The following is a 57,671-nucleotide window of genomic DNA, read 5'->3' as shown; positions in this document are numbered from 1 at the left end:
CAATCAGTGAATCATCCTCATCATCGTCGTCATCGAAGTCATCTAGATCATCAAAATCAAGTACTTCATCCTCATCATCAAAGTCATCAACGAGTGCTTTTTTACCTTTTTTCTTCTTCTTCACTTTAGAAGCTGGAACTGTTTCTTCTTCAACTTGTTCAACAGGATACCATCCTTTTAGTCCCCAGCGATTGTCTCCAATACTTATAAAACGTCCGTCTACATTTAGATCTGTATAGAATTGGCCCATTTTTGCACTAACTTCTTCATCTGTCAAACCTAGTAATTTTTGGATTTTATCCATCATTACCTTAAAATCTATTGCTTCTTTCTTTTCTATAAGTAACACGTTCGCAATTTCAATGTAAGCCATTTCACTTACTTCTTCCTTAGACAGGTTGGCTAGTTTCATTGTACGCACTTCCTTTCTATCAAATCAACATGAATGCCCAATTATGCATATCCCATTATAACCAAACGATTCATCTTTTTGCCACTTTATTTTATCCGTTCTATCCTTTTTCCTCTCACGGCTTTATAAGACTATAAATAAAAAGCCATCACAAGGACATAAAGGAACACTGATCGGTATCTTCATTCAACCCGTTTCCAGTATCCTCTCGTTTCTCCATTATAACCTGCTTTTATGTATCTTATAATAAAAAGCTTCTACTTTTTTATCCTACCATACAACCACCTGTTAATGTTCAATCCATATACAAATAATGAGCAAACTCTCAAGTCCCTTTAAATGTCATCTCATGAATTAGAGTACAGACATAAATTCGCCTGTACTCTAAGTAGCACAGAAACTTACATATTTCTGCGATATTGTCCTCCAACTTCATATAATGCATGTGTAATTTGGCCAAGACTGGCTGTTTTAACCGTTTCCATCAGCTGTTCAAATATGTTCTCTCCATTAATGGCAGCCTCTTTGAGTTGAGTTAGAGCTTTTTCTGCAGCCATTCCATGAATCTCCTTAAATTTCTCTAGATTAGAAATTTGTAAATCCTTCTCTGCCTTTGTGGCACGGGCCAATTCCATATTGTTCACTTCATCTTCACTTGGCGGATTAGGGTTTAAATAGGTGTTCACCCCAATAATCGGAAGCTCACCCGAGTGCTTTTTCATTTCATAAACAAGAGATTCATCCTGAATTTTACCACGTTGATACTGCATTTCCATCGCTCCGAGGACACCGCCTCTATCGTTGATTCGTTCAAATTCACGGAGAACGGCTTCTTCCACTAAGTCCGTTAATTCCTCAACGATGAAAGACCCCTGAAGAGAATTTTCATTTTTCATCCAGCCAAATTCTTTCGTAACAATCATCTGAATGGCCATGGCCCTTCGTACGGATTCCTCCGTTGGTGTCGTGATTGCTTCGTCATAGGCATTGGTATGCAGGGAATTACAATTATCCTGTAAAGCGAGCAAAGCCTGCAGAGTCGTACGGATATCATTAAAATCAATTTCCTGAGCATGCAGGGAACGTCCCGAGGTTTGGATATGATATTTCAGCTTTTGGCTTCGTTCATTCGCGCCATATTTATCTCTCATCACGATGGCCCATATTCGCCTTGCCACACGTCCGAGAACCGTATATTCTGGGTCCAGTCCATTTGAGAAAAAGAACGAGAGATTCGGTGCAAACGAATCAATATCCATACCACGGCTTAAATAATATTCTACATACGTAAAGCCATTCGACAGTGTAAACGCTAATTGTGAAATCGGATTTGCTCCTGCCTCCGCGATGTGATAACCGGATATGGAGACAGAATAATAATTTCTCACCCGATTTTTTACAAAGTACTCCTGGATATCGCCCATCAGTTTTAATGCAAACTCAGTAGAAAAGATACATGTATTCTGTCCCTGATCTTCCTTTAGAATATCTGCCTGAACGGTTCCTCTGACAATCTCCAACGTCTCTTTTTTTACAGTTTCCTTCTCCTCAGAAGTAAGAGTTCTTTCAAGCTCTGCTTGTTTTTTCTTTATTTGTTGATCAATGGCGGTATTCATAAACATTGCAAGAATGATGGGAGCAGGGCCATTGATTGTCATGGAAACGGAAGTACTTGGTGAACATAAATCAAACCCATTATAGAGTTTTTTCATATCCTCAAGGGTACAGACACTCACACCGCTTTCCCCGACCTTCCCATAAATATCAGGGCGTATATGCGGATCCTCTCCATATAGGGTGACGGAATCAAAGGCTGTGCTCAGCCGTTTGGCCGTATCATCCTTTGATAAATAATGAAAACGGCGGTTCGTTCTCTCCGGTGATCCTTCTCCGGCAAATTGCCGCTTCGGATCCTCTTCTTGTCTTTTAAACGGAAAGACACCTGCTGTGAACGGAAATTTTCCTGGAACATTCTCTTTCTGCACCCAGCGGAGGATTTCTCCATAATCCTGAAACTTAGGTAAAGCTACTTTTGGTATGGTCAGACCACTTAATGTACTAGTCTTCAATTCTGTCTTTATTTCCTTATTTCGTACTTTCGTAATCAGTTCTGTTTGTGAATATAAGTCCTTCTGATTATTCCAGCCATCAAGAATGGCTTTTGACTCATTGGTTAAATTTTGCCTGTATCCCTTTTGGAGCTCGAGCAGAGGCTCTGTTCCGCCTGAATAACCCTCTTCCTCCAATGCCTGTATGGCACCTTCTATTTGAAATAATCGTCTGGCAATCTGTTGTTGTTTAAGTGAGGCCATATGATATTGCTTTACTGTTTCAGCAATTTCCCGTAAGTAATATTGACGGTCAGGAGGGATGATGACATTTTGCTTTTCCGAACGCATAGATGTATTAAAACGGCTTTTGTATTCCTGACCTGTTTTCTTCTCAATGACTTCAAGCAACGCAGCAAAAAGTGCGTTTGTACCCACATCATTAAACTGGCTCGCAATCGTCCCGTACACCGGCATGTCAGCCGGATCTTTATCAAATAAATTGCGGCTGCGCTGATATTGTTTTTGGACTTGGCGCAATGCATCCTCTGATCCTTTTCTTTCAAATTTATTAATAACAATTAGATCAGCAAAATCAATCATATCAATTTTTTCAAGCTGTGAAGGGGCTCCAAATTCACTCGTCATAACATACATGGAGATATCACATACTTCCGTTATTGCCGCATCCCCCTGACCAATCCCGCTTGTTTCAATCAATACGGCATCATATCCGGCTGCTTTTACGACAGCTATCGCTTCTTTTATCGAATCTGATAGTTCAGAGTGTGATTTCCGTGTAGCCAAGCTCCTCATATACACACGCGGATGAAAAATGGCATTCATTCGTATTCTGTCTCCAAGCAACGCTCCGCCTGTTTTTTGCTTCGTTGGGTCAATCGAAAGGATCGCTATATTTTGCTCAGGGATTTCATTAATAAATCGGCGTATTAATTCATCTGTCAGTGAACTTTTACCGGCTCCACCTGTACCGGTTATACCGATTACCGGAATTTTATTAACCTGTGCTTCCTGTTTCTTTTGCAGCTCATCTGACAAAGTGGCTGCTTCCTGACCATTCAGTAGTCCGTTTTCCGCCATGGTAATTGCTCGTGCTACAGCTAATGGGTTTGATACTGAGAGAGTTGCTTTACTTAAATCCTCAAGGGGTGGCAATGGATAATCACATTCACTCATTTGCAGATCCATCATGCCTTCGAGACCCATTTCTCTTCCATCATCCGGAGAAAATATCTTGGCAATCCCATATTCATGCAGCTCTTTAATCTCTCTTGGTATGATGACTCCGCCGCCACCCCCATAAATACGAATATGGCTGGCTCCTCTTTTCTTCAGCAAATCGTACATATACTTAAAAAACTCCATATGCCCACCCTGATAGGACGAAACAGAAATCCCTTGGACGTCCTCCTGAATCGCCGCATTAACAATTTCCTCAACAGAACGATTATGACCGAGATGAATTACCTCCGCTCCTTTTGCCTGAAGTATTCTCCTCATAATATTGACACTGACATCGTGCCCATCAAATAAACTGGAAGCCGTCACAAAACGAATAGGGTGTTTCGGTTTATATCCTTTATTCATCTTTTTTCATTCCCCTTTGCTTATCTGTTTTCCCCATTGGCTAAACCACTTAAAAGAAGATGCATTTGCATTTCAATATATTGATCGATTGTATAGCTTTTTCTGAGTCCCCATCTCCTGAATGCCCACATTTGGCCATGAACAATGATGTTATGTGCAAGCAGGTGAATTTGTATCGGGCTTAAATCAATTTCCTCATGCTGCACACATGTCTGAATGAGTTCCTCAAACATTTTCGTCATTTCATTTTCTTTATTTAATACATAAGGTAGTGCTACCCTACTCAATGATTTCGCTTCCTGGTACATCACCAATACTTCATCCTGCATCTCATCACAAATTTTAAAATAATAAGCGATACCTAAGCGCAGCCCGGCAAATGTTCCCTCGCTTTCTTCAAGCGCTTTTTGGAGCCGGTCCTTCACCTCATCGTAAATATTGTCACAAACGAGATATAAAATATCATCCTTTGATCTGATATATTCATAGAGTGTTCCAATACTGAATCCTGCTGCCTTTGCTATTTCCCTTGTTGTTGTTCGGTGGTAGCCCTTCTCTATGAATAAGGATACCGCCCCCTTGATCATCTCATCCCGGCGTTTTTTCACTAGCCTCTCATCCTTTACCGAGGCATGGACTACGATTCTCTTCACCCTTTCACCCACCTTACCTACACGTATTTCTTTTAAAAATCAATTCTCCCCGGATAAGATAGCCGGGAAGAACCCTATAAAAATTTGAAATTAGTCTTTGGTGAGCATCCTTGAGATAACAAGTCTTTGGATTTCCTGTGTTCCTTCATAAATTTGTGTTATTTTCGCATCACGCATATAGCGCTCAACCGGATAATCCTTTGTATATCCATACCCGCCAAATACCTGTACCGCTTCTGTTGTGACCTTCATTGCTGTATCGCCGGCAAATAATTTGGACATAGCCGACTCTTTTCCATACGGAAGTCCCTCGGATTCCAGCCAAGCAGCCTGATAGGTTAAAAGTCTTGAAGCCTCTATACTGGTTGCCATATCTGCAAGCTTAAAGCCTACTCCCTGCTGGGCAGAAATTGGTTTGCCAAATTGAACTCGCTCCTTCGCATAATCAACTGCAGCGTCGAGTGCTCCCTGAGCGATTCCAACAGCCTGCGCAGCAATGCCATTTCTTCCTCCATCGAGGGTCATCATGGCGATTTTGAATCCTTCTCCCTCTTTGCCTAATAGATTCTCCTTCGGTACTTTACACTCCTCAAAAATAATCTCTGTTGTTGGAGATGAACGAATTCCGAGTTTCTTTTCTTTTTTTCCAACACTAAAGCCAGGAAAATCCTTTTCCACAATGAATGCGCTTGTACCTTTATGTTTAGAAGACGGATCTGTCAATGCAAAGACCACATATGTATCAGCCACGCCCCCATTTGTGATGAATATTTTAGAGCCATTTAAAATATAATGATCTTCTTCCAGACGGGCAGTTGTTTTCATAGCTCCCGAGTCTGATCCCGATCCCGGCTCCGTTAGCCCATAAGCTCCAATTTTCTCTCCCTGCGCCATAGGTCTTAAATATTTTTGCTTTTGTTCTTCATTGCCAAATTTATAAATTGGCCAGCCAGCCAACGATGTATGAGCAGATAGCGTAACGCCTGTTGAAGCACATACACGCGAAAGTTCTTCAATGGCAATGCAGTAGGCTACATAATCACTGCCGATTCCACCGTACTCCTCTGGCCAAGGAATTCCTGTAAGCCCGAGCTCCGCCATTTTATTAAAGATTTCTCTGTCAAAGCGCTCCTCTTCATCCCGTTCGGCCGCTGTCGGTGCCACTTCATTCCGGGCAAAGTCCCTAACCATTTTGCGAATCATTTCATGTTCCTCTGATAATTTAAAATTCATTCCTATTTCCCCCTGTTCTATTAGCCCATCAGATGCTTACTGATTACTATTCGTTGGATTTCGCTTGTACCTTCGTATATTTCTGTCACTTTTGCATCTCTAAAATAACGTTCCACTGGGTATTCCTCTGTATAGCCATAGCCTCCAAAAACCTGGATTGCTTCGGTCGCCACTTCAACTGCCGTACGCGAGGCAAACAGCTTTGCCATGGATGCCTCCTTTGTACATGGCTGATTCGAACTTTTTAAAGCAGCTGCCTGATAAACCAGTAATTTTGAAGCCTCAACCATTGTCCCCATATCGGCGAGCTTAAAGCCTATTCCCTGCTGAGCAGAGATTGGTTTCCCAAATTGGCTGCGATTCTTTGCATATTGGACAGCATGCTGAAAAGCCCCTTCCGCAATTCCAAGTGCCTGTGCTGCAATCCCAATCCGCCCTGTATTCAGGTTATTCAGCGCGATGGACATTCCCTGTCCTTCTTCCCCAAGCAAATTCTCAGCCGGTACTCTCATATCCTCAAAGGTGAGCTGAACTGTTCTCGATCCATGCAAGCCCATTTTATTTTCATCCTTGCCAATGACAAGTCCGGGTGTGTCTTTGTCTACAATAAAGGCGCTGATTCCCTTATTTCCCTTAGAAGGATCCGTGGAGGCAAAAACAATATAGACATCTGCCTCACCGCCATTCGTGATAAATATTTTTGAACCATTGACGATATACTCCCCATTTTTTCTTACAGCTCTCGATTTCAATGAGCCTGCATCCGATCCGGCACTTGGTTCAGTTAAACAGAAGGCACCCAGATATTTGCCACTTGCAAGCTTCGGGATATACGCCATTTTTTGTTCTTCATTGCCAAAATTCAAAATCGGGTAGGTTCCAACAGATGTATGGACGGATAAAATCACGCCGACTGTCGGACTTATTTTCGATATTTCATGTATCGCTGTAATGTAGGAGATATAATCCATTCCGGCCCCGCCGTATGACTCCGGTATCGGAATCCCCATCAATCCAAGCTCCGCCATTTTGGATACAATCTCCCTCGGAAAAACTCCAGCTTCCATCTTTGGTACAAACGGTTCGATTTCCTTGACGGCAAATTCACGAACCATTTTTCTCATCATTTGCTGCTCATCCGTAAATGTGAATTCCATTGCAGGTAGCCTCCTTTTTGACAAACTTAGTTGTATTGGTAAAATCCCCTGCCTGATTTCTTGCCAAGCCAACCGGCACTTACATATTTACGCAGCAGCGGACATGGCCGATATTTGTCATCTCCAAGACCTTCATGCAAGGTTTCCATAATGTACAAGCATGTATCAAGCCCAATAAAGTCAGCCAGCTGGAGCGGACCCATAGGATGATTCATCCCCAGCTTCATCACTTCATCAATGGCTTCCTTGGAAGCAACCCCTTCATATAGAGTGAAAATAGCCTCGTTGATCATCGGCATGAGTATACGGTTTGAAACAAAGCCAGGAAAATCATTTACCTCCACGGGGATCTTTCCGAGCTCTTTAGCGGTCTCTTCAATTCTTTTGTATACTTCTTCAGAAGTTGCGAGACCGCGAATGATCTCCACAAGCTTCATGACAGGCACAGGATTCATAAAATGCATACCTATTACCTGCTCCGGCCGTTTTGTTGCTGAGGCAATTTCCGTAATCGGTAAGGAAGAGGTATTCGTAGCGAGAATCGCGTGAGCAGATGCCAACTCATCAAGCTCTTTAAATAATTTCTTTTTGATATCCATATTTTCTGTAGCTGCTTCAATTATGAGGTCAACCTGACCCGCATTTTTCATTTCAGTTGAGGGTGTTAATCTTTCCAGGATTTCTACTTTTGCCTGTTCACTTAAACGCTCCTTTTCCACTTGCCTTAACAAATTATTTTCGATGGTAACCAGACCCTTTTTTACGAACTCTTCAGTTAAATCATGCAGAAACACTTCAAAACCCGATACCGCACAAACCTGAGCAATTCCAGACCCCATTTGCCCCGCACCGATAACCATTATTTTTTTAATCTCCATCCCTCATCACCCCGTTTTTTATTCTTTTGTCTTTGGTACTTCAATCATGATGGCATCTCCCTGTCCGCCGCCGCTGCAGATTGACGCAATCCCGATGCCGCCGCCACGTCTCTTCAGTTCATACATGAGGGTGAGAATAATTCGCGCTCCACTCGCTCCAATTGGATGGCCAAGGGCGACCGCTCCACCATTTACATTCACTTTTTCAGCATCAAGATTGGCAAGCTTGCCACTCGCAAGGGCAACCGCTGCAAATGCCTCATTCACTTCAAATAAATCAATATCATCCAATGATTTTCCTGTTTTCTTAAGCAGCTCATTTATGACTAAGCCGGGAGTTTTAGGGAAATCCTTTGCTTCCACAGCAATTTCGGCATGGCCGATAATTCTGGCACCAATCTTGTATCCTTCATCGATTGCTTTATCCTCACTCATTAAGACAAGTGCGCCAGCACCGTCATTAATCCCCGGTGCGTTTCCGGCCGTTATCGTTCCATCCCGATCAAACGCCGGTTTCAAAGAACTCAGCTTCTCCACTGTTGTATCTTTTCGTGGTGCTTCATCGATTTCCACAACAACCGGATCACCTTTACGCTGTTTGACGGATACTGGAACGATTTCCTCCTGCAGAAAGCCGGATTCAATGGCCCGAATTGCCTTTTGATGGCTCTGATAAGCCCAGTTATCCTGATCACTTCTTGATAATTCCAGATCCTCGGATGTACTGTTACCGTAAGACCCCATATGTACACCGGTAAAGCTGCATGTTAGACCATCATGGACCATCATATCGACCAGCGGCGTATCTCCCATACGAGCTCCCCATCTAGCCTTTGGAAGAATGTATGGAGCATTGCTCATTGATTCCATCCCGCCGGCCACGATCACTTCTTCTTCACCAAGCCGAATGATTTGGTCTGCGAGTGTGACGCTTCGTAAACCGGATGCACATACTTTATTAATCGTCTCTGTCTTGACTGACCATGGCAGCCCAGCATGTCTTGAGGCCTGACGAGAAACGATTTGACCCTGGCCACCCTGTAATACACAGCCCATAATGACTTCATTCACATCTGCCCCGTTAACACCCGAACGTTCTATAGCCTCTTTGATTGCTATTCCACCTAACTCTGAAGCTGTTAAACTGCTTAATGCTCCTCCAAATTTTCCAAAAGGCGTCCTAGCTCCATCAATAATTACGGTTTTCCCCATCGTTATCCCTCCGCTTTTAAATTTCATACTTTGGTTAATTGACTGAACGCTCGCTCGTCGTTGGCAGAAAATATGTAAGCGCTTTAATTTGGTATATTTGTATTTTACTGTAAATAAGAAAGAAACGGAAATATTTACACAATATTTCGAAAACAAATAGTTGTGTAAATTTCCGTTTCTGTCTCATCTATTACTATATGAACCCCTTCATATATCTGTGAGAATTAAGATGCAAGCTCCCTTTGTTCCCCAAACACCGCTTTCTCAAGCAGTTCTGCCACATCGTATGTTTTAACTTCTTCTTCAACTTCCTTAGCCTTTGTACCATCACTTAACATAGTTAAGCAATACGGACAGCCTGAACTGATAACTGTCGGATTTACCTCAAGGGCTTGTTCCGTACGGGCAACATTGATGCGGTGACCGGTTTCCTCTTCCATCCACATTAAGCCGCCACCCGCTCCACAGCACATTCCATTTTCACGGTTTCTTTCAATCTCCACAAATGAAGCTCCCGGAATTGCTTTTAAAATATCCCTCGGTGCATCATAGACATCGTTGTATCTTCCCAAGTAGCAAGAATCATGGAACGTAATTTTTTCATTAACGGCATGAGTTGGTTTTAATCTTCCTTCCTTCACTAGATCAGCCAGCACCTGTGTATGGTGATAAACCTCTGCCTGTAAGCCGAAGTCTGGATATTCATTTTTGAAGATATTGAAAGCATGCGGATCGATTGTAACAATCTTTTTGACCTCATTTTTTTCGAACTCTTCAATATTCTTCGTAGCCAGCTCCTGGAACAAGAATTCGTTTCCAAGACGACGCGGTGTATCTCCGGAGTTTTTCTCCTTATTACCGAGAATCGCAAATTTAACGCCAGCTTCATTTAAAAGTTTCGCAAACGATAAAGCGATTTTTTGTGAACGGTTATCATAGGATCCCATAGAGCCAACCCAGAATAGGTATTCAAACTCTTCACCGGATTTCTTCATTTCCTTCACGGTTGGTACGACTACATCCTCACGAGCTTCACGCCAATCTTCACGCTCTTTCCGGTTCAATCCCCAAGGATTTCCCTGACGTTCAATATTTTGCATCGCGCGCTGAGCATCAGCTGGTACTTTACCTTCCGTTAATACAAGAAAGCGACGCATATCAATAATAGTTCCAACATGCTCATTCATAACCGGACACTGATCCTCACAGTTACGGCATGTTGTGCATGCCCAAAGCTCTTCCTCTGTAATCACTTCACCCACCAAGGCTGGATTGTACACTTCGCTTGCTGCCGCAGACTCCGCAGCACCTGCACCCTGTGAAGCCAACGCGATTTGATTGCCTTTCGTATTGCTGAATACGAATCCCGGAACCCACGGCTCTTTCCTTGTAACTGCAGCTCCCGTAAATGTTAAATGGTCACGCATTTTAATTAAAACATCCATTGGTGAAAGCATTTTTCCTGTCCCGGTCGCCGGACACATATTGGTGCAACGGCCGCACTCCACGCATGCATATAAATCGACGAGCTGCAGATCCGTAAAGTCCTGAATCTTTCCTGCTCCATATGTCTCCTGTGTTTCATCCTCAAAATCAATTTTCTTCAATTTTGGCGGAGTTAATCTGTGCAAATAAACATTGGCTGGTCCGGCAATTAAATGTGCGTGTTTCGATTGCGGGATATATACCAAGAACGTCAAAATGAAAAGTAAGTGTATCCACCAGGCCACATAGAATACAGCTATGGCAGCTGTCTCATTCATCCAGCCAAGCGCCATCGCAATCGTAGAAGCAATAGGCTCTGACCAATGAAGTTCACCGCCATGCCATATAATAGCAGCCCCGTTCGCTACAAGCGTTGCCAGCATTAATCCTCCGATAAAGATCAGGACTAGCCCGGCTTTAAATCCCCTTTTAAGCCGAACAAGCTTCTCAATATAACGGCGATAGAATGCCCAAACAACAGCCACCAGTACCAGCAGTACAACTATCTCCTGGAAGAAGGTGAAAATCGGATATATAGGTCCCAATGGCAAATGAGATCCCGGTTTAATCCCTTTCCAAATCAGGTCAATCGCTCCAAATTGGACAAGGATAAACCCATAAAAGAAGAGTACATGCATCGTTCCGCTTTTCTTATCCTTCAGTAATTTCTTCTGTCCAAACACAAATACCCAAATCTTTTCCAGCCTCTTCTTTACGTCATTATCAAACTCTGTTTTCTTACCGAGTTTAATATAGGCAATCCTTGTTCTAATCAGATACGTGAACAGCCAACCTGCGTAAGCGGTTACAATAACAGCCGCAACTAAGTTGATCCATAGAAGACCATTCATCTCCATCCCCGTCTTCCCCCTTTTGCTACTGAAAGCATGATTTAAAAGTTACCTCCAACATAAAACGACACTAAACCCAATATAGTATAACTATATTTTATATAATGAATGAGCATTCAGTCAATCAATAACTTACATATTTTAGATTAATTATTAAAACATGGTAAATATAATCTAGTTTGTCGAATAGATCATTTGAGATTTATTTTTATATTTTTAGTCATACTAAGATGAGTACATACTGGTTAGAGGAACTACTTGAGGTATAAATTGATGCATTTCCAATCTACATATAGGAATTATTTTACAGTTTTAAACCAATACCCTACCCCTTTGCTTACTAAACAGCTAATACTTAAAAACATGGAAAAGAGAGGCCTTTATTTATGGATATTCGATTTGGATATGTATCCACTGCCTTAAATCTTTGGAATTCAACCCCCTCCAAAACCATCACCTATACACGTTGGAGCGGATTATCTCAAGAAGAGCAAATCGAGCGATTACTCACAATTACTAAACAAAATATCGAAACCACCAAACGAATTCTCCATTATAATATTGCACACGAAATACCGATCTATCGTTTCTCAAGCTCAATTGTACCGCTTGCAACTCACCCCGATGTTATGTGGGATTTTATTACACCATTTAAAAAAGATTGGGCTGAGATTGGCAAACTGGTACGGAAGTACAAGCTCCGTGTCAGCTTCCATCCGAATGCCTTTACACTATTCACCTCTCCTAATGATGATGTGACGGATAAAGCAGTTGAAGATATGATTTACCATTATAAAATGCTGGAGGCTATGGGGATGCCGGACCAAGCGCTCATTAATATCCATGTTGGCGGGTCATACGGAAATAAACAATTGGCCATTCAACGGTTTTATGCCAACAGCCAAAAAATCCCGAAATCTATCAAGCAGCGCATGACGCTCGAGAATGATGATAAAACTTATACAACCGAAGAGACTCTGCAGGTTTGTGAGCATGAGGATATCCCACTTTTATTTGATTACCATCATCACGTGGCAAATCCTTCTATTACTCCATTGGAAAAATTGCTGCCCCGCATTCTTCTGACATGGGAATTAAGAGGCTGGAAGCCTAAAATCCATATTTCTTCTCCCCGTTCGGAGCCTGAAATTCGCGCACACGCAGCCAACGTCGATGTTGACTTTATCATGCCATTTATCCAAATGCTGAAACAAATAGGGATTCCTGAAATTGATTTCATAATCGAGGCTAAAAATAAGGATATCGCGATGATGAAGCTGATTGAGGATTTATCTTCATTAAGAGGAATCAATCGAATTAGCGGCGGAAGCATCAGGATAAGATAATATTTGTTAGCATTCTGTTTCTACCCTAACAAAAACAACCCACACCTCTCTTAAGGTGTGGGCATTTTATTAGTATGAGATTACATTTTTTCTGGAGCAGATACACCAATTAGTTTTAATGCATTAGCCAATGTAATTTTTGTTGCCTGAACAAGAGCAAGTCTAGCTTTACTTCTTTCAGGCTCTTCCTGATCTAATACTTTATCAGCATTATAGAAGCTATGGAATGTGGAAGCCAGATCAAAAATATAATTCGTGATTCGGTGCGGCATACGTTTTTGAGCTGCTTCGGCAACCGCTTGTGGGAATTCACCAAGTTTCTTCAGAAGGTCAATTTCTTTTTCAGAACCCAATCGGCTAAGCTCTGCGTCCCCTTCCAATGTAATACCCACTTCAGCTCCCTGACGAAGGATACTGCAAATACGAGCATGTGCATATTGAGCGTAGTAAACTGGATTATCATTGGATTCGGAGACAGCTAAGTCAAGGTCAAAGTCCATATGCGTGTCCGCACTTCTCATCGCAAAGAAATAACGCACGGCATCTAAACCAACTTCCTCCATCAAATCTCTCATTGTGACAGCTTTTCCTGTACGCTTAGACATTTTCATTTTCTCGCCATTTTTAAACAGGTGAACAAGCTGGATGATTTCTACCTCCAACGTATCTTTTCCGTAACCCATCGCCTGAATCGCTGCTTGCATACGAGGAATATACCCATGATGGTCTGCTCCCCAAATGTTGATTAATTTTTCAAATCCGCGTTCCAGCTTATTTTTATGGTATGCGATGTCTGGTAGGAGATAGGTGTATGAACCATCATTCTTAATTAATACACGGTCTTTATCATCGCCAAAATCAGTAGATTTGAACCAGGTAGCTCCATCCATCTCATAGATATATCCTTTTTCTCTTAACAGCTCCAATGCAGGCATAATTTTGCCATCTTCATAAAGAGATGTTTCAGAGAACCATACATCAAATGGGACACGGAAGCTCTCAAGGTCTTTTTTCAATTTTTCCATTTCATATTTCAAACCGTACTCGCGGAAAAATTTAAAGCGCTCTTCTTCATCGGCATTTACATATTTATCGCCAAATTCTTCAGCCATACGTTTACCGATATTGATAATGTCTTCTCCATGATAGCCATCTGCAGGCATTTCTTTCTCCATTCCAAGCGCCTGTAAATAGCGAGCTTCAACGGAATATGCCAGATTATTGATTTGGTTACCCGCATCATTAATGTAGTATTCACGAGATACATCCCAGCCAGCTTTAGCCAGGATATTGGATAAAGAATCCCCAACTGCTGCACCGCGGGCATGTCCTAAGTGAAGATCTCCTGTTGGATTCGCAGAAACAAACTCAACCTGAATTTTTTCTCCTCCACCTACATTGGATTCCCCATAAGCTTCACCTGACTCCAAAATAGCAGGAATCAGATTTGTTAAGTATCCGTTATTTAAATAAAAATTGATGAATCCCGGTCCGGCAATCTCAATTTTTTCAATGGATGCCTTTGAAGTATCAAAATGATTAATAATTTCCTCTGCTATTGTCCGAGGGGCCTTCTTAGCAATACGAGTAAGCTGCATAGCCATATTAGTAGAATAATCCCCATGTGTTTTATCCTTTGGCAATTCAAGAATTACACTTGGAATCGCTGCTTCTTCCGCTAATCCAGCCCTAATTACTGCCTGCTTAATCTCTTCTTTAATCTGATCCTGAATCTCTGTTACGATGTTCATCTTTTCTTTTCCTCCTTGACCGTCAATGTAAGTGAGTAGTTGCCCACATTCTCTTGTTGTAAAAATAGGTTGTAGGAAACATGGAAAATCTCTTCCTTCGTTTCCGGATGGACGGTATGCTCCAGCTTATTTGTACGTGTCGTTAAATCCAGTGTACCATGAATGCTTTCATAAGAGCCGCTGGTTTCTGTGCCAATTTTGTAAAGCTGTCTCATTTTAACCGCGCCGCTTCTAATAATTAGCATTTCATCCCCGTCATATTTAACAGTTGTGTTGATCTTCCCATTGTTTTCAACGTGCTCAATATAGCGGATATATGTGGCATTTGGCATGTGATGCAACGTGCCAAATGTAATTAGCTCGATGTTCTCTTCATCGTCAACATATTGGATATGCGTCTTTAGCCGTACCATGACCTCTATGGGTGCGTTACTTTTTTCCTCGGTCATTTAATGAATTCCCCCTGGAATCGATTATTTTACTCAATCATACAAGTATAAGGTAAAGAAAAACTCTCTGGCAACTTGTCCGAATCTTTTTTTCTAAAAAAAATCCCCTTGCTCTACTATCATAGACAGGGGATTGCTAGTCTTATTCAATTATAGGCGTTTATTTACCCAGCCTAAAAGAATTTCGCGAATAAATTTGGCTGCAGCAATTTGCGTTTGTTCAGAGGAATCATACGCAGGAGCGACTTCTACAAGATCTGCTCCCACCACATTTACGCCAGAGTTTGAAATAGCTGTAATGGCCTCAAGCATTTCTTTAGATGTAATACCTCCTGCTTCAGCAGTTCCCGTACCCGGTGCATGTGCTGGGTCAAGTACATCAATGTCAATGGTGACATACACATTTCGCCCGGCAAGGGTGGGCAGCACTTTTTTTAATGGCTCAGCCACATCAAATTTATACATATGCATTCCGGAATCCTTGGCAAATTGAAACTCTTCCCTCATGCCTGAACGAATGCCGAAAGAATAGACATTCTCTGCACCAATCAGATTACAAATCTTCCGAATTGGCGTTGAATGGGAAAGCGGCTCGCCTTCATACTCTTCTCTCAAATCTGCATGAGCATCAAAATGGATAATAGCCAAATCTTCATACTTCTTATGAAATGCTTTTATAATCGGCCATGTAACGAGGTGCTCACCACCCATGCCAAGCGGGAATTTCCCTTCCGCCAACAGGGTTTCAATGTACACTTCAATCATATCAATGCTTCTTTGCGGATTTCCAAAAGGGAGCGGAATATCGCCCGCATCAAAAAACTTAACAGCCTCTAAATGTCGATCGATATAAGGGCTATATTCTTCCAAACCAAGGGATACTTCTCGTATACGCGCTGGGCCAAACCTGGATCCAGGACGGAAGCTAACTGTCCAATCCATTGGCATTCCGTAGAGAACCGCCTCTGAATCTTTAAAATCGGGATGACTTCCTATAAAAACTTTACCGGAATAGGCTTCATCAAATCTCATAATCTGCACTCCTTTAATCCTCATCTATATGTTCATTACTTTTTATTTTAAAAGATCAGCTACAAATTTAGGCAGCACAAAGGCCGCCTTATGAAGCTCCCTTGTATAATACTTTGTTTCCATTTCAATGAATCTATCATCACAAATCTCTAAAGGATGGTGTTTTTTTGAACCAATTGTAAAGGTCCATAAACCGCTCGGATAGGTTGGGATATTAGCCGTATACAGGCCGGTAATTGGAAAAATCTCCTTTACATCCTTAAAGACCGATTGAATTAAATCCGCTTTAAACCAAGGGTTATCCGTTTGGGCAACAAAGATACCCTCTTCCTTCAATGCTTGATAGATTCCTGCATAGAAGCCCTTCGTAAACAAATTTACGGCCGGTCCAACCGGCTCTGTAGAATCTACGATAATAACATCATATTTATTTTCGCTATTGGCAATATGCATAAATCCATCATCAACCAGCACTTCGACCCGATGATTGGACAGACTCCCCGCAATTTCTGGTAAAAACTGTTTTGAATACTCAATGACTCTGCCATCAATCTCTACCAAAGTAGCTTTTTTTACATTCTCATGCTTAAGCACTTCACGGATTACACCACCATCCCCACCGCCTACAACGAGGACATGCTCTGGATTAGGATGCGTATGCAGTGGAACGTGGGCTACCATCTCATGATAGACAAATTCATCTTTCACAGATGTCATCACCATATCATCAAGCAGCAGCATCTTACCCCACTCATCTGTCTCTACAATATCCAGTTTTTGAAAGTCTGTTTGTTCTGTATGCAAGGTACGACTTATCTTCATGGTGATTCCAAAATGATCTGTTTGCTTCTCCGTGAACCAAATACCCATGATGAACCTCTTTTCTTGTTTCAGTTTCAGCGGCCCAATTAGCATTCACTATCTATTAAACTTAGAAGAGTATAGTGCATTCTTATAGAAAAGTAAAGATTTTCCCGTATTTCCAATATTATCGTTTCTATGTCTGTTTTACGTTTAAAAATGTTGGTTTATTTTCATACTACTAATATGAATAATTTCACAACAGATCAGGGGGAAGACATGTGTCTCCAAGCAGACTTAGAAGAAGGAAATTACTTGCCTATAAACGAGCCCTCATATTTATCGGGTCGCTGATTGCTACATTTGGAGTGATTGGGTTTGTTACTGTCCTACTTATTGTAAAGCTTGCCGGACCTCCAGCCATATCCGTCCCGCAAACCACCCAATATTTAGCTGATGATTTAAGTACATTTACGGAAAGCCACGGGGCCGAGAGGCGGTATTGGGTACCTCTCAGTGAGATATCACCTTATCTAGTACAATCTACTCTGGCAGTTGAGGATCGAAATTTTTATCATCATAACGGGTTTGATACAAAAAGAATTTTAGGGGCAATTGTATCTGATACGATTGCGATGGCCAAGGTCCAGGGAGCCAGTACAATCACTCAGCAGTATGCCAAGAACCTCTTCCTTGGCTCGGAAAAAACCTGGTCACGAAAGGCTAAGGAAGCTCTCTACACTCTTCGGATTGAAGACCATTTCAGTAAAGATGAGATTCTCGAAGGTTATTTAAATACGATTTATTACGGGCATGGAATGTACGGTATACAGGCTGCTAGCCACTATTATTTTCATAAGGATGCCAAAGATTTATCCTTGGCCGAAGCAAGCCTGCTTGCCGGCATTCCAAAGGGTCCAGGCATTTATTCACCACTTTTATCAAAGAAGAATGCGAAGGAACGGCAGGCTATTGTCCTCAACTCTTTAAAGGAAACCAGTCAGCTTAGTGCAGAACAGGCAAAAGAAACAATGGCATTAGCCGACCGCTTACCCATTTACGGTTCCCTGATTACAGAGAAAAAACAGGAGGCACCCTATTTTCTGGATGCGGTCAATCAAGAGTTACGCCATGTGTTAAAGGGGAATGAGGAGCTGATCCGGCAAGGGGGATTAAAGGTGTATACAACCTTCAATTCCAATCAGCAAGCCATTGCTGAAGAGGCTATTGCCAAGCATGTACAGCCGGGAGGCGAGTTTCAGGCAGCTTTAATTGCAATGAATCCCCATAACGGTATGGTGAAAGCATTGATTGGTGGAACCAATTATGAGCATAGCTCATTCAATCGTGCGACCCATGCACTTAGACAGCCCGGTTCCACGATTAAGCCGCTGCTATATTACACAGCTTTGGAAAAAGGATTCACACCATCGACGACCTTACGAAGTGAAGTGACCACCTTTTCATTTGATGGAGGAAAAGAAGAATATACACCCCATAATTTTAATAACCGTTATGCCAATGAATCGATTACACTGGCTCAGGCCCTGGCAGTTTCAGATAATATATTTGCCGTCAAAACACATCTGTTCCTTGGAGAGGATGAACTGGTTAAGGCTGTAAAGCGATTTGGATTAACCACTCCTATGGCCAAGGTTCCTTCACTGGCGCTTGGAACGTCCGGAGTTAAACCTTTGGAGATGACTAATGCCTATAACTTATTTGCCAACGGAGGGAAAAAGGTTAAACCTTACTTTATCACTAAGGTTACAGGGCGTGACGGCGAGGTTCTATATCAGAAAAAATTAGAACGGACAGCCGTACTGAAGCAAGAGGACGCCTATGTCATGACACAAATGCTGACAGGTGTGTTCGATAAAAAGCTAAATGGTTACGCATCCGTGACAGGTGCCTCGATTGCCCCTAAGCTTTCAAGGCCCTATGCCGGAAAATCAGGTTCAACTGAATATGATAGCTGGATGATTGGCTATACTCCACAGCTTACAACAGGTGTTTGGACCGGATATGATCGTTCTCAGAAAATCGAAACCAAGCAAGATAAAATCGCGGCCAAGGAAATTTGGGCGAGCTTTATGGAGCAATCCCTAGAGGATGAGCCTGTTAAAGAGTTTAAACAGCCGAAAAATATTGTTGCAGTAGAAATTGATCCTGAAAGCGGCTTGCTTGCACATGGAGCCTGCCCGGTTAAACGCCTTACTTATTATAAAAAAGGAACCGAGCCGAAACAGTATTGCCATGATCACAGGGGAAGCGACCCAGCCCCTTCTGATGAAAAGAATAAAGAAAAGTCACATGATCCGTGGTACAAGAGAGTGTGGCCATTTGGAAAACTTTAAACAATCCGACCCATGTAAGAAAACAAAAATCCCCAAACCATTAACGGTTTGGGGATTTTTGCGTCCTAGCTCTACGTGCTTGCACACTGTTTTTAGTGTACTTTTTTTACTGAAAACCGACAAGTAATATGCTGAATTAACTTACAAAAAAATCCATAAATTTCACGTTTTTGTCAATATTAGTTAGCGTTCAGCTTTTCCTTCAATTCATCAGGGGAGTTTTGCCAAAGCTCTTCATTATGCTTTTTCAGGAAGTTAGCTAAGATGATTTTTGAAGGTTCATCCATATGCTCAACGATAATATGTCTTTTCAATGATTTATCCATGCGATTCACATGCTCTGGCAATGATTTATAGCCGCGGCGAATCTCCTCATCAACCGTCATTTCACATGCCGTCACACCCGCATAATAGGCTCCCTGTTTCGTCTGTTCGATTGTAACCCAAACCAGCCAATATGGCTTTCCGTTTGGTACTTCCTCTTTATTCGGTAAAAATTTGATTCGTCTTTCAATAGCACTCCTTGCATGCATAGCACCAATATCGACAAATGCTTCGCCTGCCTCCACATCAATAATGACAGGTGAAACATTTTCCAGGCTCAACGCCCCCATTCCAAAGCCTTTATGGCCATCAGTAGGGTCGTTTTTGATGATATTAAAAGTTGGTTTTTTCTTATCTTGACTCATGGGTATGTAGAAGCCTCCCTTTATACAAATATTGAAACTAAGAATTGCTCAATCGCTGGTACTAATTTATAAATGATTGGATCGATTGTGTAATTACCAAGCGGTGTAATCACCAGGATAAGGAAAATCAACGCTCCATATTGTTCATACTGTGTCATTTTTGGACGTATATCAGCCGGAACGAGATCCTCAATAATACGATACCCATCAAGTGGAGGGAATGGCAATAAATTAAATACAAACAGCACGACATTCAAGCGGATAAAAATTTTTAAAAACGTGTAAATAAACTCAGGTAAATTAAATCCAGCGATGCTTATGATATATATCAATAGGACACCAATAAAAGCCAGCACAAGATTACTCAAAGGACCTACCACTGAAACAACAATACTGTTCATCCGTGGATTTTTAAAGAAAAAGCGATTGACCGGTACAGGTTTTGCCCAACCGAATCCGACCAGTATAATAAAAATCGCGCCTAATGGATCAATGTGCCGAAGCGGATTTAATGTCAGCCGTCCCTGATTTTTTGCAGTCATATCTCCAAATTTATAGGCCGCATAGGCATGTGCATATTCATGAACAGTAAACGCAATGGCGAGAGTTACAAGTGTATATGGTAAATTGACCAGTATGCTTTGAAAATCAAACACCAAAACATCCCCCTTTTCCTTAATATAAAACCTTATCAGTTAGGTTCAACCTTCCATTCTGCTTTTCACCACTTGCTTTCCACCGGCGATTATGAAAAACTATCAACATAATCACTTGTTTTACAAATGAGGAGGACATTATATGCCGTATGTAACCGTTAAAATGTTAGAGGGCCGCACTGAAGAACAAAAAAAGGCCTTATGTGAAAAAGTAACTGAAGCAGTTTCTGAAACAACAGGAGCACCAAAAGAAAGAATTACGGTGTTTATTGAAGAAATGACTAAATCTCATTATGCGGTTGGCGGTGTACGCGCCAGCGATCAATAATTTTTGTTCGGTTGCGCATCTTCATCCCCACGGAACATTATTGATTCAATTAACTAGTATTGGACCCGACTTTCGTTTTTAAGTGGGAGCCAACGGGATAAAAGGAGCCGAATGGAGCAAATACGCTCCATTCTTTTTATTTATCCATTTTTAAAAAGAATTAATTTGCGTACATTGGTTTATTTTCCTTAATAAGCTGTGCTGCATAATTGAAGGCTTCCTCTATTTCCTCAGGCAAATACTGTTGCTTCGCCTTAAGCTCCTGGATTTTCTTAATAATCTCATCCTTGGATAAATGGTCGAAATAAAAAATCGTAGAAACCAATTCAAGAAAACGTGCATTATGATTGTTCAATCCCTTTACACATGCAGCCAGCTCGTCGTTTTCATTGTCTTTGCTGTATAAAGAAAGAAATTCTTTGCCTGCCTCTGTTAAAGAGTAGTCATAATGAACATAGCCATTTTCCTTATCCTTTATTTCAGATAAAAGCCCTAAATTGCAAAGTTCTTCTATTTTTAACGTTAATTCCTCTGAATAAGGTCCATAAAAATGAAATTCAAATCTCTCCTGAAAAGGATATTCAAGTTTTTTTGAGATAAACACCATCTTTTGAAGCTTTTTTCTCCCACCAATATGCCCGGCTGCATCTATGGCTGAAAGAATTCTGGCATGCTCCTTCAACAACATTCTTCACTCCTTCAGTATCAATTAATCCCAATCAAGCAATTCTTTTATTTTTTCCTTTATTTCTTTATGATTCGTTTCATCCTCTAAGATATCAGCAGGAAAGTACAGTTTATGATCCGTACGTCGTTTCCCGGAAATCGCGTCTACGATATCTGATTGCCTGGAAAGCTCTTTAAGTTCTTTCGTTTTAGATAACAGATAAATCGGTACCCTTTCTCCCTCTTCTCCAGGCCGATAAAAATCATATGGTAAATCCGATGAAGAATCTAGCACCAAATAATATTCCGGATCAAGTCCGGCTGCTGTGAACAATTGAGTAAGCTCCATCACTTTTTTCATTTCTGCACTGGATGATGGAAGGAATTCTACATACTGGAATAAATTCCGGTTCATGAACCTCGTGCATAAATCACTCAGTATGCCATCCTCTTCCTCTCCCCATAACTGAAAATAGTACAGCATAACACTATCGTCTAATTTCAAATAATCATATAGGGTCACAGACTGGGTAAATAAAGAAGAAAAATGATGAGGTTCCTGTTTAAATCGATAATTTTTCTTATATAAATCTTTAGCGCGGTGCAGGATTTTTGTTAAAATCACCTCTGCGCTTCGAGATACTGGATGGAAATAAACCTGCCAGTACATTTGATAGCGGCTCATAATGTAGTCTTCTACAGCATGCATCCCGCTTTGCTTGAAAACCACCTGATCCTCCGTCGGTCTCATCACTCGGAGAATCCGCTCCATATCAAACTGGCCGTAGCTCACCCCAGTAAAATAGGCATCCCGTAACAAGTAGTCCATCCGGTCTGCATCAAGCTGACTCGAGATTAAGCTGACAACCAATTTATTGGCATGTGTTTTGGCAATGACTTCAGCTACCTCTTTCGGAAAGCTGGCATCTACCTTTTTTAAAATTGCATTAACCTCAGTATCCCCTAAAATAATCTTCCTTGTGAATTCCTCGTGGTCCAAATCAAAGACTTTTTCGAAGGCATGTGAAAAAGGACCATGCCCGAGGTCATGGAGCAACGCTGCACATAAAGAAAGAAGACGATCTTTTGGGTTCCATTCCGGTCTATTAGCAAATACTCCATCCACAATTCTTCTCACAATCTCATATACTCCAAGAGAGTGATTAAAACGGCTGTGTTCAGCCCCATGAAATGTTAAATAAGTGGTTCCAAGCTGTTTAATTCGCCTTAAACGCTGGAATTCCTTTGTATCAATTAAATCCCAAATGGCCCGGTCATTCACATGCACATAGCGATGCACCGGATCCTTAAATACTTTTTCTTCGTTTAATTTTTCCAGAGAATATTCTATCATTCTATTCCCTCTTCCTAAAGGTCATGGTTCTATTATAGCTTGTTTAATCTAAAAAAACATAATCAACTCTATCCACAATAAAGAAACCATTTCCAAAGGATGGATACGCCTGTTTCTGAGAGCTTTTCACACAAATTATGCGGGATTAGGAATCATGATTTTTATTTGGTTATAGACGAGATTTGGTGATTTTCTTTATTAATAATGGTTAATGTGAGGGCGCTCAGTTAAGGAATTTCGCTCAATCCTATGAAAACTCACACATTCGTGAAAAAAACACCTCAATTATTTTTATTTCGCTCAGATATTCTTAATTTCGCGCATTAATACAGGATTTCACTCACATATTCTCACGTAATTGGGAAGACCGCTCTTCAATGCTCCATTTCAGCGTTTCCAGTTCCAATTTCGATACTATCAACCAAACAAACATAGGCAGTTGAAGAAATTCCAACTGCCTTTTATCTTTTATTAGATCGTTTTTTTATTTAGTCGTAAATTTCCAAACCGGAGAACGTGACCGCCCTCCATAGCTGTCGCTCACTTCAACATACCAGAAATAATCGTGTTTGTGTTTTAGATCCTTTAGGCGGATTTGTACTTTCTCGTGATTCCTTCCGTCCTTATCTTCACCCAAAATGGTATTCGAATACACATTTACGCCAATATAATCTGTCGCCACCTGTTTCTGAATCGGGTTCAGCTCCATTTGGTCAATCGTAAATTCATCGACTTCAGGCTCAAAATAATTATAGTCATCCAAGTAAGGAGAATACGTTTTGACTGATAACTGCTTTGCCTCCGGATTAAAATGGAGCATCCGCATATACCCAGCCCCACCTTCCGGCCCGCTCTGATAGTCGGCCAGCATTTCATACACCTTACGGAATTTCGTTGGGCTTCCCTTTAGAGGAATGGTCGCTACATTGCGGCTTGCCCCTGAAATATGCCCTGCAAGAACCAGCTTAATATTCTCGTATTTCCGAACAATTTCTTTAAAGACCTGATTACCGTTATACGTCCTTCTCCCTTTATGGTCGAGATAATTATGGATCGCCAGCACCACATTTCTATCTGAGTATTGGTTTAATACCTTATCAACCCAATCCAGAGTTGCAGTCGTGGTTTCTTTACCCCAGCCCAGATACAGGAAGAGGAAATCATGCCCGCCAAAGGAAGCTAAATCATAGTGATTCGTGTTATTTTCCATCCCACCTCCGTAATGGGATGTATGCTTAAATCTTTTTTCGCCAAAGTATTTACCATAATTGCGATAATCCAGTACCAAGTTTCCCACATCATGATTCCCGGACACTACCCCATAAGGAACATGGTGTTCATCCAAAATGCCCATACTCTTATCCGCGATATCCCATTGCTCCATATCCCATCTGACATTAATAATATCCCCTGTATGAATGACGTATTCTGCATTTCCGAGCTGATTTTGGATCCTAATCCAGTTCGTCATCACTGGGAAAATATGTGGGAATGATTCAGAATAATATTGGGTATCTGACATCCAGATCAAATTAAATGGACGATTCACTTCACCAATAATTTGATCCTGCACAAGGACCTGCAGCTTTTGATTTTTTAAATAGGCCTCTGTCTCGACACTAGCTTTCAACGAAAAATCCTTATTGCCGTAGCCATACGCTAATGCATCCCATCTAGATTTTTGTATGTTCCAGGCATATAGAGTGACCTTTCTTCCCTGTAAGGAATGCCCGACCCACTTTACTTCAACCTCTTTCATCTCCGCAGGTGTTTCATCCAGTGAAATCTCAAACCGCTGATACGGAAATCCTTTATTTGAGGCAGTCACCCAATAAGTCTTATCTGCTTTGGCTATCTGCTTTACCTGCTTGGCTAAGATACCTGTTTCACGCGGATAAGTCTGGTTGGGCGGCGGTTCCTCATCTGCAATATTGGAAAATGCTTTTAATTGATTCCTCCCTTTGGAGGTGTAATCATAACGATTGCCTGAGAAAAACTTAGCCACTATTTGATCATTAGTTGGATCTTCTACCTTCACGCTTAGCTTCGGATGAACAGATACTTTTGTATCATTATCAAGCGGTATGGCTTGATTCATAATAATAGGTGCTTCATCCACAATCTTAAAATGAATCGTTTCCTTTTTGCGATTCCCAGCTGCATCTACTGACATGAAGGTTACCTTGTGTTTCCCTTTAGACAGTCTGCCCGAAGAGGTCGTATATGGCAGAGTGATTTCCCGACCATCAAGATAGCCTTTAATGGAGGCTATTGAAGTCACCTCATCCTCGGGGTTTGCATCAATGGTGAATGTTCCCTTATAGGTTCTGCCATTCAGCGGTGTTTTTACATGGAGCTTTGGTGCTGTATTATCAAAAACAACATCTGCCTGGTGAATGGATGTGCCTTTAGATTGAATACTATGGACTCCATCCTGATAAGCCATCGTATCAATCTCTGCTTCCTCTGCTGTGAACATAGCTGCCGGGATGATAAATTCGTAGGATAGGATTAACACTCCCTGATTACCCACCTTCCATTCCTGAGCTTCCCGAGTGCTTTCTCGATTCTCATCACCATCTCCCGTGATTGAATTTACACTGATTGGGCGAATCATCGTACCATCACCCATCAGCAGCTTTATATTCTTGATAGAAAAGCGGTCGACATCTTTTTCTTCAACTGTACTTCCGGGCATAAATGTTTCCTTCTTCGTGCCTGTGTGGATGGAAATCGTATTTTTGCCCGGTTTGAGTTCATCAATTGGAATTGACAATTCATATGGAAGATATAATCCTGCTGTAGGCTTTAATTTGGATATTAAACGGTCTCCCATGTAAACTGCACTTTTCTTTCTTTCATCAATGCCAAGGCCTTCAAACACAATTGCAGCAGGACGGCTCAAGACCCTCTGTGTCTTCAATTTTTGTCCATCAACCGTAAGCTTAATCTGTTCCTCAGCTGTTGCCTTTTGAACCTGTATCTTTTTTGTACCTTTTAAAATCGTATTTTTTTGGACAGAAAGCCCCGGCTTTAGGGGTTTGTACATATCTGGATTCCCTATTTTTATCGTCTTTGTCCCTTTTTCGGGGTATCTAATGACATGCTGTCCATCCGATATTTCTATATAATACTCAAAGGTTGGAACAGAACCATATACATCGTATCGAGATATAATTGATTGATAAGAAGTCGTCGTTTTCATAAGCATATTTGCTTGTGTGAAAGCAGAATCCTGACCTCTTTTATAAAAAATTTCTGCCCGCTTAATTAGATGTTCATCCTCAATTTCAATCTCGATGGAGACATCCGATCGCTCTGGGACTTCTTTTGGCATGGTCACCGGTCTGACAATCGGCTTTGTAGTATCCGTCTGCTTATTGGCATTTAACGGGACTTGTTCATTACTCACTTGACCGGGTGTATTCTCTTTAATCCGTTTATCCTGTTTTAATTTTTTTGCCCCCATATCCTGCTTATAATGGATGAGTCCCTTATCGTAGGATACATATGAAATAACCGCTCCTGTATCAGTTGCCAGAACAACCGTATTTTTGCTGCTATTGTGTAAGTTACCTTCCAGGCGAATCAGTTGTTTATGATCCACTGAGGCATGAAAATGGCGTTTGAAATCCTTAAAATTAAACTCATCTTTGCTGGCAGCATTTTTAATCCAAATGATTTTCGTAGATTTTGGCTCTATAAAAGTTGATTCTTTTATATCCCATACTTGCATCGATTTATTCATAGAGAGGTATCGCAGATTGTAGTCATGTAAATCGATTGGTACGTCTGTATTATTATAGATTTCGATATATTCATACGTTTTTCCCTGCGCAGAAATCTCTGTAATCAGTAAATCTGGTGGATCATTCGAAAGCGCTATGCTAATTTCGGGATTAAGCCATATACAACAAACTACAGTTAAAATCAGTACACCTATTTTTTTCATATATAATCCTCAATTCCCCATTCAAAGATTGATACCTTAGTATGGATTATTAGACCGGATTTTATGAAAAAAAGTCGCTCTTCTAAAATTTGAACTTTTAGAGGAGCGACTTTTTATTTATTTTATCTTAGCTTTTACTTTTTCAATTAATTCATCTTCTGTTGGTGCAGCTACTGGACGATTATTGACGAACGCAAATGATTTTTTGCGTCCAGGTCCACAGTAGGACTGGCATCCAATCTCAATTTTTGCATCGGGATCGAGCTTGTTTAGTTTTGGTAGCAATGTCTTTAGGTTTGTAGCCTGACAGTCGTCACATACTCTAAATTCGTTCGACATGACCGCCTATCCTTTCTTGCCAAAAAATTTGACTCTTTGTTAGTTGTGAGCCTCTTGGGACTAAAGCGTATTGTATCACTCCGGCTCCCCTATTTGCAAGAATCGGCTAAATATCTATTAGGTTAATGAAAAAATCTAGTAACCTGTATAAACTTTGTTCTTTTTGTCCATGCTAGAACCATAATTTGCAAATTTATTTTAAATCTTATAGAAAAGGGAGTTGCAGATCATGAAAATCAGACAAGATGCATGGACTGAAGAAAATGATTTATTACTAGCAGAAACTGTTTTAAGACACGTCCGCGAAGGCAGTACCCAATTGAATGCATTTGACGAAGTTGGAGATAAATTGAACCGTACCGCAGCTGCTTGTGGATTTAGATGGAATGCGGTTGTAAGACATACTTATGAGAAAGCATTGCAGCTTGCCCGTAAACAGCGTAAACAACGCCAAAGATTGCTTGGAAAGGATCAGGGCGGCAAAAAGAAAATCCTATACCAGCCACCGACTCCATCTTTACGAGACTTTGAAACAGTGACTACCGCAATGGAAGATGAATTGATGGACATGGATATTTCCACCGAACAAAAAGATACTGAAACATTTGAGCAAACAAGCCTATTTCCAGTGCTGGAAGAATACAAGACTCCGGCTTTGACGATGGACGATGTTATTGTATTCTTACAATCTTATGATACAAACAGCCTGAAACTGCAAGCATTACAATCTGAAAATGAAAGATTGCGCCTTGAAATCAGGGAACTGAAAAATACAAATAAAGAATTGCAGCACAAGCTTGATAATGTTGAAGAAAATACCGTTACGATTCAGGAAGACTACGAAACACTCATGAATATTATGAATCGTGCCCGTAAATTAGCTTTATTGGATGAAGATGACCGACAAGCTACTAAATTTAAGATGGATCGTAATGGAAATCTAGAAAAAATCGCAGAATAAATATAAAAAGCCGGCTCCTTCATAAGAGCCGGCTTTCATCTGTACTATCAAACCATTCTCACTTTCATTCAAGCATATAAGATACTACTTTTGACAGCCCCTTCTAAAACAATAGAAAGATTTAATCGATTGCCAATTTCGCATTGCGGTCTTGCATTCTTTCTAAATAGGATTCAAATAGTGGCATTTCTGCTTCCGTCAAAGAATTCATCTCAATCTGCCCGGAATGATCCTGTAATGCCTTCATTAAGCGTAGCATTACATCATTGACAGTCAGCTCGACACCGAGCAAATCAGATAAGGAAGCCATAACTTTTGGATCCACAGTAGGGTAAACAAATTTCGTCTCAGTCCCATTTAGAGCAATTTTATAAAAATCTCTCACTAATGCGGCTCTTTGTTCAGCATCCCCATTGATATCCAAGTAGATTTGTACTGCTACACCATGACGGATTCTCCTTTGAGAGATACCGGCAAATTTTTTGCCATCAATGCTTAAATCATAGCTTCCCGGACAATAAGAGCCTACGATTTCACCCGCTTTAATCTCATTATCAAAGTCTCGAAACATGTACTTGATCAGTTCCCACATAGCGTCATATCCGCGATTAATCTCTATTTTCCGGTCTTTTTCCGGAAAAACAAGCGTCAGGTTCAAAATTCCTTCATCCAATACAACGGCCAATCCGCCTGAATTTCGGACAATACAGTCATAGCCCTTCTCATGCAGGAAATCAGCAGCTTGCTTCAGCATCGGGAGCCTACCGTCCTGTATACCCATCACAACTGTTTTTTGATGAACCCAAGCCCGTACGGTAACCGGTGAGTTCCCAGCTCCAACTGAAGCGCATAATGTATCGTCAATCGCAAATGATTGAATGGCACGTGTATGCATACCTGATTGACTATGGTCAATGATTCTCCAGCGATCCTGTTGTAATAAATTCATCTTACCTCTCTCCATCTATAAAAAAATAGGCGCCAAAAGGCGCCATAGGTCACTTATAAACTTATTTTACCAAAGCTTGAGAAGCTGTGATCAGTGCAAGGTTGTATACATCCTCTGCGTTACATCCTCTGGATAGGTCGTTCACAGGAGCATTTAGACCTTGCAGGATTGGTCCAACTGCTTCAAATCCGCCAAGGCGCTGTGCAATTTTATATCCAATATTACCTGCTTCAAGGCTAGGGAATACAAATACATTTGCAGAACCTTGAAGTGGAGAGTTAGGAGCTTTAGATGCAGCAACAGATGGAACAATCGCTGCGTCGAATTGAATTTCTCCGTCTACGATTAATTGTGGGTCCATCTCCGTTACAAGCTTAACAGCATCCGCCACTTTTGTTGTTTCTTCAGATACAGCAGAACCAACTGTGGAGAAGCTAAGCATTGCAACACGTGGATCTAAATCAAACATGCGCGCTGTTCTAGCACTTTCAATTGCAATTTCAGCAAGATCCTGGCTATCTGGAGCAATGTTGATTGCGCAGTCTGCAAATACGTATTTTTCATCACCTTTAACCATGATGAATACTCCAGACGTCTTTTTAACGCCTGCTTTTGTTTTAATGATTTGCAATGCAGGACGTACTGTATCTGCTGTAGAATGCGCAGCACCGCTGACCAAACCATCTGCTTTATTTAGATATACAAGCATTGTTCCGAAATAGTTTTCGTCAAGTAAGATTTTACGTGCTTGTTCTTCAGTCGCTTTACCTTTACGACGTTCAACGAAAGCTGTCACAAGCTCGTCCATCATAATATATGTAGCAGGATCGTAAATTTCCATATTATCTACAGAAATATTCATATCCTTCGCTTTTTTTGTGATTTCATCAATATTTCCAACTAAGATTGGAATGATTGTTTTATCAGCTGCCAATCTTCCGGCTGCTTCAAGAATTCTTTCATCCATTCCTTCTGGGAATACAATTCGCAATTGATTGCCAGAAACTTTTTCTTTTAAAGTTGTAAATAAATTACTCATTTTTTATGTCCTCCTCAAAATGTCACTCTACCTAGAATACACCTTTATGATGAATTATTTAATAGGTTTGCCTTATTTTTTAAAATTATAGCGGTATGTCAAAATATCGACAAGTTTATTGAAGACTTGATTCAAGAAAATATTCCATTGATTGTGATATAGTAAATGGCATGAACGAAATGTTATGTAGGAGATGATAAGTATGAGTGAAGCAGCTAAAACATTAGACGGTTGGTATTGTTTACACGACTTCCGTACAATTGACTGGTTATCCTGGAAAATGTTACCTGAAGACGAACGCGCCACTGCCATCAATGAATTCCTGGGATTGGTTGAAAAATGGAATAAAACTCAGAATGAAAACCAAGGCAGTCATGCTCTTTATACAATTGTCGGACAAAAAGCAGACTTTATGATGATGCTTTTACGCCCAACAATGGAAGAATTAAATGCACTTGAATTAGAGTTTAATAAAACTAAATTAGCAGAGTTCACAATTCCGGCACATTCTTATGTATCTGTTGTTGAGCTAAGTAATTATCTGCCTTCTGATTCAGATGAAGATCCATATCAGAATCCTCATGTTCGTTCCAGACTATACCCGATCTTGCCGACATCTAAGCATGTTTGCTTCTATCCGATGGACAAGCGTCGTCAAGGCAATGATAACTGGTATATGCTTCCGATGGAGGATCGTAAAAAACTTATGTATTCTCACGGAATGATTGGCCGACAATATGCTGGCAAGGTTAAACAAATTATTTCTGGATCCGTAGGATTCGATGATTATGAGTGGGGCGTTACTCTTTTCGCAGATGACGTTCTCCAATTTAAAAAATTGGTTTATGAAATGCGTTTCGATGAAGTGAGTGCCCGTTACGGTGAATTTGGTTCCTTCTTTGTTGGAAATATCCTTACACCTGAACGTATCAGCGAATTTTTACATGTTTAAATAGGATAAAAGGAAGTGCCTTTAAAAGCCATTATACATGGTGGATAGGGCACTTTTTTGTTGTCTAAGCACCAGGATTTTCGCTTTAATAGTCCAGGTTGTGAATACCCAGAACACACTACTTTTTATTTATTTACACAGAAATGAATTATCGAGGAATTTTAGACTTGTAATTTTGAAAGATGATAGCTAAGATTATCAAAATAATCATGATAACAGCAGCTATGAAATAGAAATTAGTAATAATATTCATTATATGGAATGGAGCTTCATAATCATAAACAGCCTTGACCCACCGCTTATCATCTTTTACTGCAATTGCAGTGGATACCGGTGTCCCCTTTATTTCATAATACTCTGTCCCCTTCGGATAAAGGTTTGAAGCATTTCCCCAATAACTGCCTGTCTCGTCATTTGCTTCAGTATCCACTTCCCCTATGTTCATTCCAATCTCATGATCTTCAATCATTTCGTTTTCTCTAACTTCATAAACCTTCCCTTCCCAAACAACAAAGACTGATGCCCATTTTAATGCCTGAGCATTTGAGGAAGATATAACGATAAATAAAAACGATAACAGCATGATTTTTTTCATAAATACCTCCGGGCAGCTAACCTTTTTAAATTTCTTTATAAAAAAAATTATGTGAATAATAAATTCCACAATATAAGGCAATCTCTCTGCTGCTCTTATTGAAATGGATTAAGTAATATCCTTTTTTATCATAAGCCGGTCTCCCCCTGCATAATTTTCTATAGTGAGCATACCTTTTACGTATCAACAACACATCATGAAATGACCTATCGAAAAGAGGTGCTTCAAGCATGGCAGTTATAAAAGCTACTGAGGAGGATATAAAAGTTCTCGCCCGATTAATGAGAGCGGAAGCTGAGGGCGAAGGAAACTTGGGCATGCTATTAGTCGGCAATGTCGGCGTCAACAGAGTTCGTGGTGAATGTTTGGATTTTGTGAATATCCGATCGATTCCTCAAATGGTGTTCCAAAACCCCGGTGGATTTGAATCGACACAAAAAGGATACTTTTATCAACGTGCAAGAGAGAGTGAAATCAGGCTGGCTAGAAGAGTCGTCAACGGGGAACGTTTTAATCCGGCCACGAACTCCCTTTGGTTCTTCAGACCAGAAGGAAGCTGCCCGGCCCAATGGTATGGTCAATATAATTCCGGGCGATACAAATCACATTGTTTCTTTTCACCGACACAGGCTGATTGTCCAACAGTTTTTTAGAAAACTATTGTTTAACAGAGGAGGAGTCATTTTATGAAACAACCGGGTTCACAATCATACGGGGGCGGGCAACCGTACGGAGGAGGATATCAAGTCCCTTATAATCCCTATATGGCAGGACAAACAGGCATGGGGCAACAACAACAGTTTCAGCCACAACAACAGCAACAACAACTGCCCTTTCCGGCGCAGTCATATACTCTAGGTGGTGGTGGGTCACCGTTACAAACATCTCCGTCGCTTGCTCCGGGTCAATTCGTAGAACAATCCTATATCGAAAATATTCTGCGCTTGAATCGTGGTAAACTCGCTTCGGTATATATGACATTTGAAGGAAGTAAAGATGGCAATACCCGACTATTCAAAGGAATTATCGAAGCAGCCGGTCGAGATCATGTAATCTTAAGTGATCCTCAAACTGGTATGCGCTACCTGTTACCATTGATTTATCTCGATTATGTAACCTTTGATGAAGAAATCGAGTACTCCTATCCTTTTGGTAACTCGTCTCGTTAATGATGAAGGGTAGACATTTCGAGAATAAAGAAATTTGATGAACCATTCATCACTATAGTACATAGAAAAACCGCTTATGTCAGACATAAGCGGTTTTCTATAAATCTAGCAAATTATGAATATTTATAAACGGCTACAATCATTAATACCCATGAAGCAATAAATGCAACACCGCCAAACGGCGTTATAATACCTAGCTTACCAATACTTGCTACACTGAGTACATATAGGCTTCCAGAAAAGAGGATAATTCCAACTAACATGAGCCAGCCTGACCAATTTAACAATTGATGTGAAGATAATCGATCCCACAGCAATCCGATTGCCAATAATCCACCTGCATGAAACATTTGATACTGAACGGCTGTTTTCCAGACCGCCAGAGACTTTTCAGAAATCTTTCCCTCCAGCCCATGAGCTCCGAATGCACCGCATGCCACGGACATCGCAGCATTAATGGCTGCTATAATAATAAATGTTTTCATCCTCGTTTTCTCCTTTGCGTTTAAAAATCAAGCAGTGAATCCCCGTTTGCATCCTCCATCTTAACTGGTTCCTCCTGCGGAAGAGAGACAGTTGGATTCGTTTGCTGAATTGGATTATATGGAACAGTTTTCTTCACGGTTTGTCCTTCCGCCTTGGTATGATCACTTATGACCAAGTCGATTAAGCTTTGAACTGCAATTAGGTAACCATTCCTTTTTTCAGCAGGCGCCATTTTAGCCTTCTGAATCAGTTCATCCATTTTGTCCAATACCTTTTCTGATGTTATTTCCACAGATTCACACCTCTTACCTTCATCTCTTCTTATTCAATTCTATCCTAACTTCGCCAAGGAATCTATTTTTCACAACCTCATGAATTTGGAATGGACCAGTCGATTTCCTCTAACCCATTTTGTCTGAGAAACTCATTCGTTCTAGAAAATGGCTTGCTTCCAAAGAAACCTCGACGGGCAGATAGCGGGCTCGGGTGAACCGAGGTAATGATGTGATGTTTCTTCTGATCAATTAAATGAATTTTGGATTGTGCTGGTTTTCCCCATAATAGGAAAACAACCGGTTCTGATTTTTCATTCAATGTCTCTATTATTTTATCTGTTAATCGCTCCCATCCTTTCCCCTTATGTGAATGGGCTTCTCCCTGTCTGACAGTCAGAACGGTATTTAACAAAAGTACCCCCTGATCCGCCCAACTTTTCAAATATCCATGGTTAGGGACTGGAATTCCCAAGTCATCATTTAGTTCCTTAAAAATATTTCGCAGTGATGGCGGGAGAGCGACTCCAGGCTGTACAGAGAAACTCAATCCATGAGCCTGATTGGGTCCATGGTAAGGATCCTGCCCGAGCAATACCACTTTGACGGATTTAAAATCAGTATAGTGCAAAGCGTTATAGATATCTTCAGCCTTTGGATAGACAATCTCGTTTTCATACTCCTTTTTTATAAAATCACGCAGTACTACATAATACGGTTGTTTGAATTCATCCTGTAAATACTCCAGCCAGTCATTCTGTAAAATTTGGTAACTCATCCAATCCACTCCTTTATATACTCAGAAATTATTATATTTCGAACAATATTTTCCTCTTACACTCTCTTACCCTACTCAACTTATGTTTATAGATTTTTTAATAGGTTATATAAACACTGTAACTACATTTTAAATTAAAATCCAAAAATCGAGGTGGATGCAAGATGTATCAAGTTTTTGTAGTAGAAAATTCAGTTCAAGCTAAAGAGAAAGTTGAACAACTTGCAGCTGAGGGTTTTACAAAAGAGAATGTTTATCTGTTTTCCCATAACAAAGAGTTTTCGAAGGACTTAACTGATGCTACGGATACAGGCAACATTGGTATTGGTGAACAAGGTTTCTTTGAAAGTGTAGGAAATCTGTTCAAAAAACGCGGTGACGAATTGCGCAGCAAGCTTCAATCACTTGGATTATCTGAGTTAGAAGCACAACAATATGAAAAAGACCTTGATGACCACAAAATTGTTATTGTTACTTCGAACCAGGCAAGTGATATTGATAATACAAAAATTATGTAACCGACACAGCATAAAAAGGGCTTAAGGATGGGTTCTCCCTTCCTTGAGCCCTTTTTTAATACCCTCTAATCACATCACATTCGTAAATATCCATCTGATGTTATTACACACAATCAATCATTGTCCATTCTTATCTGCCAGGATCAGATTTTGGGTAAGTAGCTAGCAGCGCTGTACTATGTCTTAATTATCATATAAGCGTTATTGTTATCCTCAATTTTTCACTTATAGTATCATTACTATATGAGTTCTTAGCTCTATAAACTCTTACTGTATACTTCCGGTTTATATCCGTGATAAAATACCACAAAATGGTAATTAGATGTTTATGGTTCACGGATTATGTATACAATTAACAGCATCAGTTTTGTTCCATACATATTGTTTTGGTATGTATTATAAAGTATAACTAAATTAAGTTTTATATTGAGGGAGGATAGGCCGATGAGTCTAAAAAAAGCATTGACAATAGCTGGATCAGACAGCAGTGGCGGGGCAGGACTTCAAGCAGATTTAAAAACATTCCAGGAGCTTGGCGTTTATGGGATGACTGCTGTTACTTCAATCGTTGCGATGGACCCTAAAAACAACTGGTCTCACAATGTATTTTCTGTTGATGTTTCAACTGTGGAGGCACAACTGGATACAATCCTTTCTACAGGGATTGATGCCATGAAAACGGGGATGCTCGGCACTGTTGATATTATTGAACTGGCTGCACGGAAAATCAAAGAATATGGACTTGATAAAGTCGTCATTGACCCTGTAATGGTTTGCAAAGGTACAGATGAAGTGTTAATGCCTGAGAATACAGTGGCAATGAGAGAATTACTTCTCCCTCTTGCTACGGTTGTAACACCAAATCTTTTCGAGGCTTGGCAATTATCCGGGATTGGACCCATCACGACTATTGATGAAATGAAGCAAGCTGCAAAGATTATCCATGATCAAGGGGCAAAATACGTCCTTATCAAGGGTGGCACTAAACTTGATGGGCAAGATAAAGCAATTGACCTGATTTATGATGGAACAGACTATACCATCCTTGAATCCGAAAAGTTTGCGACTACTTATACCCATGGTGCCGGCTGTACAACTGCTGCAGCAATTACTGCTGAGCTGGCTAAAGGGAAAATGGTTGAAGAAGCCTTGGCTACTGCAAAGGAATTTATCTCAGCTGCTATTGAACATGGCTGGAAGCTAAATGAATTTGTTGGACCGGTTATGCATGGTGCTTACCGTACATATAAATAATTTCTTTTTATAACAGGCTGTCCGAAATTTAGGACAGCTTTTTTCCATCACCATTTTTAGCAATTTTTCAGATACTTTAGTATCATAATTAATACAACACCATTTTAATAGGAAACTAATGTGTTCCTTTTTATATAGGAGGTAATCTTAATGAAGCCAATTGACCTGCTTGATTCACAAAAAGCGCTGCAATCATATGCCGGTTTACAGGTTTATTTGCATTTAGAGACAACAAACGGCGCTTATGCCACTCATAATGACGAATCATTCTTCTCAGCAGGTGCGTTTATCCGCAATGTTTCTATTTGTTTTGAAGAAGGTAAAATTATCGGAGACGGTCCTTATCGCGTGGGATTAAGGATGAAGGAAGGCTGGGTATACGCTGAAGGGATTACCCATTATGAAATCGATGAATTTGGCCGCCTTTTAATGGCTGGACTCGACCAGAGCGGAAGACTGGCTGTCGCTTTTGAAATCAGTACTGCCCCGTTTGATAAATAACAAGGAGTTGGGATAAAAATGGATAAAGAGAAACATGTATTAGTCATATTCCCTCATCCTGATGATGAGGCATTTGGGGTTTCCGGAACAATCGCCTCTTATACAAGAGCTGGTACTCCCGTTACCTATGCATGCTTAACGCTTGGTGAAATGGGTCGTAATCTTGGAAATCCTCCTTTTGCAACACGGGAAAGCCTCCCGAAAATCCGTAAGAAAGAATTAATAGACGCTGCACAAATAATGGATATTAAAGATTTACGTATGATGGGACTGCGCGATAAAACTGTTGAATTCGAAAATGAAGAGTGGTTAGCCAATCAAATGACCAAGCTTATTGATGAGCTTGACCCTTCTCTTATTATTACTTTCTATCCAGGATTCAGCGTCCATCCAGATCACGAGGCTTGCGGAAGAGCTGTTGTACAGGCAGTCTCTAAAATCAATCCTGAAAAAAGACCGAAGCTTCATTGTGTAGCCTTTTCCAACAACCATCAGGATGTCCTTGGAGAGCCTGATATCATAAATAATATTCAAGATGTAATTGAGACTAAACTAAAGGCAATCTCTGCCCACCGCTCTCAAACCGAGGCGATGATGGCTGGTTGGCCTGAATTACTCGCCCAAAAGAATAAAGAGCTTGAAAGCCGCCTTTTCTTTGAAAGATTTTATTCATATAAATGGCCTGAAAAAATATAAGAATTAGGATTTAGAAAAGCTGTCATACTAATGACGGCTTTTTTTGCATAAAAAAAACCGCCTTCATTACTAAAGGCGGTTCAAAAAAAAGGGGGGGGATACTTTGGAAAACTTCATTGTAGTACTATGATAGCCATATTCTGGCCCATCTATACCTAATTTTTAAAATTATTTTTGAACGATGTGCTTATAAATGATATGGGCGACACCATCATCTTCATTTGTTAAGGTGACATCCTTGCAAAGCCCCTTAATCTCATCGGATGCATTACCCATAGCAACGGACAGTCCCGCTTTTTCAAACATAGATACATCATTAAAGTTATCTCCAACAGCAATTGTTTCTTCAAGTGGGATTTGTAATTTTTTTAGCAATTTCTCCAAAGCTATGCCTTTAGAAACACCACTCTGGTTAATTTCGATATTCCCTTTACCGGATGAAGTGACCGTTAGTCCTTCCATCTCTCCAAGGATTGTGCCCGTATTTTTTAATTTACTCTTATCAGAGGAAAAGACTAGTATTTTGTATATTTCGATATCCTCTTCATTAATTAGCTGGAAGTAATCATCTGTCGCAAATAAGAATCCAAATTTAATTCTGCCTTCAGCAAATTCACGAACTTTTTCTTCTTCCTGATCGGGATTGGCACTCAAGATGATATCGACGAGTGAATCAATAGCCTTTTCGGGGTTTTTGGAAAATGTCCCCCTGTTTGTATACATTTCAAAATAAAGACCCATTTCTTCCAAAAGCTTAACTGTCTCCACTAAGCTCTCTTGCTTCATCGGATTGGAATCTACCAAACTGCCTTCCTGATTATAAACAGCTGCTCCATTTAAACTGATAATAGGGCAGTGAAAGTTAATTTCATCAAGTGCAAACCTTGCTTCTTTATAAGATCGGCCCGTAGCAACAATTACTTGTCCCCCACTATCTCTTACTGCCTCCATGGCCTTTCGGTTCTCGTCACTTACCATCTGATGTTCATTCAGTAATGTTCCATCCATATCGGTTGCTATACATTTCATACAGGTTCCCCCTTTAGAAAATGCTTACTACCTTCTCTTCTGCTGAGAGGTGCAAGCTCTGTTTTTTTTATAAAGTTCTTCACAGACTCCGGATCCGTTTTTGAATATTCTCTCAGTGCCCACCCAATCGCTTTTTGAATAAAGAATTCTTTACTATCCGCATTTTTCAATATGTAGTCATATAAGATTCTCTCATTTGTTTGACCTTTATAGGAAAGTTGAAAGAGGATTGCTGTTCTACGTAGCCACATATTATTATCTATTACCCAATCATTCAAGATAGTATCTATTAAATCAGGATTTCTTAATACCAAATTGCCAACCAGCTTAGAGGCAATCATATCTACGGTATCCCACCATGATTTTGTTGTAATTAATGTTTTTAACAACGGTAAATCCTTTACTTCCAGTTTCCCAATATAGTTAGCGAGGTAATCAAGTGCTGCATTTTGCCATTCTCTTTCCGGCATATCCCAAAGCTTTAAGCAAAATTCATGTGAAAGCGGCATAGCAAGAATACCGGTTTCCTTAAAAAATACAGACATACACTTTCTTCTTTCCGGGGTTTTAATCCCGTAAAAAGGAAATTGATTTTTCATATAACGTGCCATTGCAACTGCTTGTTCTTCATTCTTTTCATTCTCAAATAACTGTTTTAAACGGTCAATATAATCCACATTTCCACCTCACCTATTAGGGCCTTGCCACTCGAGTCATAAGTGTATCTGTTAAAATGGAGGAAAAGCGTCCTACCTCCGACCCTCTCCTTATGCTTGTCGGAGCTGGGCAGTCGCCTCAGCTTTTTGTTTAATCCACCTTCAGGGCCTAACCGCTCGAGTCATAAGTGTAGCTGCTGCAGTAGAGGAAAAGCGCTCTCCCTCCGTGCTTGTCGGAGTTGGGCAGTCGCCTCAGCTTTTTGATTAATCTAGCTTCGGCTCCTAGCTCCTCGAGGTCATAAGGATAGCCTCTACGGAGGTCAACAGGACGTTGATCACAAAGACGTTGCCACACGATGTGGCGTTCTTAGTCTTTGTTCCTTAATTCGCCTGCCTTCGAGCCTCTCCTTATGCTTGTCGGAGCTGGGCAGTCGCCTCAGCTTTTTGTATAAAAGATCCTGTATTGGATAAACATACAATTAATTAATTGAGTGTTATCTCTTTTTTATTAAGTCTAAGAATATTAAACTAAGGAAGTGGCTTCATGGAAGCTATTGCCATAACTTACAATAACCTGGCTATGTATATACATATATTCTACGCATACATAATGCCTGTTTTCAAATTTAGTGATGAAAGAATTAGGAGTGACTACTATGACTAAACAAACTCAATCTCCTTTATCATTTTGGGGAGGTATAGGCTTCACGGCCTTATTGGCACTGCTTGGATTTGTCCTTGCCGAATTGCCGTTTTTTGAATACATAGGGCCATTAGCATGCAGTATTTTGCTCGCCATCCTGTATCGTAACATTCGCAGCTATCCAACAAATTTACGGACAGGTGTTCAATTTTCAGCAAGAATTCTCTTACGTGCTGCCATTATTTTATATGGGTTGAAATTAGATATGCAGATTATTTTTAGTGAAGGTCTTGGCCTTTTGGGTAAAGCTCTGATTTGTATCGTATTCTCTGTAGCCCTCATGGTATTGCTTGGCAAATGGCTGAAAATTGATCCAATGATTTCTTTTCTGCTTGGTGCAGGGACAGGAATATGCGGCGCAGCGGCTATAGCAGCGGTTTCACCTATAGTGGATTCAAAAGAAGAGGACACGGCGATGAGCGTCGGGATGATTGCATTGATTGGTACCATTTTTTCAGTCGCCTATACGATGCTTATTCCGATTCTCCCCCTAACACCTACTGAATATGGAATTTGGTCCGGACTTAGCTTACATGAATTGGCTCATGTAGCTTTAGCGTCTGAGCCTGCTGGGGAAGCTGCTGTTACAATGGCTTTATTAGCTAAATTATGTCGTGTTTTCTTATTGATTCCTTTCTGTTTTGTATTAGTGTTCTGGATGAAACGTAAACAAGGCGCTGGCAGCCAATCCTCCATTCCATTTCCATGGTTTCTTCTAGGATTTCTGGCCTTAAGTATTTTTAGAACTTATCTTGCTGGATCCTGGTTTCCTGAATACCTATATGATTACATTGCCATGCTGACCACTTTTCTACTTTCGATGGCTATGGCTGGGCTAGGCTTAACGATTGATTTAAAAGAGCTTAAGAAACGAGCAAGCCTTCCCTTGCTTACAATGGTTATTACATCCGTTCTTTTATCAATTCTGACATATTTTTGGGCATGAGCCATTTGAGGCTTATGCCTCTTTTTTATGTTTCCTTAAACTATTCTTTTTTGTCGTACAAGCCTGTATACATGCATATGATAATTTGAGCAATTAAAATGGAGGTATAAATTGTATGTATGGATTATTGGGATATGTCTATCTAGGAATTTCCTTATCGGCTCCTATCGGACCAATTAATGCTGCACAAATGGAAATTGGTTTAAGGCATGGATTCTTAAATGCCTGGGTATTCGGTCTGGGCGCTATACTAGCCGATATCTGCTATATGCTTGTTGTTTATACCGGGTTGGCTCAATATATGCAAGTTCCTCTAATCCAAACCTTTCTCTGGCTATTTGGTGCTTTCGTTCTTACTTATTCCGGAGTAGAGAGTCTGGTTGCTGTTTATCATAAAAAAAACCAAAGCAATATACGGAACAAGGATATCACTCGTTCCTTTCGCTCTGGCTTTTTTATGTCGCTATTAAATCCATTGTCCATTCTTTTTTGGCTGGGCATCTATGGATCTGTACTCGCTAAAACCGTAAGTCACTTATCTCCTCAGCAAATCATCATTAACAGCTTGGCCATCCTTTTGGGGATATTAATTTGGGACTACTCAATGGCGATGATGGCATCCATATTTAGGCGCTATTTAACCAATAAACTCTTAGCGGGAATTTCAATCATATCTGGAATTTCCTTAGTTGGCTTTGGGATCTATTTTGGAGTTATGGGGGTTCAATCCCTAATTTAATCGTTAGTTATGGATTCTTCGCCTTGTTAAAGGCCGTTTTCGTTTTCGAATAATAGCCATAATAATTGTAATCAGGCTTACAAAAGAAACAAAAGCTAGACTTACGAAAAAGCCCATTCTTGTGTCCTTTTCAATGACCGTCCCAACAATAGCCAGCAAAATAAGCCCAAGCCCTATAGTTCGTTTTATTTTATCCTTTGTTTTTAGGTCAGCGAGCTTGGAATACGTCAACAGGATTAATATCCAATTGTACAGGATGAGTAAACTCGCACCAGTCGTAAAGTATTCATAGACCTTATCCGGCATCACTCTCGACAGAACGATAGAGATCAGCAAACCAGTCACTGTTACAGCAAAAGCAGGCAGAGGGATTGCGAACTTCCCTTTTTTTCCCAATATTTTCGGGGCATCTCGATCCTCAGCTAAGGTCGTCAGCATATTTGCAACAGAAAAAAGTGAAGCCGACATTGTTGAAAAACCGGCAATTATCAAAGCTCCATTAAAAAGATGCATAATGAACCTAAATGGATAATAACTCAAGACCGTTAAAAACGGGCTTTCTTTTAGATTAACCTTATCCCATGGCAACAGCATTACGACTAAGCCTAGGGATATGATGTAAATGACGGTTAATGCTAGAATCATGACTCTCCCTGCTTTTGGAGCATCCTCTTTTTTCTCTAATCGCATAGACATAATACCTAGAACTTCAATACCTCCAAAGGCAAAAAAAGCAAAAACGAGAGATGACCAAGTTTTCTTCCAATCTGTAGGAAAAACCTCCTTAACCGTTGAAGGAAAATCAAGTGTTTCTTTTCCATCAATCACACCACACAAGCCAAGGATCACGATAATGACAAACATTAAAATTGCGGATACTTTAACGATTGCACTGACATTCTCCATCGGTTCAAACAGCTTTGCCCCAATAATAATAACAATCAGTCCAAGTGCTCCGTAGATGGCTGCAAATATCCATAAAGGAAATTCAGGAAACCAAAACCTAGAAAACAGGGACAGGGCTGTTAATTGGCTTCCCATTATAAGCATTTCTGAAAACCAGTAAACCCACCCATTTAAGAACCCAAAAGAACGTCCAAACGCCTTACGGGAATATGTACGAAAAGACCCTTTTTGAGGATCTTTTTCCGTCATCTTTGCTAAAGCCTCATATACGATATATGTCGTACAAGCGGCAAGTATAAACGCAATTAATATTGATGGGCCGGCAAGCCTGATTCCTAATCCGGAACCTAAGAAAAAGCCGGTTCCAATTGTACAGCCTATCCCTATAAGGGAAAGCTGCCACCATTGCAGTTTTTTCTTTTCTTGATTTTTTGTCGCTGCTGCTTTTTTCATATCCTATTCCGCCCTTTGATTTATATCAGACTGTATCCTCAATTAATCTGCTCCATCCAGGCGAAACTTATGCTTTATTTGCTTGCCAATATAAAAAGGGTACAATCCGAAAAGGATTGTACCCGATGGTTTTAAATTTAATTAGATACGCTCTACATTAGCAGCTTGTGGTCCGCGATTTCCATCAACGATTTCGAATTCAACTTCTTGACCTTCTTCAAGAGTTTTGAATCCTTCACCTTGAATAGCAGAGAAGTGTACGAATACATCGTCACCATCTTCACGCTCGATAAAACCAAAACCTTTTTCTGCATTAAACCATTTTACTTTTCCGACCATTTTTTTGGCCCCCTAACTTTTAGTGAAAATTTTAAAAGTAGAAAACCAGAAAAACCTTTTCTGTCTAAGCATGTACTTAAAGACTGTAAAAATTTTTTTGATCTTCAAACCTTTTTGCTGTTTTATTGTAACATACCGTTTCCTAATTAACAAACAATTTAAACAAATCAAACTAATCCAAAATGTGATGGTTATTCCAATATAGGGTAAAAATATAGTTTGTATATTCTTCATCAATACAAAATGAAACTTTTGAACTGTCTTCTTCGTAAAGGCTCGTTAATTCAACTAGTACCACTTGATCTTCACCAGTCTCCTGATTTTTAACAAAAACGCCTATCCTCTGAAATTAGGATAGGCATTTTTGACTTTGAAAAATCAACTTAATTCTCTAGTCAAACTTCATTCCTTTTAATAAATCAGCAAATGGATTGTTGATAGGCTCCGTTTCCTTTTCTTGTTGTTTCAGGTACTTTTGTACAGTTCGTTTATCCACTTTTCCGCCAGACTCTTTTTTACGTCTCTCTTCAAAAGCAGATAATTTTTCACGGTATCCACATTTACAGGTAAATATTTGGCCCTGACCTTCGCCACGGAGTTCCATTTTCTTTTTGCATTGAGGGCATCGTGCATTAGTGACACGTGACACGTTCTTTCTATGACCACATTCGCGATCTTGGCAGACAAGCATTTTGCCTTTCTTTCCGTTTACTTCTAACATTGGTTTCCCGCATTCTGGGCAGGATTTTGTGGAGATATTGTCGTGCTTATACTTTTTATTGCTGGCTTTAATTTCTGCCACAATTTCTTTTGTATGCTCTTTCATCTCATTAATGAACACAGCCTTTTTCATTTTCCCTTTAGCGATTAGCTCAAGTTTTTGTTCCCACTCTGCTGTTGTAGTTGGCGACTTCAATTCTTCCGGTACTAAATCAAGTAACTGGCGTCCTTTAGAAGTAATATATATATCTTTTCCACCACGTTTTTCGATTAAGAATGAATTGAATAATTTATCTATAATATCTGCACGGGTTGCAACTGTACCAAGCCCCCCAGTTATCTTTATCGTATCTACAAGCTTTTTATCTTTTGTTTCCATGTACTTCGTAGGGTTTTCCATCGCTGACAGTAAAGTAGCCTCTGTAAAACGCGCAGGTGGCTTAGTTTGACCTGAAGTTTGCGATATTATCGTAATTGCTAATTTGTCACCCTTATTGATTTTCGGAAGTAACTGTTCCTTCACTTCATCGCCAGATTCCTCTTCCTCAAAACGATTGTTATAGACTTCCTTCCAGCCTGGCTGAATCACTGTTTTACCACGGGCGATAAAGGACTCTGGGCCAATCTTCGCATGGACTGTTAATTGCTCGAATTCATGGGCCGGAAATAGAACAGCGAGGAACCGTTTCACGACCAAATCATAAATTTTACGTTCCTTATCATTAAAGGCAGCATAGTTAACGAAGCCTTCCGTTGGAATGATGGCATGGTGGTCGCTGACTTTACTGTCGTCAACAAAGGCCTTCGTCGCCTTAATAGGCTTATTTATAATCTTATTTACTAACTTACGATACTCATTACCGCCGATTGCCTTTAAGCGCTCTGGAATGGTGCTGACAATATCAGATGATATATAGCGTGAATCAGTACGTGGATATGTTAGTACTTTATGTTGTTCATATAGTTTCTGCATAATATTCAGTGTTTCTTTAGCTGAATAGCCAAAGATCTTATTAGCATCACGTTGAAGTTCTGTTAAATCATATAAGGCAGGTGAAAAGTTTTTCTTTGCTTTGCGTTCAATAGAAACTACATTCGCATCTTTATATCCAAGTGATTTAACAATTGCATCTATTTTTTCTTTATTAAAACTGCGGCTATTACCATTCACATCTTGCCATGTTAATTTAAGCCCATCAGCTTGCGCTTCAATACCATAATAAGTTTGCGGTTTAAAGTTTTTGATTTCATCTTCACGTGCTGCTACCATAGCAACTGTTGGTGTTTGGACACGACCACAATTTAATTGTGCATTAAATTTAGTTGTTAATGCACGACTTGCATTTAAACCGATATACCAGTCTGCTTCTGAGCGTGCTACTGCGGAAGCATATAAATTTTCATACGATTTGCCAGGTTTTAAGTTATTAAATCCGTCTTTTATCGCTTTATCTGTTACAGAAGATATCCATAGGCGCTTGATTGGCTTATTGACTTTTGCTTTATCAATAATCCAACGTGCAACTAATTCTCCTTCCCTTCCCGCATCAGTAGCCACAATTATTTCATTCACATCACCGCGACTTAATTGTGCTTTTACAGCATTAAACTGTTTTCCAGTTTGTTTAATGACAACTAATTTCATACGTTCTGGAAGCATAGGAAGATCTTCTAGATTCCATGTTTTATATTTATTATCATAAGCTTCAGGATCAGCTAAAGTAACTAAATGCCCTAATGCCCAAGTAACTATATATTTGTTTCCTTCGAAAAATCCATTGCCCTTCTTTGTACATTTCAGTACATTCGCAATATCACGGGCAACGGAAGGTTTTTCAGCAATGACTACACTTTTTGCCATATTTCTAAACTCCTTTACTAACTATGTACTGTCAATATACCATAGTTTCAATGTTTGAATTGAATAGACATCCTATCGCTTTTTTTCCAAATTAAAACTGCCCCATAAAAGTTAGATTTAGTCTAACCTCTAGTGGGCAGTTCAACTATCTTTCATTTAGACTTCAATAATTTCTTCAAATCATCACGGACTGTACGGTCGGTAAGTTTTACGTTTGAGCGATAAGCTGCCCGGCAGATGATATGGCCTGCTACCGGAGCAGTCAGGAATACAAAGAATATTCCGAGAAGCAGCCGTATACTAACATATCCTTCACCAATTAAAAAAAACAGAAATGCTCCCAGAAGGATGAATAGTACTCCAAGTGTTGTACTTTTTGAAGCTGCATGTGATCGTGTATAAACATCCGGAAGCCTAATCAGCCCTACACCACTTAGAAGCGTTAAGATTGTCCCCGTAAGAATACAGACAGCAGCAATCCACTCACTTATCATTTCCACGTTCAATGACCACACCCCTTTCTATGAATCTCGCAAACGCGATAGTCCCGATAAAAGAAAGGATCCCTAACAACAATATGATGTCCAAGAAGGCATGGGATTTGAACAGTACAGAAAAAATAGCCACACCTGAAATTAAGTGGATTCCAATTGAATCCAGTGCCATAACCCTGTCTGGCATAGATGGACCTTTATAGAGGCGATAGATGGAAATGAGAATGGATAACGTTAAAATGAATAGCGCTACAGTCATGGCTTTTTCAAACATTATCGTGTAACCTCCTTAATCGCCTTTTCAAAGCTCATTTTTGCCTGAATAATCGCTTGTTTAGATTCTTTCAAGTCCATGGCATGAATATAGAATGTTTTGTTGTCCGGCGAAATCTCCAATACCACGGAGCCTGGTGTCAGCGATAATAGCAAAGCCAACAATGGTATTTCCCAATCTCCATTCAGATCTGTCTTTAAGGCAAAAACCGCCGGCTGAACATCTATTTTTTTACGTGTGACCTGCCTCAGAACAAGCACCGTAGAAGAAACGAGCTCTTTAAGAAATACAAATAGCAACTTTAATATAGAGAGAAATGTCCCCATGTAGAAGGATTTATTGAAAAAGCGACGCACAAAAAACAAAATAACGATTCCCACTAGATATCCGGCAAAGAACGAAGGGAAACTCCATTTATCCTGCAAGAGCATCCATAAGAAACCAATGAATATATTAAGCAAGACTTGAACGGGCACAACGACCACCCCTTTTTGTTTATAGACTAGCTACTATTCTCCTAAAACCGCATCGATATATAAATCAGGGTTCATCAAGCCTTCGGCAGCCAACTGGATATAAGATGAGATTATTTCTCCACCCAATCCCAGAAAAATTGTTGCAGCCGTCAAAAGCGTAATTGGTATAATAACCCCTCTTGTTGTCCCTTTCTCCATTTCTTCACTTAGGTTTGTCTCACCCCAGAATGCATTCATGAAGATTTTCATAACAGAATATAGCACTAACAAGCTTGATAGTAACCCAATTGCCCCCAGCCAATAATCTCCGGCTTCAAAGGTACCTTTTGTAATCAGCATCTTCCCGAGGAAACCACTGAAAGGTGGGATACCTGCCAACGCCAAGGCTGCGACAAAGAACATCCAGCCAAGAAACGGATGAGTCCGGATCAAGCCGCTGATTTCCTTTAATTTAGCAGTGCCAGTTAGGTAAATAACTGTACCGCCGATTAGAAAAATCAGTGCTTTCACATTGATGTCATGCACAAGATAAAAAATGGATCCTGTGATGCTGCCTGTGGTGAAGGCAGCAAGTCCGGCCATAATCAAACCGACAGAAATGATAACATTGTAGGTCAAAATTCCTTCTATATCCCATCTCGAGACCGCACCGATTGCTCCGAGTAACATTGTCGCTGCCCCTAGGATTCCGATCAACAAGTGGGTGATTTCCGGTTGATGATAGAAAATCAATGTAAACATACGGAAAATAGCATAAATTCCAACCTTGGTGAGCAAAGCCGCAAAGATTGCTGCCACTGCTGTAGGTGGAACGCTATATGATCCTGGTAACCAATGAAATAGCAAGAGACCGGCCTTCAGGCTGAAAACCATGAGCAGTAAAATCGCAACGGTCGTCAGCAGCCCGCTTTGTCCCGCTTCCGCAACACGGACAGACAGATGCGCCATATTCAACGTACCTGTTACAGCATATAGGTAGGCAACGGACACAAGGAAAAAGAAGGATGACATGACATTAATCAATATATATTTGATTGATTCCCTGAGCTGTTTTTTCTCCCCGCCAAGTGTAATCAATGCATAGGAGGAAATCAGCATCAGTTCGAAAAAGACAAATAGATTGAAGATATCTCCGGTCAAAAAAGATCCGTTCACACCGCTGATCATATACAGGAACAGTGGATAGAAGAAATTTTTCTCTCTTATCTTTCCAATTGTGTAAAAGGCGTAAAGCAAACAACAGAAAGACACAAATGCCGTTATAATCAACAGAATGACCGCAAACATATCGGCGACAAGGCTAATTCCATAAGGAGCCGCCCATCCCCCTGCCTGCAGAACCTGTATGCCCTCCACCTTTACTTTCATAGCCATTAGCACTGAAACCATTCCCGTGGCTAGAATTGCCAGAAGAGCAATTGATCTTTGCGCATATAAGTTTTTTCTGAATATGACCATGATAAGTCCCGCGATAAGCGGAATAATGACCGGCAGAATGATTATATTATTCATCTTCATTTCCCCTTAATTCATTCATATCGTCAGTTCCCAAGACTCGGTAACTACGATAGGCAACCACCAGAAAAAGACCTGTAACTGCAAAGTTAATAACAATCGCTGTCAGGATGAGCGCCTGTGGCAACCCGTCCGTAAAGGAAGTGCTTTTCAATCCTAACAATGGCGGACCCCCGGTCTTTAATCCCCCCATTGTTAAGATTAAAAGATTGACAGCGTGGCCTATCACCGAAGTTCCAAGTATGATTCTCAACAGGCTTTTGGATAAGACCATATATGTTCCAATTGTGAAGAAAATACCTACAAGTATACACATGACTGTTTCCATAATTATCGATCCTCACTTATGCTCAGGATGATTGTCACAGCTGAACCAATGACAGCTAACGCTACACCAGTGTCAAATATAAGCGCGGTAGCTAGTTCCGTTTTACCTAAAATCGGAAAATCAACATAACCGTATGTTTGGGAAAGAAAGGGAACCCCGAACAGAAATGAACCGACACCCGTAAGAACTGCAATTAGTACCCCTACCGCAGCCACTGTTTTAAAATCCACAGGAATAATCTTATTGACCGCTTCCGTCCCAAGCGTCAAATACATGAGTACTAGTGCACTGGCAATTCCCAACCCTCCAATAAATCCTCCTCCTGGGTTGTGATGCCCCGAGAAGAACAAATCAATGGAAAAGGTGAGGATAATCAATACTGCAACTTTTGTTACGGCCGTCAATAAAATATCATTAGGCTTCATTTTTTATCCCTCCCTGTAACATTGACCTTGATTAATGTAAAGACAGCCAATCCTGCAATACACAGGACCGCCACTTCGACCATCGTATCAAGTCCCCTGAAGTCAACCAAGGTCGCGTTCACTATATTTTTAGCTCCGGCAAGCGTATAGGAATCTTCGAAATACCCAGAAATCGTTTCAAACAAACGGGTTCCATTGGCGGAAAGGGCCAATAGTGTTACCGTCAACCCCACTCCAACTGAAATCAACATATTGGTGAATTTGAAACGAACTTTACTTACTTCTTTTCGAAACTCCGGCAAATGATAGAAGCACAGCAGGAATAAAGCTACTGTCACTGTTTCTACAACCAATTGCGTAAGCGCCAGATCGGGTGCCTGAAAAATAACGAAAAGAATAGACACTAGATATCCAAGGGCACCAACAGCAATAATCGATGTCAGTCGATACTGGGAAAACAGTGCGATTAAAGCGGTCACCACCATACCAATGACCATCACAGCTTCATAAATGCTCACCGGTGAATCCTTAGACATATCGAAAGCAAAACCGTTGAACAGCCACAGAGAACCACCAACAATGAAAATAAAAAACGCAAAAATATAAACTAGGTAATCACGTGTATATCCAGTCATGTACTTCTTCGTTGCATAAGCAGATATCGATTCCATAAGCAGCAAAGACTCATTGTATATATTGTTAAACGTCAGGCTTTGCGGATACCAGCTGAATACCCTGATCCACTTAGGCAGCAGCTTGTATAGCAATAGGCCAACTAATGCGACACCGATTGTCATCAATAATTCTGTATTAAAACCATGCCAAGCACTAATCTCCTTACCCAACCCTCCTGCTGCCGCATAATCCGGCAAGATTGATATAAGGGCAGGATCTAAAATGTATTTTGCCAAAATGTTGGGGAAGAAGAATATCAGCACTACAAACATCGCCAATATAGCAGGCGGAATCAGCATACCGACGGGCGGTTCATGAGCAGCCTTTGACAGCATCTCAGGTTTATGTTCTCCAGTGAACGTCTTAAAGACCATAATCATACAGTAGACGAACGTTAGGATACTTGCTATCCAAGCAACAACAGGGAATATCATGCCGAACTTTTCCATCCCGAAAATGTCCATCCCTGAAGCATTCACCACGCCGGTAAAAAACATTTCTTTACTCAAAAATCCATTGAATGGCGGTAATCCTGCCATAGAGAAACTTCCAATCATAGTGATCGTGAAAGAAATCGGCATGAGGCTCATTAACCCACCCAGCCTTTGCAGATTCCGGGTTCCTGTCTCATGGTCAATGATTCCGACAACCATGAACAGACTTCCCTTAAAGGTTGAATGGTTAACCAAATGGAATACAGCCGCCATAATAGCGATCGCATATACTTTCGATTCATCGCCATAGCCAAAATAAATGGCAGCAGACCCCAATCCTAGTAGACTCATGATCAAACCGAGCTGACTAATTGTCGAATAAGCGAGCAAGGCCTTTAGATCTTTCTGACGAACTGCATTCCAGGATCCGTATAATAAAGTTACAATTCCGACCAAGGATACCGTCCAAAACCAAACTGCATCACCGCCAAACAAAGGGGTTAACCTAGCCACCAAATAGATGCCGGCTTTAACCATTGTAGCCGAATGGAGGTAAGCACTGATTGGTGTCGGTGCCTCCATCGCATCAGGTAGCCAAAGACTAAACGGAAACTGAGCTGATTTAGTGAAAGCTCCCAGTAAAATTAAAATCATCGCAGGCAAAAAGAGAACATCCTCCGGCAATGAACCGGCTTTTGAGATCATTTCACGGATGCTATATGTATCGGTGATGATGGAAAGGAGCAACAAACCAGCCAACATAGATAATCCACCGAAAATGGTGATCAGCATCGACTTCCGTGCTCCTTCTCTGGATTTTTTCCGTTGGTACCAATAAGCAATCAACAAGAAAGAAGAAATACTGGTCAGTTCCCAGAACACGTATAGTACGACAACATTATCCGAGAAAACAACTCCCAGCATGGCCCCCATAAACAACATCAAATATACATAAAAGTTATGCAGCTCCTCCCGAGCCCTGGACATATAGAAAATCGAGTACAAAATGACAAGCGATCCAACACCTGTGATTAACAAGCCGAATAAGAGGGACAATCCGTCGACATAGGCCGTGAAATTAATCCCAAACGATGGCAGCCATTTAAATTCACTGGTCAATGTATTCCCCGCAGTTGTAATTGGGATATACTGTAACAAGGAGATAAAGATGATGACCGGCAAAAAAAGAACAAACCAGCCTATATGTAATTTTTTATTGAACATACTATAGAGGAAAGGTATCAGAACCGCAAAGAAAAACGGTAATAAAATCATTAAATTAATCATGTCCTCGCGCTCCCTTCATCATAGAATACTGTACGCACACACAAAAGTGACGATATATCCAACGAACCCTTTTTATATTAGAAATATTTACGCTATTTTGTGTAATAATAATTGACTGAAAATCTGGCATAGGCTATATTCGTAATAGTCCAATGAACTACCATCTATTTAGAGGTGAACTTTTAATGAAAAAATGCAAAAGCCGAATGGACGAAAGCATCCTTGTGTGTGTCTATTACGGCCCCAATGGTGATCGCTTGATCCAGCGTGGCAGTAAAATCGCCAACATGTTGGATTGTCCCCTGTATATCTTGACAGTGGACCCAAGTCCTTTTGATGAACTAGACGCTGAGAAATCCGAAAGTATTGAGAGATGGCGTCAGCTCGCCGAGGAATTGGAAGCAGAGGAATTCATTTTGAAAGATAATGAGAAACGACCGTTTGCAAAAGTAATAGCGGATGTCGCACGTGAAAAACAAATTTCACAGATCATCCTTGGTCAAACAGCACAAAGCCGTTGGGAACAGATTGCTAAAGGTTCGATTATAAATACTTTGTTGCGAGATATTCCATTTGTTGACATTCATATAATATCCGTCGCTCGGGCATTGAGAGATGACCCAGACGGCCTTTACGAAAAAGGCGTACGTGCCTATCTCGAAAAAGAAGACAATCATTATCGGCTGAGCTTTGAACATACAAAGAAAAGTGAATTTGAGGGTATCTTCTTTAAAGAAATCGGTACTGATTTCAATACTGGTATCTTTAAATTTATGAAAAACCAAAAAACACTGCAAGTAACCGTGACTGATAACTATGTCAAAGAAACTTTATGATGTGACACCTCCACAAAAAATGTGGGGGTTTTTTCTTTTCTAAGGAAACTGGAGTCTGTTATACCTATAGATTCACATCAACTTTGACAGGAAGTTTTTCATTTTTGTCGATCCCCAAATACCGTAATGTTTCACCAGGACTATGATGATGATAAATGTTCATCAGGATTGAAATAGCAATCCCTTTTCGATAGGCATGATAACCGAATGTCTTCCGTAACGTATGGGTTCCGATTTTCCCCGGTATCCCCACTTCCTTAGCTGCACAATTAATAATCCTGTATGCCTGTTGCCTTGAGATTGGCTGCTGATTTTTTTTGGATTTGAATAAATAATCATCCGTAGAGAAATCAAAGGTTTCTAAATAATGTTTCGCAGCTTCTCTCACATTTTGGTTGAGGTAAAAAGCCCTCTCTTCCGAAGTCTTTGTATCTTTTATATAAAGGAACTCCTTGAACTTCCCGTCTTCCCAGATATCACCCACCCGCAAAGAGAGCAGTTCACTGACACGGAGACCAGTATTAATTCCAAAAACAAATAATAGTAAATCACGCAAAGATTGCTTTTTAAGAATCCTTTTTATTGCTGTAATCTTGCGGATATCCTTTATGGGATCAACGTATTCCAAGGAAATACCCCCTAACTATAATGTTACTTAATTATGATATTATCAAAAATTAAGTAACATTACAAATATAGTGACTTGTTTGTTTTTTTAATTTAAAACGCTTTATAAAGAGGCTTTATTAAAGTAAGGCAGCTCCATTTTACTCGCTGTTCGCGGTTCTGGCAGTGGCCTGCAGGACCACTCGGTCGATATTATTAGCAATCCTATGTAGTAATAACCATCTTTTAGAATACAGGCTAACGAGGAAGTATTTAATTGTTACTTAGGAATAAAAAGAGTTAAAAAAAGCGCCCCAAAATTGGGACGCACTCAAATTGCTTAGTTTTGATATTCCTTTATTAATTCATCCAGCGATAGATAAGATGTATTGCTGTATAGGAGATCCGCTTTAGCCAGTTGTTCTTTAGAGCCTATTCCGACCGCAAACATGCCAGCACTCTTAATGGCTTTAACTCCTGCTTCTGCGTCCTCAATCCCAATGCATTCATCAGCAGGGACACCTAGCTTTTCAGCGGCTTTTAAGAAAATCTCCGGATCCGGTTTACCTCTCTTAATTGTATGCGCATCAACCATATAATCAAACTGGTCACTGAGCTGTAAGGAGTTCATCACAGCCGGCGCGTTTTTGCTAACAGAAGCAAGACCCAGCTTATAGCCGGCAGCTTTTATATCAAGCAACAGCTGTTTAATGCCAGGTAAAATATCATTTGGTGTAATTTGCTTGATTAGCTCCATATAATGCTCATTTTTCTGCGCAGCCAGTTTTTCTTTTTCTTCAACCGTATAGGAAGATTGCTTATTCCCAATTTCCAGAATGATTTCAAGGGATTCCATTCGAGAAATTCCCTTTAATCTTTCATTATCCGCTCTGGTAAACTCAATTCCCAACTCACTGGCAAGCTGTTTCCAGGCAAGATAATGATATTCTGCTGTATCCGTAATAACACCATCCAAATCAAAGATAAACGCCTTCAATTCCTTACTCACGCGACCGTGTCCTCCTTCATAAGCGGTATATTTACTACACCATCCGCAGGTAACTCACATTCACTGCCGTAAACCTTTAGTTTCATAGCCAGGCCAGTTTGTGAAATACTCACTTCGTTTTTATTCACTTCAATAGTTAAATGATGATCTCTGTAATTGATATTAAAGCTATAGCGATCCCATGCTGCCGGAATAAATGGCGCAAACGACAGCTCCTCATTAAATGTTTTCATGCCGGCAAAACCTTGTACAATCCCTAACCAGGAACCTGTCATACTTGTAATATGAAGGCCATCCTCCGTGTCATTGTTATAGTCATCCAGATCAAGCCTTGCTGTTCTGGTATACATTTCATACGCTTTATCTTCCAGTCCTAGTTCAGCAGCAAGTATTGCATGAATACATGGAGACAGAGAAGATTCATGAACGGTCATTGGCTCATAGAAATCAAAGTTTCGACGTTTTTCCTCAGTTGTATATTCATTATTCAAGAAATAAATTCCCTGCAGGACATCCGCTTGCTTGATAAAGCAGCTGCGCAGAATTTTATCCCAGGACCATTTCTGATTTAGCGGGCGGTCTTCTGGCTTTAATTGCGAAGCAGGCATTAAATCTTTATCCATAAATGTATCATGCTGAATAAACACTTGATTCTCCTCATCATATGGATAATACATTTTATCAATGATATCCTGCCATTTATTTAATTCATCATCTGTCATATATAAATCTGAAAATCTCGCTTCATGCCCATTCTCTTTCAAATATCCAATAACTTCAAGGGTGTAACGTAAAGTCCAGGCTGCCATTGTATTCGTATACCAGTTATTATTGACATTATTTTCGTATTCATTTGGACCGGTTACTCCATGAATCATATATTGCTCTTTCATTTTATTGTAATGGACACGGTCTGCCCAGAAGCGTGAAATCCCGACCAGTACATCTATGCCATATTCGTTAAGGTAACTCTTATCCCCTGTATAATTCACATAATTATAAATAGCATAGGCAATAGCTGCATTACGGTGGATTTCTTCAAAGGTAATTTCCCACTCATTATGGCACTCCACTCCTGTGAAAGTGACCATTGGATATAGTGCCCCTTTTAACCCCTGTCTCTCAGCATTGAGATAGGCTCCTTCGAGCTGGTTATGACGATAGATTAAAAGATTGCGAGCCACTTCAGGCTGAGCTGTTGCCAAATATAATGGAATCGCATATGCTTCAGTATCCCAATACGTTGCACCACCATATTTCTCGCCTGTGAATCCCTTAGGTCCGATGTTTAATCTGGCATCTTCTCCATAATAGGTTGAAAACAGCTGAAATAAATTAAAACGGATTCCCTGCTGCGCTTCAATATCTCCATCAATTTGGACGTCCGCTAACTCCCAGCGCTCTGCCCATCGATCGCAATGTGCCTTTAAGCAAGCTTCATAGCCTTGTTGCATAGCTGTATTAACAATTTCCAGACCCTTTTCACTTAAAAATTCTGAAGCATGATCACGGTCTGTTGTGATAGCCACATATTTAGTTAACGTAACCGTCTTACCTTCTTCAGTTGGAACTTCAATTTTATTATCTACATATTCTTCGTGTTGGAACGGCTTGATATCCGCTGTGTTGCCATTGATTTCAAGACCCATCGTCGCAGAGACTGTAAATCTATCTGTTCCAAAAGGGTTTTCATTTGTTTGCATAACCAAATTACCTATGAGCTCAGATGAGCTGGAAGAAATAAAATTCCAGAAGTCTTCTTCATAATTGGAATCTTCATTACGGACTTCACCATCTAGATAAGGAATAAAGGTAATCACACTATCATGGTTTATTGGTGTAACCGCATACTTAATCACCGCTAGTTGCTTCTCTGCAATTGATAAATAGCGAACTACCTCAACAGCTGTTTCTTTACCAGCTTGTGAGACCGTAAAGGATCTCGTAAGAACACCATTTTTCATATCGAGTTCACGACGGTAATTACTCACTTCCACTTTATTAAGGTCAATTTCCTCCTCACCAATGAACACACGGATTCCAATAAAATTAATGGTATTAATCACTTTACCAAAGTAATCGGGATAACCATTTTTCCACCAACCAACCCTGGTTTTATCCGGAAACCATACGCCTGCTACATAGGTCCCTTTATGACTATCACCTGTATAGGTTTCTTCAAAATTACCTCTTAAGCCCATATGACCGTTTCCAAGACTTGTCATACTTTCAGCAAGTCTAAAGTCTTCTTTATGTAACTCTTCTTCAATAACTTTCCACGGATCTATTGAGAACAGCCTTTTCATATAATGCCCCTTTCCATCTTGCCTCGATTATTTATTTAATTGATTATATATAGGCTTCTACTGGTGTGCAATCGGTTGCATAAAAGTACATTCTCATTATAACCGATACATTAACTTATGAAAGCATAAATTTAAAAATTCTAAAATTTATCTGCAATTTATTACATCTAAGTGAAATTGAATAGTAGGGTAGAAAGCAATTTTTAACGTGCCCTATTCTTTTTTTAACTTACTGGAAAAATAAAAATACCTCTAAAGAATTCCTATTCCTTAGAGGTTATCCATGCTTTGTTATTCGTTAGATTCAGTCCCAGGACTGTTTTCATGCGGAGGCTTACCAGGGTGGGTACCTCCAAAAGGATGTGGAGGAATATATCCGTTTGCCTGTATCCTTTCAAATCTTTTATCCATATGATTCTTTAACATATCAGCATTCTGCTTAGACATTACACCGAATTCTACATACTTTTCAACAATAGCCTTTTCCTTTTCCATTACTTCTTTATGCATCGCAGCAAGTTCTGCTTTCTGCTGCTCCGTTAAAGTTGGCTTTGTTTGATTATCGCCATTTTCTGCCGCATGTACGACGTCATTGGAAATACCTATGGAGGTAAAGCTCAAAACACAGACCATTATCACAAAGAGAGACAATTTTTTCATTATACCTTTCACTCCTTCTTTATTTTCTGCCCCTAGTTTTTACCACCTTTGATTATTTATACATACCTCTTTTCCTATAATAAAAAGGCTGAACTCCAATAAGAGCCAGCCCAATTCATTCTTTATTTTTTATATCTTTTAGGATTTGGTTTCTTCTTTATAGACTTTGAATTTTGATTATATACAGGTCTCTGATCTACAATTTTACCTTTAAACAGTTCCTTTTTCTGAACTTCAATATGCAGTTCACGAGCGTATTTCTTTAATTCACGTTCTTCCCGAGCCGTTACAATTGAAATAACCGTTCCACTTTCTCCCTGGCGCCCAGTCCTACCTGAACGATGCACATATTGAGCAATCGTTTCAGGGAAATCCACATGGATTACATATGGCAGCCCTTTAATGTCCAAGCCTCTTGCTGCCACATCTGTAGCAAGTAATATAGTTGACTCCTGCCTACGAAACTCACGTATAGCCGCTTCTCTTTCCATTTTCTTGGAATCGCCATGAATAACTCCTAAATCTACTCCCTTGAAACGAAGCTTTGAAGCCATCACATCCAGATTA

General features: G+C 40.3%; 55 protein-coding genes (2 of these 55 running past the window's edge). 14 read left to right on the top strand and 41 right to left on the bottom strand.

Annotation, left to right across the window (positions count from 1 at the left end; translation table 11 throughout):
- The 8 genes from rpoE to AC4D4B_RS07485 form a co-directional block, all read right to left on the bottom strand.
- A protein-coding gene (gene rpoE / locus AC4D4B_RS07520) for a DNA-directed RNA polymerase subunit delta (protein WP_490999566.1) crosses the window boundary here: on the bottom strand, window positions 1-412 show its 5' portion. It extends 164 nt beyond the left edge of the window; the window shows 412 of its 576 coding nt (coding positions 1-412); its start codon is at window positions 410-412; the stop codon falls past the left edge of the window.
- A 401-nt stretch (window positions 413-813) separates the two neighbouring features.
- Entirely contained in the window at window positions 814-4,068 is a 3,255-nt protein-coding gene (gene icmF, locus AC4D4B_RS07515) for a fused isobutyryl-CoA mutase/GTPase IcmF (RefSeq protein ID WP_490999565.1), read from the bottom strand.
- 20 nt (window positions 4,069-4,088) lie between these two features.
- On the bottom strand, window positions 4,089-4,721 hold the full coding sequence (locus AC4D4B_RS07510) for a TetR/AcrR family transcriptional regulator (RefSeq protein WP_490999564.1): 633 nt from the start codon (window positions 4,719-4,721) through the stop codon (window positions 4,089-4,091).
- Window positions 4,722-4,811: 90 nt separating this feature from the next.
- On the bottom strand, window positions 4,812-5,954 hold the full coding sequence (locus AC4D4B_RS07505; protein ID WP_490995070.1) for an acyl-CoA dehydrogenase: 1,143 nt from the start codon (window positions 5,952-5,954) through the stop codon (window positions 4,812-4,814).
- A 20-nt stretch (window positions 5,955-5,974) separates the two neighbouring features.
- Window positions 5,975-7,111 (bottom strand): acyl-CoA dehydrogenase, encoded by a 1,137-nt coding sequence (locus AC4D4B_RS07500; protein ID WP_490999563.1) that lies wholly within the window; start codon window positions 7,109-7,111, stop codon window positions 5,975-5,977.
- Between the two features lie 26 nt (window positions 7,112-7,137).
- Complete coding sequence (locus AC4D4B_RS07495) at window positions 7,138-7,989, bottom strand: 3-hydroxybutyryl-CoA dehydrogenase (protein WP_490999562.1); 852 nt, start codon at window positions 7,987-7,989, stop codon at window positions 7,138-7,140.
- Window positions 7,990-8,007: 18 nt separating this feature from the next.
- The gene (locus AC4D4B_RS07490; protein WP_490999561.1) at window positions 8,008-9,201 is read right to left on the bottom strand and encodes an acetyl-CoA C-acetyltransferase; all 1,194 of its coding nucleotides are present in this window, start codon (window positions 9,199-9,201) and stop codon (window positions 8,008-8,010) included.
- A 224-nt stretch (window positions 9,202-9,425) separates the two neighbouring features.
- Window positions 9,426-11,537, bottom strand: coding sequence for a (Fe-S)-binding protein (locus tag AC4D4B_RS07485; RefSeq protein WP_490999605.1), 2,112 nt, complete (start codon window positions 11,535-11,537; stop codon window positions 9,426-9,428).
- A 386-nt stretch (window positions 11,538-11,923) separates the two neighbouring features.
- On the opposite strand from AC4D4B_RS07485, the gene uvsE reads away from it, so the two are divergent.
- Window positions 11,924-12,883, top strand: coding sequence for a UV DNA damage repair endonuclease UvsE (uvsE, locus tag AC4D4B_RS07480; protein ID WP_490999560.1), 960 nt, complete (start codon window positions 11,924-11,926; stop codon window positions 12,881-12,883).
- Between the two features lie 80 nt (window positions 12,884-12,963).
- Here uvsE and argS read toward each other — a convergent pair whose 3' ends face one another.
- The 4 genes from argS to speE form a co-directional block, all read right to left on the bottom strand.
- The gene (argS, locus tag AC4D4B_RS07475) at window positions 12,964-14,634 is read right to left on the bottom strand and encodes an arginine--tRNA ligase (protein ID WP_490999559.1); all 1,671 of its coding nucleotides are present in this window, start codon (window positions 14,632-14,634) and stop codon (window positions 12,964-12,966) included.
- On the bottom strand, window positions 14,631-15,083 hold the full coding sequence (locus AC4D4B_RS07470) for a YwiB family protein (RefSeq protein WP_490999558.1): 453 nt from the start codon (window positions 15,081-15,083) through the stop codon (window positions 14,631-14,633). The genes argS and AC4D4B_RS07470 overlap by 4 nt, the downstream gene beginning before the upstream one ends.
- Window positions 15,084-15,233: 150 nt before the next feature.
- Window positions 15,234-16,115 carry an agmatinase gene (gene speB, locus AC4D4B_RS07465; protein ID WP_490999557.1) on the bottom strand — a complete coding sequence of 294 codons (882 nt, stop codon included), beginning with the start codon at window positions 16,113-16,115 and terminating at the stop codon, window positions 15,234-15,236.
- A gap of 42 nt (window positions 16,116-16,157) precedes the next feature.
- Window positions 16,158-16,985 carry a polyamine aminopropyltransferase gene (speE, locus tag AC4D4B_RS07460; RefSeq protein ID WP_490999556.1) on the bottom strand — a complete coding sequence of 276 codons (828 nt, stop codon included), beginning with the start codon at window positions 16,983-16,985 and terminating at the stop codon, window positions 16,158-16,160.
- Window positions 16,986-17,197: 212 nt separating this feature from the next.
- Here speE and AC4D4B_RS07455 point away from each other — a divergent pair, with 212 nt between their 5' ends.
- Window positions 17,198-19,273: a transglycosylase domain-containing protein gene (locus AC4D4B_RS07455; RefSeq protein WP_490999555.1), complete on the top strand. Its 2,076-nt coding sequence runs from the start codon at window positions 17,198-17,200 to the stop codon at window positions 19,271-19,273.
- Between the two features lie 179 nt (window positions 19,274-19,452).
- Here the strand turns inward: AC4D4B_RS07455 and AC4D4B_RS07450 are convergent, their stop codons facing one another.
- On the bottom strand, window positions 19,453-19,962 hold the full coding sequence (locus AC4D4B_RS07450; RefSeq protein WP_490995080.1) for a YwhD family protein: 510 nt from the start codon (window positions 19,960-19,962) through the stop codon (window positions 19,453-19,455).
- Window positions 19,963-19,982: 20 nt separating this feature from the next.
- Complete coding sequence (locus tag AC4D4B_RS07445) at window positions 19,983-20,621, bottom strand: site-2 protease family protein (RefSeq protein ID WP_490999554.1); 639 nt, start codon at window positions 20,619-20,621, stop codon at window positions 19,983-19,985.
- Between the two features lie 139 nt (window positions 20,622-20,760).
- Between AC4D4B_RS07445 and thmT the strand changes: the two genes are divergently transcribed.
- Window positions 20,761-20,946: a 2-hydroxymuconate tautomerase gene (thmT, locus tag AC4D4B_RS07440; RefSeq protein WP_066109407.1), complete on the top strand. Its 186-nt coding sequence runs from the start codon at window positions 20,761-20,763 to the stop codon at window positions 20,944-20,946.
- A gap of 160 nt (window positions 20,947-21,106) precedes the next feature.
- Here thmT and AC4D4B_RS07435 read toward each other — a convergent pair whose 3' ends face one another.
- The 4 genes from AC4D4B_RS07435 to AC4D4B_RS07420 form a co-directional block, all read right to left on the bottom strand.
- Window positions 21,107-21,631: a YwgA family protein gene (locus AC4D4B_RS07435; RefSeq protein ID WP_490995206.1), complete on the bottom strand. Its 525-nt coding sequence runs from the start codon at window positions 21,629-21,631 to the stop codon at window positions 21,107-21,109.
- A 24-nt stretch (window positions 21,632-21,655) separates the two neighbouring features.
- Window positions 21,656-22,966: an HD domain-containing protein gene (locus AC4D4B_RS07430; RefSeq protein ID WP_490999553.1), complete on the bottom strand. Its 1,311-nt coding sequence runs from the start codon at window positions 22,964-22,966 to the stop codon at window positions 21,656-21,658.
- 484 nt (window positions 22,967-23,450) lie between these two features.
- Complete coding sequence (locus AC4D4B_RS07425; RefSeq protein ID WP_490999552.1) at window positions 23,451-26,918, bottom strand: lamin tail domain-containing metallophosphoesterase family protein; 3,468 nt, start codon at window positions 26,916-26,918, stop codon at window positions 23,451-23,453.
- Between the two features lie 117 nt (window positions 26,919-27,035).
- The gene (locus tag AC4D4B_RS07420) at window positions 27,036-27,257 is read right to left on the bottom strand and encodes a YuzB family protein (protein ID WP_066109413.1); all 222 of its coding nucleotides are present in this window, start codon (window positions 27,255-27,257) and stop codon (window positions 27,036-27,038) included.
- A 229-nt stretch (window positions 27,258-27,486) separates the two neighbouring features.
- On the opposite strand from AC4D4B_RS07420, the gene AC4D4B_RS07415 reads away from it, so the two are divergent.
- Window positions 27,487-28,218, top strand: a complete 732-nt coding sequence (locus AC4D4B_RS07415; protein WP_066109416.1) for an RsfA family transcriptional regulator — start codon at window positions 27,487-27,489, stop codon at window positions 28,216-28,218.
- Between the two features lie 121 nt (window positions 28,219-28,339).
- On the opposite strand, the gene lipL is transcribed toward AC4D4B_RS07415, so the two are convergent.
- Window positions 28,340-29,167: an octanoyl-[GcvH]:protein N-octanoyltransferase gene (lipL, locus tag AC4D4B_RS07410; RefSeq protein ID WP_490995084.1), complete on the bottom strand. Its 828-nt coding sequence runs from the start codon at window positions 29,165-29,167 to the stop codon at window positions 28,340-28,342.
- A gap of 61 nt (window positions 29,168-29,228) precedes the next feature.
- Window positions 29,229-30,206, bottom strand: coding sequence for a phosphate acetyltransferase (gene pta / locus AC4D4B_RS07405; RefSeq protein WP_490995085.1), 978 nt, complete (start codon window positions 30,204-30,206; stop codon window positions 29,229-29,231).
- Window positions 30,207-30,408: 202 nt separating this feature from the next.
- On the opposite strand from pta, the gene hemQ reads away from it, so the two are divergent.
- Window positions 30,409-31,158 carry a hydrogen peroxide-dependent heme synthase gene (gene hemQ, locus AC4D4B_RS07400; RefSeq protein ID WP_490995086.1) on the top strand — a complete coding sequence of 250 codons (750 nt, stop codon included), beginning with the start codon at window positions 30,409-30,411 and terminating at the stop codon, window positions 31,156-31,158.
- Window positions 31,159-31,306: 148 nt separating this feature from the next.
- Here the strand turns inward: hemQ and AC4D4B_RS07395 are convergent, their stop codons facing one another.
- The gene (locus tag AC4D4B_RS07395) at window positions 31,307-31,753 is read right to left on the bottom strand and encodes a hypothetical protein (protein WP_490999551.1); all 447 of its coding nucleotides are present in this window, start codon (window positions 31,751-31,753) and stop codon (window positions 31,307-31,309) included.
- 230 nt (window positions 31,754-31,983) lie between these two features.
- On the opposite strand from AC4D4B_RS07395, the gene AC4D4B_RS07390 reads away from it, so the two are divergent.
- Together AC4D4B_RS07390 and gerQ are read left to right on the top strand one after the other, a co-directional pair.
- Entirely contained in the window at window positions 31,984-32,406 is a 423-nt protein-coding gene (locus tag AC4D4B_RS07390; protein ID WP_490995088.1) for a cell wall hydrolase, read from the top strand.
- A gap of 33 nt (window positions 32,407-32,439) precedes the next feature.
- Window positions 32,440-32,922, top strand: a complete 483-nt coding sequence (gene gerQ / locus AC4D4B_RS07385; RefSeq protein ID WP_490999550.1) for a spore coat protein GerQ — start codon at window positions 32,440-32,442, stop codon at window positions 32,920-32,922.
- A 113-nt stretch (window positions 32,923-33,035) separates the two neighbouring features.
- On the opposite strand, the gene AC4D4B_RS07380 is transcribed toward gerQ, so the two are convergent.
- From AC4D4B_RS07380 to AC4D4B_RS07370, 3 genes are all read right to left on the bottom strand, one after another.
- Window positions 33,036-33,407, bottom strand: a complete 372-nt coding sequence (locus AC4D4B_RS07380; RefSeq protein WP_066109432.1) for a DUF423 domain-containing protein — start codon at window positions 33,405-33,407, stop codon at window positions 33,036-33,038.
- A gap of 20 nt (window positions 33,408-33,427) precedes the next feature.
- Window positions 33,428-33,700 (bottom strand): DUF5327 family protein, encoded by a 273-nt coding sequence (locus tag AC4D4B_RS07375; RefSeq protein WP_140461906.1) that lies wholly within the window; start codon window positions 33,698-33,700, stop codon window positions 33,428-33,430.
- A gap of 77 nt (window positions 33,701-33,777) precedes the next feature.
- Window positions 33,778-34,458: a uracil-DNA glycosylase gene (locus AC4D4B_RS07370; protein WP_490999549.1), complete on the bottom strand. Its 681-nt coding sequence runs from the start codon at window positions 34,456-34,458 to the stop codon at window positions 33,778-33,780.
- A gap of 164 nt (window positions 34,459-34,622) precedes the next feature.
- Here AC4D4B_RS07370 and AC4D4B_RS07365 point away from each other — a divergent pair, with 164 nt between their 5' ends.
- The 4 genes from AC4D4B_RS07365 to bshB2 all read left to right on the top strand — a co-directional run bounded on the left by AC4D4B_RS07365 (window position 34,623) and on the right by bshB2 (window position 37,427).
- Window positions 34,623-34,976 carry a YflT domain-containing protein gene (locus AC4D4B_RS07365; protein WP_066109441.1) on the top strand — a complete coding sequence of 118 codons (354 nt, stop codon included), beginning with the start codon at window positions 34,623-34,625 and terminating at the stop codon, window positions 34,974-34,976.
- A 444-nt stretch (window positions 34,977-35,420) separates the two neighbouring features.
- Window positions 35,421-36,230 carry a pyridoxine/pyridoxal/pyridoxamine kinase gene (gene pdxK, locus AC4D4B_RS07360; protein ID WP_490999548.1) on the top strand — a complete coding sequence of 270 codons (810 nt, stop codon included), beginning with the start codon at window positions 35,421-35,423 and terminating at the stop codon, window positions 36,228-36,230.
- Window positions 36,231-36,380: 150 nt separating this feature from the next.
- Entirely contained in the window at window positions 36,381-36,731 is a 351-nt protein-coding gene (locus tag AC4D4B_RS07355) for a YojF family protein (protein WP_066109446.1), read from the top strand.
- An 18-nt stretch (window positions 36,732-36,749) separates the two neighbouring features.
- On the top strand, window positions 36,750-37,427 hold the full coding sequence (bshB2, locus tag AC4D4B_RS07350; protein ID WP_490999547.1) for a bacillithiol biosynthesis deacetylase BshB2: 678 nt from the start codon (window positions 36,750-36,752) through the stop codon (window positions 37,425-37,427).
- A 168-nt stretch (window positions 37,428-37,595) separates the two neighbouring features.
- On the opposite strand, the gene AC4D4B_RS07345 is transcribed toward bshB2, so the two are convergent.
- On the bottom strand, window positions 37,596-38,456 hold the full coding sequence (locus tag AC4D4B_RS07345) for a Cof-type HAD-IIB family hydrolase (protein WP_490995093.1): 861 nt from the start codon (window positions 38,454-38,456) through the stop codon (window positions 37,596-37,598).
- Window positions 38,453-39,133 carry a DNA alkylation repair protein gene (locus AC4D4B_RS07340; protein WP_490999546.1) on the bottom strand — a complete coding sequence of 227 codons (681 nt, stop codon included), beginning with the start codon at window positions 39,131-39,133 and terminating at the stop codon, window positions 38,453-38,455. Before AC4D4B_RS07340 ends, AC4D4B_RS07345 begins: the two co-directional genes overlap by 4 nt.
- A gap of 635 nt (window positions 39,134-39,768) precedes the next feature.
- Here AC4D4B_RS07340 and AC4D4B_RS07335 point away from each other — a divergent pair.
- Entirely contained in the window at window positions 39,769-40,761 is a 993-nt protein-coding gene (locus AC4D4B_RS07335) for a YeiH family protein (RefSeq protein WP_490999545.1), read from the top strand.
- Window positions 40,762-40,876: 115 nt separating this feature from the next.
- Window positions 40,877-41,500 carry a LysE family transporter gene (locus AC4D4B_RS07330; RefSeq protein ID WP_066109461.1) on the top strand — a complete coding sequence of 208 codons (624 nt, stop codon included), beginning with the start codon at window positions 40,877-40,879 and terminating at the stop codon, window positions 41,498-41,500.
- Between the two features lie 3 nt (window positions 41,501-41,503).
- Here AC4D4B_RS07330 and AC4D4B_RS07325 read toward each other — a convergent pair whose 3' ends face one another.
- From AC4D4B_RS07325 to AC4D4B_RS07280, 10 genes are all read right to left on the bottom strand, one after another.
- Window positions 41,504-42,859: an amino acid permease gene (locus AC4D4B_RS07325; protein WP_139892064.1), complete on the bottom strand. Its 1,356-nt coding sequence runs from the start codon at window positions 42,857-42,859 to the stop codon at window positions 41,504-41,506.
- Between the two features lie 141 nt (window positions 42,860-43,000).
- A complete protein-coding gene (locus tag AC4D4B_RS07320; RefSeq protein ID WP_066109465.1) occupies window positions 43,001-43,198 on the bottom strand; it encodes a cold shock domain-containing protein in 198 nt (65 codons plus the stop codon).
- Between the two features lie 391 nt (window positions 43,199-43,589).
- Window positions 43,590-45,779, bottom strand: coding sequence for a DNA topoisomerase III (locus AC4D4B_RS07315; protein WP_490999544.1), 2,190 nt, complete (start codon window positions 45,777-45,779; stop codon window positions 43,590-43,592).
- A gap of 152 nt (window positions 45,780-45,931) precedes the next feature.
- Window positions 45,932-46,285, bottom strand: coding sequence for a monovalent cation/H(+) antiporter subunit G (mnhG, locus tag AC4D4B_RS07310; RefSeq protein WP_217491087.1), 354 nt, complete (start codon window positions 46,283-46,285; stop codon window positions 45,932-45,934).
- Complete coding sequence (locus AC4D4B_RS07305) at window positions 46,263-46,547, bottom strand: Na(+)/H(+) antiporter subunit F1 (protein ID WP_066109471.1); 285 nt, start codon at window positions 46,545-46,547, stop codon at window positions 46,263-46,265. Before AC4D4B_RS07305 ends, mnhG begins: the two co-directional genes overlap by 23 nt.
- Window positions 46,547-47,023, bottom strand: a complete 477-nt coding sequence (locus tag AC4D4B_RS07300; RefSeq protein WP_490995098.1) for a Na+/H+ antiporter subunit E — start codon at window positions 47,021-47,023, stop codon at window positions 46,547-46,549. The genes AC4D4B_RS07305 and AC4D4B_RS07300 overlap by 1 nt, the downstream gene beginning before the upstream one ends.
- Window positions 47,024-47,056: 33 nt before the next feature.
- Entirely contained in the window at window positions 47,057-48,535 is a 1,479-nt protein-coding gene (locus tag AC4D4B_RS07295; protein WP_490995099.1) for a Na+/H+ antiporter subunit D, read from the bottom strand.
- The gene (locus tag AC4D4B_RS07290) at window positions 48,528-48,866 is read right to left on the bottom strand and encodes a Na(+)/H(+) antiporter subunit C (RefSeq protein ID WP_490995100.1); all 339 of its coding nucleotides are present in this window, start codon (window positions 48,864-48,866) and stop codon (window positions 48,528-48,530) included. Before AC4D4B_RS07290 ends, AC4D4B_RS07295 begins: the two co-directional genes overlap by 8 nt.
- 2 nt (window positions 48,867-48,868) lie before the next feature.
- Window positions 48,869-49,291 carry a Na(+)/H(+) antiporter subunit B gene (locus tag AC4D4B_RS07285; RefSeq protein ID WP_490999543.1) on the bottom strand — a complete coding sequence of 141 codons (423 nt, stop codon included), beginning with the start codon at window positions 49,289-49,291 and terminating at the stop codon, window positions 48,869-48,871.
- The gene (locus AC4D4B_RS07280; RefSeq protein ID WP_490999542.1) at window positions 49,288-51,687 is read right to left on the bottom strand and encodes a Na+/H+ antiporter subunit A; all 2,400 of its coding nucleotides are present in this window, start codon (window positions 51,685-51,687) and stop codon (window positions 49,288-49,290) included. Before AC4D4B_RS07280 ends, AC4D4B_RS07285 begins: the two co-directional genes overlap by 4 nt.
- A gap of 185 nt (window positions 51,688-51,872) precedes the next feature.
- Here AC4D4B_RS07280 and AC4D4B_RS07275 point away from each other — a divergent pair, with 185 nt between their 5' ends.
- Window positions 51,873-52,523 (top strand): universal stress protein, encoded by a 651-nt coding sequence (locus AC4D4B_RS07275; protein WP_066109492.1) that lies wholly within the window; start codon window positions 51,873-51,875, stop codon window positions 52,521-52,523.
- A gap of 64 nt (window positions 52,524-52,587) precedes the next feature.
- On the opposite strand, the gene AC4D4B_RS07270 is transcribed toward AC4D4B_RS07275, so the two are convergent.
- From AC4D4B_RS07270 to AC4D4B_RS07250, 5 genes are all read right to left on the bottom strand, one after another.
- Window positions 52,588-53,151: a site-specific integrase gene (locus AC4D4B_RS07270; RefSeq protein ID WP_490995103.1), complete on the bottom strand. Its 564-nt coding sequence runs from the start codon at window positions 53,149-53,151 to the stop codon at window positions 52,588-52,590.
- A 318-nt stretch (window positions 53,152-53,469) separates the two neighbouring features.
- Entirely contained in the window at window positions 53,470-54,138 is a 669-nt protein-coding gene (pgmB, locus tag AC4D4B_RS07265) for a beta-phosphoglucomutase (protein ID WP_490995104.1), read from the bottom strand.
- Window positions 54,135-56,444, bottom strand: coding sequence for a glycoside hydrolase family 65 protein (locus tag AC4D4B_RS07260; protein WP_490999541.1), 2,310 nt, complete (start codon window positions 56,442-56,444; stop codon window positions 54,135-54,137). The genes pgmB and AC4D4B_RS07260 overlap by 4 nt, the downstream gene beginning before the upstream one ends.
- Before the next feature lie 291 nt (window positions 56,445-56,735).
- Entirely contained in the window at window positions 56,736-57,104 is a 369-nt protein-coding gene (locus tag AC4D4B_RS07255) for a YckD family protein (protein WP_490995106.1), read from the bottom strand.
- A 122-nt stretch (window positions 57,105-57,226) separates the two neighbouring features.
- On the bottom strand, window positions 57,227-57,671 hold the final stretch of the coding sequence (locus AC4D4B_RS07250; protein WP_490995107.1) for a DEAD/DEAH box helicase. 755 nt of this gene lie beyond the right edge of the window; only the last 445 of its 1,200 coding nucleotides appear in the window; the start codon falls outside the window, past its right edge; the stop codon is at window positions 57,227-57,229.

The sequence above is a fragment of the Pradoshia sp. Z6_59 genome (assembly GCF_058267515.1).
This window is presented reverse-complemented; position numbering and strand designations above follow the sequence as displayed.

Coding starts and splice junctions, on each gene's coding strand:
- AC4D4B_RS07470 (WP_490999558.1), bottom strand. CDS start 15,083: ATGACCGAGGAAAAAAGTAACGCACCCATAGAGGTCATGGTACGGCTA.
- AC4D4B_RS07485 (WP_490999605.1), bottom strand. CDS start 11,537: ATGAATGGTCTTCTATGGATCAACTTAGTTGCGGCTGTTATTGTAACC.
- AC4D4B_RS07425 (WP_490999552.1), bottom strand. CDS start 26,918: ATGAAAAAAATAGGTGTACTGATTTTAACTGTAGTTTGTTGTATATGG.
- AC4D4B_RS07450 (WP_490995080.1), bottom strand. CDS start 19,962: ATGAGTCAAGATAAGAAAAAACCAACTTTTAATATCATCAAAAACGAC.
- AC4D4B_RS07275 (WP_066109492.1), top strand. CDS start 51,873: ATGAAAAAATGCAAAAGCCGAATGGACGAAAGCATCCTTGTGTGTGTC.
- lipL (WP_490995084.1), bottom strand. CDS start 29,167: ATGAATTTATTACAACAGGATCGCTGGAGAATCATTGACCATAGTCAA.
- AC4D4B_RS07260 (WP_490999541.1), bottom strand. CDS start 56,444: ATGAAAAGGCTGTTCTCAATAGATCCGTGGAAAGTTATTGAAGAAGAG.
- gerQ (WP_490999550.1), top strand. CDS start 32,440: ATGAAACAACCGGGTTCACAATCATACGGGGGCGGGCAACCGTACGGA.
- AC4D4B_RS07305 (WP_066109471.1), bottom strand. CDS start 46,547: ATGTTTGAAAAAGCCATGACTGTAGCGCTATTCATTTTAACGTTATCC.
- AC4D4B_RS07500 (WP_490999563.1), bottom strand. CDS start 7,111: ATGGAATTCACATTTACGGATGAGCAGCAAATGATGAGAAAAATGGTT.
- AC4D4B_RS07395 (WP_490999551.1), bottom strand. CDS start 31,753: ATGAAAAAAATCATGCTGTTATCGTTTTTATTTATCGTTATATCTTCC.
- AC4D4B_RS07415 (WP_066109416.1), top strand. CDS start 27,487: ATGAAAATCAGACAAGATGCATGGACTGAAGAAAATGATTTATTACTA.
- thmT (WP_066109407.1), top strand. CDS start 20,761: ATGCCGTATGTAACCGTTAAAATGTTAGAGGGCCGCACTGAAGAACAA.
- AC4D4B_RS07255 (WP_490995106.1), bottom strand. CDS start 57,104: ATGAAAAAATTGTCTCTCTTTGTGATAATGGTCTGTGTTTTGAGCTTT.
- bshB2 (WP_490999547.1), top strand. CDS start 36,750: ATGGATAAAGAGAAACATGTATTAGTCATATTCCCTCATCCTGATGAT.
- AC4D4B_RS07390 (WP_490995088.1), top strand. CDS start 31,984: ATGGCAGTTATAAAAGCTACTGAGGAGGATATAAAAGTTCTCGCCCGA.
- uvsE (WP_490999560.1), top strand. CDS start 11,924: ATGGATATTCGATTTGGATATGTATCCACTGCCTTAAATCTTTGGAAT.
- AC4D4B_RS07495 (WP_490999562.1), bottom strand. CDS start 7,989: ATGGAGATTAAAAAAATAATGGTTATCGGTGCGGGGCAAATGGGGTCT.
- AC4D4B_RS07420 (WP_066109413.1), bottom strand. CDS start 27,257: ATGTCGAACGAATTTAGAGTATGTGACGACTGTCAGGCTACAAACCTA.
- AC4D4B_RS07330 (WP_066109461.1), top strand. CDS start 40,877: ATGTATGGATTATTGGGATATGTCTATCTAGGAATTTCCTTATCGGCT.
- AC4D4B_RS07295 (WP_490995099.1), bottom strand. CDS start 48,535: ATGAATAATATAATCATTCTGCCGGTCATTATTCCGCTTATCGCGGGA.
- AC4D4B_RS07430 (WP_490999553.1), bottom strand. CDS start 22,966: ATGATAGAATATTCTCTGGAAAAATTAAACGAAGAAAAAGTATTTAAG.
- argS (WP_490999559.1), bottom strand. CDS start 14,634: ATGAACATCGTAACAGAGATTCAGGATCAGATTAAAGAAGAGATTAAG.
- AC4D4B_RS07315 (WP_490999544.1), bottom strand. CDS start 45,779: ATGGCAAAAAGTGTAGTCATTGCTGAAAAACCTTCCGTTGCCCGTGAT.
- AC4D4B_RS07345 (WP_490995093.1), bottom strand. CDS start 38,456: ATGAAATGTATAGCAACCGATATGGATGGAACATTACTGAATGAACAT.
- speE (WP_490999556.1), bottom strand. CDS start 16,985: ATGGGTATTTGGTTCACGGAGAAGCAAACAGATCATTTTGGAATCACC.
- AC4D4B_RS07320 (WP_066109465.1), bottom strand. CDS start 43,198: ATGGTCGGAAAAGTAAAATGGTTTAATGCAGAAAAAGGTTTTGGTTTT.
- AC4D4B_RS07370 (WP_490999549.1), bottom strand. CDS start 34,458: ATGAGTTACCAAATTTTACAGAATGACTGGCTGGAGTATTTACAGGAT.
- AC4D4B_RS07290 (WP_490995100.1), bottom strand. CDS start 48,866: ATGGAAACAGTCATGTGTATACTTGTAGGTATTTTCTTCACAATTGGA.
- hemQ (WP_490995086.1), top strand. CDS start 30,409: ATGAGTGAAGCAGCTAAAACATTAGACGGTTGGTATTGTTTACACGAC.
- speB (WP_490999557.1), bottom strand. CDS start 16,115: ATGAGATTTGATGAAGCCTATTCCGGTAAAGTTTTTATAGGAAGTCAT.
- pta (WP_490995085.1), bottom strand. CDS start 30,206: ATGAGTAATTTATTTACAACTTTAAAAGAAAAAGTTTCTGGCAATCAA.
- AC4D4B_RS07325 (WP_139892064.1), bottom strand. CDS start 42,859: ATGAAAAAAGCAGCAGCGACAAAAAATCAAGAAAAGAAAAAACTGCAA.
- AC4D4B_RS07490 (WP_490999561.1), bottom strand. CDS start 9,201: ATGGGGAAAACCGTAATTATTGATGGAGCTAGGACGCCTTTTGGAAAA.
- AC4D4B_RS07280 (WP_490999542.1), bottom strand. CDS start 51,687: ATGATTAATTTAATGATTTTATTACCGTTTTTCTTTGCGGTTCTGATA.
- pdxK (WP_490999548.1), top strand. CDS start 35,421: ATGAGTCTAAAAAAAGCATTGACAATAGCTGGATCAGACAGCAGTGGC.
- AC4D4B_RS07335 (WP_490999545.1), top strand. CDS start 39,769: ATGACTAAACAAACTCAATCTCCTTTATCATTTTGGGGAGGTATAGGC.
- AC4D4B_RS07355 (WP_066109446.1), top strand. CDS start 36,381: ATGAAGCCAATTGACCTGCTTGATTCACAAAAAGCGCTGCAATCATAT.
- AC4D4B_RS07505 (WP_490995070.1), bottom strand. CDS start 5,954: ATGAATTTTAAATTATCAGAGGAACATGAAATGATTCGCAAAATGGTT.
- AC4D4B_RS07365 (WP_066109441.1), top strand. CDS start 34,623: ATGTATCAAGTTTTTGTAGTAGAAAATTCAGTTCAAGCTAAAGAGAAA.
- AC4D4B_RS07380 (WP_066109432.1), bottom strand. CDS start 33,407: ATGAAAACATTTATTATTATAGCAGCCATTAATGCTGCGATGTCCGTG.
- icmF (WP_490999565.1), bottom strand. CDS start 4,068: ATGAATAAAGGATATAAACCGAAACACCCTATTCGTTTTGTGACGGCT.
- AC4D4B_RS07285 (WP_490999543.1), bottom strand. CDS start 49,291: ATGAAGCCTAATGATATTTTATTGACGGCCGTAACAAAAGTTGCAGTA.